The 57,671-nt window shown below is 35.4% G+C and carries 45 protein-coding genes, 8 tRNA genes and 1 other RNA gene (2 of these 54 running past the window's edge); 40 read left to right on the top strand and 14 right to left on the bottom strand.

Translation table 11 applies throughout. The annotated features are described in order from the left end of the window. The 3 genes in view from rlmD to JHL15_RS20400 are tightly spaced (at most 29 nt apart) and all read left to right on the top strand, a layout consistent with a single transcriptional unit that may run on beyond the window. Window positions 1–309: the end of a 23S rRNA (uracil(1939)-C(5))-methyltransferase RlmD gene (gene rlmD, locus JHL15_RS20410; RefSeq protein ID WP_200248858.1), read on the top strand. The gene continues 1,098 nt to the left of window position 1, outside the view; only the last 309 of its 1,407 coding nucleotides appear in the window; its start codon lies off the left edge, out of view; it ends in the stop codon at window positions 307–309. Between the two features lie 29 nt (window positions 310–338). Next, window positions 339–815 (top strand): DUF6452 family protein, encoded by a 477-nt coding sequence (locus JHL15_RS20405; protein WP_200248856.1) that lies wholly within the window; start codon window positions 339–341, stop codon window positions 813–815. Next, on the top strand, window positions 781–1,449 hold the full coding sequence (locus JHL15_RS20400) for a DUF6048 family protein (RefSeq protein WP_200248853.1): 669 nt from the start codon (window positions 781–783) through the stop codon (window positions 1,447–1,449). Before JHL15_RS20405 ends, JHL15_RS20400 begins: the two co-directional genes overlap by 35 nt. Before the next feature lie 31 nt (window positions 1,450–1,480). Here the strand turns inward: JHL15_RS20400 and JHL15_RS20395 are convergent, their stop codons facing one another. Next, complete coding sequence (locus JHL15_RS20395) at window positions 1,481–1,930, bottom strand: hypothetical protein (protein WP_200248851.1); 450 nt, start codon at window positions 1,928–1,930, stop codon at window positions 1,481–1,483. 87 nt (window positions 1,931–2,017) lie between these two features. On the opposite strand from JHL15_RS20395, the gene JHL15_RS20390 reads away from it, so the two are divergent. The 4 genes from JHL15_RS20390 to JHL15_RS20375 all read left to right on the top strand — a co-directional run bounded on the left by JHL15_RS20390 (window position 2,018) and on the right by JHL15_RS20375 (window position 17,190). Beyond that, entirely contained in the window at window positions 2,018–4,030 is a 2,013-nt protein-coding gene (locus tag JHL15_RS20390) for a M43 family zinc metalloprotease (protein ID WP_200248848.1), read from the top strand. A gap of 271 nt (window positions 4,031–4,301) precedes the next feature. Next, window positions 4,302–7,217 (top strand): reprolysin-like metallopeptidase, encoded by a 2,916-nt coding sequence (locus JHL15_RS20385; RefSeq protein WP_200248845.1) that lies wholly within the window; start codon window positions 4,302–4,304, stop codon window positions 7,215–7,217. A 382-nt stretch (window positions 7,218–7,599) separates the two neighbouring features. Then, complete coding sequence (locus JHL15_RS20380) at window positions 7,600–10,560, top strand: reprolysin-like metallopeptidase (RefSeq protein WP_200248842.1); 2,961 nt, start codon at window positions 7,600–7,602, stop codon at window positions 10,558–10,560. Window positions 10,561–10,731: 171 nt separating this feature from the next. Continuing rightward, the gene (locus JHL15_RS20375; protein ID WP_200248839.1) at window positions 10,732–17,190 is read left to right on the top strand and encodes a GEVED domain-containing protein; all 6,459 of its coding nucleotides are present in this window, start codon (window positions 10,732–10,734) and stop codon (window positions 17,188–17,190) included. A gap of 97 nt (window positions 17,191–17,287) precedes the next feature. Here the strand turns inward: JHL15_RS20375 and coaE are convergent, their stop codons facing one another. From coaE to ruvB, 4 genes are all read right to left on the bottom strand, one after another. Beyond that, window positions 17,288–17,917 carry a dephospho-CoA kinase gene (gene coaE, locus JHL15_RS20370; RefSeq protein ID WP_200248836.1) on the bottom strand — a complete coding sequence of 210 codons (630 nt, stop codon included), beginning with the start codon at window positions 17,915–17,917 and terminating at the stop codon, window positions 17,288–17,290. An 8-nt stretch (window positions 17,918–17,925) separates the two neighbouring features. Next, window positions 17,926–18,792 (bottom strand): MBL fold metallo-hydrolase, encoded by an 867-nt coding sequence (locus JHL15_RS20365; protein ID WP_200248833.1) that lies wholly within the window; start codon window positions 18,790–18,792, stop codon window positions 17,926–17,928. Window positions 18,793–18,816: 24 nt separating this feature from the next. Beyond that, window positions 18,817–19,428, bottom strand: coding sequence for an FMN-binding negative transcriptional regulator (locus JHL15_RS20360; protein ID WP_200248830.1), 612 nt, complete (start codon window positions 19,426–19,428; stop codon window positions 18,817–18,819). Window positions 19,429–19,509: 81 nt separating this feature from the next. Further along, entirely contained in the window at window positions 19,510–20,532 is a 1,023-nt protein-coding gene (gene ruvB, locus JHL15_RS20355; protein ID WP_172280723.1) for a Holliday junction branch migration DNA helicase RuvB, read from the bottom strand. A gap of 148 nt (window positions 20,533–20,680) precedes the next feature. On the opposite strand from ruvB, the gene hutI reads away from it, so the two are divergent. From hutI to JHL15_RS20335, 4 genes are all read left to right on the top strand, one after another. After that, window positions 20,681–21,910, top strand: a complete 1,230-nt coding sequence (gene hutI, locus JHL15_RS20350; protein WP_200248827.1) for an imidazolonepropionase — start codon at window positions 20,681–20,683, stop codon at window positions 21,908–21,910. A 200-nt stretch (window positions 21,911–22,110) separates the two neighbouring features. Beyond that, window positions 22,111–24,126, top strand: a complete 2,016-nt coding sequence (locus JHL15_RS20345; RefSeq protein ID WP_200248825.1) for a BCCT family transporter — start codon at window positions 22,111–22,113, stop codon at window positions 24,124–24,126. A 119-nt stretch (window positions 24,127–24,245) separates the two neighbouring features. Beyond that, the gene (gene hutG / locus JHL15_RS20340) at window positions 24,246–25,169 is read left to right on the top strand and encodes a formimidoylglutamase (protein WP_200248823.1); all 924 of its coding nucleotides are present in this window, start codon (window positions 24,246–24,248) and stop codon (window positions 25,167–25,169) included. A gap of 136 nt (window positions 25,170–25,305) precedes the next feature. Beyond that, a complete protein-coding gene (locus JHL15_RS20335; RefSeq protein ID WP_200248821.1) occupies window positions 25,306–26,598 on the top strand; it encodes an aldehyde dehydrogenase family protein in 1,293 nt (430 codons plus the stop codon). Window positions 26,599–26,739: 141 nt separating this feature from the next. On the opposite strand, the gene pyk is transcribed toward JHL15_RS20335, so the two are convergent. The 6 genes from pyk to JHL15_RS20305 all read right to left on the bottom strand — a co-directional run bounded on the left by pyk (window position 26,740) and on the right by JHL15_RS20305 (window position 32,059). After that, window positions 26,740–28,185: a pyruvate kinase gene (gene pyk, locus JHL15_RS20330; protein ID WP_200248820.1), complete on the bottom strand. Its 1,446-nt coding sequence runs from the start codon at window positions 28,183–28,185 to the stop codon at window positions 26,740–26,742. Continuing rightward, the gene (locus tag JHL15_RS20325) at window positions 28,178–28,651 is read right to left on the bottom strand and encodes an IPExxxVDY family protein (protein ID WP_200248818.1); all 474 of its coding nucleotides are present in this window, start codon (window positions 28,649–28,651) and stop codon (window positions 28,178–28,180) included. Before JHL15_RS20325 ends, pyk begins: the two co-directional genes overlap by 8 nt. Beyond that, on the bottom strand, window positions 28,629–29,390 hold the full coding sequence (rnc, locus tag JHL15_RS20320) for a ribonuclease III (protein WP_200248815.1): 762 nt from the start codon (window positions 29,388–29,390) through the stop codon (window positions 28,629–28,631). The genes JHL15_RS20325 and rnc overlap by 23 nt, the downstream gene beginning before the upstream one ends. Before the next feature lie 9 nt (window positions 29,391–29,399). Then, entirely contained in the window at window positions 29,400–30,644 is a 1,245-nt protein-coding gene (gene fabF, locus JHL15_RS20315; protein WP_200248811.1) for a beta-ketoacyl-ACP synthase II, read from the bottom strand. 33 nt (window positions 30,645–30,677) lie between these two features. Beyond that, window positions 30,678–30,917 (bottom strand): acyl carrier protein, encoded by a 240-nt coding sequence (locus tag JHL15_RS20310; RefSeq protein ID WP_002976354.1) that lies wholly within the window; start codon window positions 30,915–30,917, stop codon window positions 30,678–30,680. Between the two features lie 293 nt (window positions 30,918–31,210). After that, window positions 31,211–32,059 (bottom strand): AraC family transcriptional regulator, encoded by an 849-nt coding sequence (locus JHL15_RS20305; RefSeq protein ID WP_200248807.1) that lies wholly within the window; start codon window positions 32,057–32,059, stop codon window positions 31,211–31,213. Between the two features lie 110 nt (window positions 32,060–32,169). On the opposite strand from JHL15_RS20305, the gene JHL15_RS20300 reads away from it, so the two are divergent. Then, window positions 32,170–33,303, top strand: coding sequence for an acyltransferase family protein (locus tag JHL15_RS20300; protein WP_200248805.1), 1,134 nt, complete (start codon window positions 32,170–32,172; stop codon window positions 33,301–33,303). An 84-nt stretch (window positions 33,304–33,387) separates the two neighbouring features. Here JHL15_RS20300 and ssrA read toward each other — a convergent pair. After that, window positions 33,388–33,789, bottom strand: a transfer-messenger RNA (tmRNA) gene (ssrA, locus tag JHL15_RS20295). Window positions 33,790–33,945: 156 nt separating this feature from the next. Continuing rightward, window positions 33,946–34,701, bottom strand: coding sequence for a hypothetical protein (locus JHL15_RS20290; RefSeq protein ID WP_200248803.1), 756 nt, complete (start codon window positions 34,699–34,701; stop codon window positions 33,946–33,948). Between the two features lie 161 nt (window positions 34,702–34,862). Here JHL15_RS20290 and rpsU point away from each other — a divergent pair, with 161 nt between their 5' ends. The 25 genes from rpsU (at window position 34,863) to JHL15_RS20165 (ending at window position 54,204) form a co-directional block, all read left to right on the top strand. Beyond that, on the top strand, window positions 34,863–35,060 hold the full coding sequence (gene rpsU / locus JHL15_RS20285) for a 30S ribosomal protein S21 (protein ID WP_034693154.1): 198 nt from the start codon (window positions 34,863–34,865) through the stop codon (window positions 35,058–35,060). Between the two features lie 86 nt (window positions 35,061–35,146). Then, on the top strand, window positions 35,147–36,034 hold the full coding sequence (locus JHL15_RS20280) for a tyrosine-type recombinase/integrase (RefSeq protein WP_200248801.1): 888 nt from the start codon (window positions 35,147–35,149) through the stop codon (window positions 36,032–36,034). Continuing rightward, window positions 36,031–36,321, top strand: a complete 291-nt coding sequence (locus tag JHL15_RS20275) for an HPF/RaiA family ribosome-associated protein (protein ID WP_200248799.1) — start codon at window positions 36,031–36,033, stop codon at window positions 36,319–36,321. Before JHL15_RS20280 ends, JHL15_RS20275 begins: the two co-directional genes overlap by 4 nt. A 108-nt stretch (window positions 36,322–36,429) precedes the next feature. Further along, window positions 36,430–36,503, top strand: a tRNA-Thr gene (locus JHL15_RS20270). Window positions 36,504–36,519: 16 nt separating this feature from the next. Next, a tRNA-Tyr gene (locus JHL15_RS20265) sits at window positions 36,520–36,600 on the top strand. 87 nt (window positions 36,601–36,687) lie between these two features. Then, window positions 36,688–36,760: transfer RNA gene (locus tag JHL15_RS20260), tRNA-Gly, on the top strand. A gap of 91 nt (window positions 36,761–36,851) precedes the next feature. Then, window positions 36,852–36,925: transfer RNA gene (locus tag JHL15_RS20255), tRNA-Thr, on the top strand. A gap of 19 nt (window positions 36,926–36,944) precedes the next feature. Continuing rightward, window positions 36,945–37,025: transfer RNA gene (locus JHL15_RS20250), tRNA-Tyr, on the top strand. Between the two features lie 87 nt (window positions 37,026–37,112). Continuing rightward, a tRNA-Gly gene (locus JHL15_RS20245) sits at window positions 37,113–37,185 on the top strand. Window positions 37,186–37,226: 41 nt separating this feature from the next. Then, window positions 37,227–37,298, top strand: a tRNA-Thr gene (locus tag JHL15_RS20240). Between the two features lie 155 nt (window positions 37,299–37,453). Next, window positions 37,454–38,134: a response regulator transcription factor gene (locus tag JHL15_RS20235; RefSeq protein ID WP_200248797.1), complete on the top strand. Its 681-nt coding sequence runs from the start codon at window positions 37,454–37,456 to the stop codon at window positions 38,132–38,134. Further along, window positions 38,135–39,502: an ATP-binding protein gene (locus JHL15_RS20230; protein WP_200248795.1), complete on the top strand. Its 1,368-nt coding sequence runs from the start codon at window positions 38,135–38,137 to the stop codon at window positions 39,500–39,502. It begins immediately after the preceding gene. 71 nt (window positions 39,503–39,573) lie between these two features. After that, the gene (locus JHL15_RS20225; RefSeq protein WP_200248794.1) at window positions 39,574–40,815 is read left to right on the top strand and encodes a TolC family protein; all 1,242 of its coding nucleotides are present in this window, start codon (window positions 39,574–39,576) and stop codon (window positions 40,813–40,815) included. A gap of 4 nt (window positions 40,816–40,819) precedes the next feature. After that, window positions 40,820–41,902, top strand: a complete 1,083-nt coding sequence (locus JHL15_RS20220) for an efflux RND transporter periplasmic adaptor subunit (protein WP_200248793.1) — start codon at window positions 40,820–40,822, stop codon at window positions 41,900–41,902. Between the two features lie 47 nt (window positions 41,903–41,949). Then, window positions 41,950–45,048, top strand: coding sequence for an efflux RND transporter permease subunit (locus JHL15_RS20215; RefSeq protein WP_200248791.1), 3,099 nt, complete (start codon window positions 41,950–41,952; stop codon window positions 45,046–45,048). Window positions 45,049–45,242: 194 nt separating this feature from the next. Then, the gene (locus JHL15_RS20210; RefSeq protein WP_200248789.1) at window positions 45,243–45,803 is read left to right on the top strand and encodes a hypothetical protein; all 561 of its coding nucleotides are present in this window, start codon (window positions 45,243–45,245) and stop codon (window positions 45,801–45,803) included. Between the two features lie 9 nt (window positions 45,804–45,812). After that, window positions 45,813–46,901, top strand: a complete 1,089-nt coding sequence (locus tag JHL15_RS20205; RefSeq protein WP_200248787.1) for an HTTM domain-containing protein — start codon at window positions 45,813–45,815, stop codon at window positions 46,899–46,901. Window positions 46,902–47,300: 399 nt separating this feature from the next. After that, entirely contained in the window at window positions 47,301–48,512 is a 1,212-nt protein-coding gene (gene tuf / locus JHL15_RS20200) for an elongation factor Tu (RefSeq protein WP_200248784.1), read from the top strand. Between the two features lie 53 nt (window positions 48,513–48,565). Beyond that, window positions 48,566–48,636: transfer RNA gene (locus JHL15_RS20195), tRNA-Trp, on the top strand. Between the two features lie 12 nt (window positions 48,637–48,648). Further along, window positions 48,649–48,855, top strand: coding sequence for a preprotein translocase subunit SecE (gene secE / locus JHL15_RS20190; protein ID WP_200248780.1), 207 nt, complete (start codon window positions 48,649–48,651; stop codon window positions 48,853–48,855). 17 nt (window positions 48,856–48,872) lie between these two features. After that, the gene (nusG, locus tag JHL15_RS20185; RefSeq protein WP_200248777.1) at window positions 48,873–49,415 is read left to right on the top strand and encodes a transcription termination/antitermination protein NusG; all 543 of its coding nucleotides are present in this window, start codon (window positions 48,873–48,875) and stop codon (window positions 49,413–49,415) included. A gap of 344 nt (window positions 49,416–49,759) precedes the next feature. Then, complete coding sequence (locus JHL15_RS20180) at window positions 49,760–50,392, top strand: hypothetical protein (protein WP_200248773.1); 633 nt, start codon at window positions 49,760–49,762, stop codon at window positions 50,390–50,392. A gap of 14 nt (window positions 50,393–50,406) precedes the next feature. Beyond that, window positions 50,407–51,054, top strand: a complete 648-nt coding sequence (locus tag JHL15_RS20175) for a hypothetical protein (RefSeq protein WP_200248770.1) — start codon at window positions 50,407–50,409, stop codon at window positions 51,052–51,054. 7 nt (window positions 51,055–51,061) lie between these two features. Continuing rightward, window positions 51,062–51,730 (top strand): hypothetical protein, encoded by a 669-nt coding sequence (locus JHL15_RS20170; protein ID WP_200248768.1) that lies wholly within the window; start codon window positions 51,062–51,064, stop codon window positions 51,728–51,730. Window positions 51,731–51,876: 146 nt separating this feature from the next. After that, window positions 51,877–54,204 carry an FG-GAP-like repeat-containing protein gene (locus JHL15_RS20165; RefSeq protein WP_200248766.1) on the top strand — a complete coding sequence of 776 codons (2,328 nt, stop codon included), beginning with the start codon at window positions 51,877–51,879 and terminating at the stop codon, window positions 54,202–54,204. Between the two features lie 68 nt (window positions 54,205–54,272). Here JHL15_RS20165 and JHL15_RS20160 read toward each other — a convergent pair whose 3' ends face one another. Then, on the bottom strand, window positions 54,273–56,132 hold the full coding sequence (locus tag JHL15_RS20160) for a BspA family leucine-rich repeat surface protein (protein WP_200248764.1): 1,860 nt from the start codon (window positions 56,130–56,132) through the stop codon (window positions 54,273–54,275). 200 nt (window positions 56,133–56,332) lie between these two features. On the opposite strand from JHL15_RS20160, the gene rplK reads away from it, so the two are divergent. The 3 genes in view from rplK to rplJ are tightly spaced (at most 17 nt apart) and all read left to right on the top strand, a layout consistent with a single transcriptional unit that may run on beyond the window. After that, window positions 56,333–56,776, top strand: a complete 444-nt coding sequence (rplK, locus tag JHL15_RS20155) for a 50S ribosomal protein L11 (protein WP_089027865.1) — start codon at window positions 56,333–56,335, stop codon at window positions 56,774–56,776. Window positions 56,777–56,787: 11 nt separating this feature from the next. After that, window positions 56,788–57,480: a 50S ribosomal protein L1 gene (gene rplA, locus JHL15_RS20150; RefSeq protein WP_200248762.1), complete on the top strand. Its 693-nt coding sequence runs from the start codon at window positions 56,788–56,790 to the stop codon at window positions 57,478–57,480. A gap of 17 nt (window positions 57,481–57,497) precedes the next feature. Beyond that, a protein-coding gene (gene rplJ / locus JHL15_RS20145; RefSeq protein ID WP_200248760.1) for a 50S ribosomal protein L10 crosses the window boundary here: on the top strand, window positions 57,498–57,671 show its 5' end (the start). 426 nt of this gene lie beyond the right edge of the window; the window shows 174 of its 600 coding nt (coding positions 1–174); the start codon lies at window positions 57,498–57,500; the stop codon falls past the right edge of the window.

The raw sequence follows: 57,671 nt of genomic DNA, 5'->3' as shown, positions 1-57,671 counted from the left end.
GGGCTTACCAACTGTACTTTCTATTGTGGTGATATGAAAAATGTTTTTAATGATGAGTTCTTAGAAAATCATCCTAAAGCTGATGTGTTAATTACCGATCCTCCAAGAGATGGGATGCACCAGAAAGTAGTAGAACAGATCTTAAAACTTTCTCCTGAAAAAGTAGTATATGTAAGCTGTAACTCTGCAACCCAGGCGAGAGATCTTGCATTAATGAAAGATCAATACGATGTGGTAAAAATATTGCCAGTGGATATGTTTCCTCAGACGCATCATGTTGAGAATATTGCATTGCTGATAAAAAAATAATTTACCTAAATTTGGCTTCAAATCTTATTATGAAATATTTTAAATTTCTTTTATTGACATTCATATTAGGAATGCTTTGTTCGTGTGGAGGAGATGATGATATCTGTGAAAGTGGAGAAGGAACACCTAGAATTAAACTAGCATTTAAAAACGCAGCAACTGATAAAGAAGTTACATTGGATTCCTTGTATGTTGCTGTTGATTATGGGTCTGGAAAAGTACAATTAGGAAAACTCCAGAAGATAACTTCACGATTAGTACCATTAAGAGTCGATGATTCGCCTTACACGGATGTATATGTCAGATTATCAGACAAAGGGCAGGAGTCTAAGGTTAGAATAAGTTATACCACTAAATCGATCTATGTATCCCCAGGGTGTGGGGTGAAAAAAAATTATGGGAACTTGAGTTCTGAATTACTAACGCCTAATCCTGTTATGAAAGTGGAAGTGGGACAAAATAATATAGAGAATGAAGACAAAACTAATCTTTACCTTCTTTTTTAGTGTACTGAGCCTCTTGAGTTTTGCTCAGGTAAAAAAAGCAAAAGCTGAAACAAAAAAGGAAAAATGGAAATATGAACCCAATTTTATGGTTGGTTTTGATGTCCTTAATTTTGGTAGTGCCTTTTTCTCAGACAGAAAATTATATCAGGGTTTTATATCTTCAAAAATCAATGGGAGCTTACATGGTATTGCAGAAGCCGGTTTTGAAAAGAATGTTTATCAGAAAAACGGATATGACGCTAAGGCAAACGGACCTTTTGTTAAAGTAGGGGTGTTTTATATGCTTGCTAAAGATCCCGAAAATGAATTCAATGGATTTTATGCAGGAGGAAAAGCAGGTGGTTCATTTTATACTCAGGAATACATGGCAGTACCGGTAAGAGGATTTGGAGGTAGCAATTCTTCTGTAGCCTTTCCATCATCTACCCAATCATCTTATTGGCTCGAGGGTGTGATAGGAGGTAGGGTACAGTTATTCGAATCCAATTTTTATATAGATGTTAATCTTCAGCCTAAATATATGGTGTTTACCACAAAACAGGATGATATACAGCCAATGATTGTTCCAGGTTTTGGAAGAAGCTCTTCAAAATTTAATATGGGCTTTTCCTGGAATATAGCTTATAAATTTTAACTTTTACGTAAACCTGAAGAAATCTTCAGGTTTATTTTTTTAAAGTCTGGTACAAGGCTTCCAATTCTTTTGGTGGAGCCCCAGCGTCAAATTCAGCGGACTGGTATGTCTTTCCTTTTGAGATAATACTTATAGTTGATGAGAGGGCTCTGTCAGAAAAACGGCCCGATGTAGGAGCTTGATATGAAGCTATTTCACTTAAATTAACTGAATTTGCCTGTTTTACTATATTTTTCCATCCATCAAATGACATTTCAAGACTACTTGATTTTCCATTTAATGAAGTAATTATATACAAAGGGGTGTAGGTGATTTTTCGGTCTGTTCCTCTGGTTTGTTCAGTTAATTCAATTTTTTCAACAATATTTTTTTGATTATTTGCAACTGATTTATTTTGATCAATTTGTATCTTCTTTTGAGAGCTACAACTTCCGTTAAATACTGTTGAAATTACGAGTAGTGATGATATAATGTTTTTCATTTTGTGATTTTTATTTAATTTATTTCAAATTTAGTTAAATATATTGCTTTAAACTGATATATTTGCGAATCTTATAAAATTAAATTAATGAGAAAATCTACTACTTTAAAATTTCTTTTTTTATTACCCTTTTTTGCAACAGCAGTATTGAATGCTCAAAGCAAACCCGGAAATAATAAAAAGCAAGCAAACTTCACTAATAAGCCTGCGCAAGAACTTGCTCAATCGCATGGTTTTGAAAGATGCTCAACTGTGGAATATGAAAGCTATTTACAGGCAAAATTTCCTGGAAGAATGAATGCAGACCAATTTGAAGCTTGGTTAGCACCATTGGTTCAAAATGCAAAAGCAAATAAATCACAAAATGGGAATATCATTACAATTCCTGTTGTCGTACACGTTATTCACAATGGTCAGAATCTTGGAGTTGCTCCCAATATAGTTGATGAGCAGGTAATGTCTCAAATTACTGTGATGAATAATGATTACCGTAGATTAGCCGGAACTCCTGGTTTTAATAACAATGTAGTAGGAGCTGATGTACAAATACAATTCGCATTAGCAAAAGTTGATCCTAAAGGAAATCCTACTAATGGTATTGATAGAGTGAATTTATGTCAAACTTCCTGGTCAAGAGCAGATATTGAGACTTTTGTAAAACCTGAGACTATTTGGGACCCTACTAAATATATGAACATGTGGAGCTTGAAATTTACAGATACAACTTTGTTAGGATATGCTCAATTTCCATCTACTTCCGGTCTGCCTGGTCTGAATGCGCAAGGGGGAGAAGCTTATTCAGATGGTGTAGTTGCTAACTATGCTACTTTTGGAAGCAGTGATTATAATGTGAATAATAGTTTCTTACTTGGTGCTCCGTATGATAAAGGAAGAACAATGACACATGAGGTAGGACATTTCTTAGGATTAAGACATATCTGGGGTGATTCAAATTGTGGAGATGATTTCTGTGCAGATACTCCTACAGCTCATACTTCAAACTATACTTGTAACCCTGCAATACCAAGCTGTACTAATCCATCTATATTTGAAATGGTTCAAAATTACATGGATTATACTAATGATACATGTATGAACATCTTTACGATTAATCAAAAAGACAGAATCACAACGGTAATGAATAACTCTCCTAGAAGAATGGAGCTTAAAACTTCAGTTGCTGATCAACCAATTCCTTTATTCCCCAATGATGCAGAGGTGAAGCTGGAGCGTGAATGTGCTACTGCTACTTGTGCTCTTCCAACAGCGCAGAATCCAAAAATATCTTTGTATAACAGAGGAACAAGCCCATTAACATCTGCAGTTATTACTTATTCGGTAAATGGTAATTCAAAAACGTATAACTGGTCAGGAAATCTTGCTCAGGATAAATATCAGATAATAACACTTCCTATGGACGCGAATGTTCTGGGAGGACAGATGAATATTAATGTAACTTCAGTAAATGGTGTTGCTGATCAAAGATCGTCTAACAGTAATATTACTGTAAATTATTTAGGTGCTATAGTAAGAGCAGATGCTAATGTAGTATTTAATCTTCAGTTAGATCAATATGGGTCTGAAACAAGTTGGACACTTAAAAATAGTTCAGGAGCTACAGTGCAAAGTGGTGGTCCTTACACTGACTCACCAAATGGAGCTCTTCCTGCTTTAAAAACATTTAACTGGACATTAAGTGCAGATGAGTGCTATACTCTTACTGTTAATGATGAATATGGTGATGGTTTCTATCCTTATGGAGGATATTATAATGTTAAGTCTCAATCCGGAACAACATTGCTTTCAGGATCTCACTTTGCTTCTACTCAAAGCAGATCATTAAAAGTACAAGTATTAGGAACTAATGAAGTTGTTAAAAATAATTTTGGAATCTATCCTAATCCTGTGAATGATGTTTTAAACATTACTAAAGTTTCGGATAAAGCTCATTTTGAAATTCATAATGCTGTAGGACAACTTGTGAAAAGTGGAACGATCTCAAATAATCAAATTAGAGTAGCTGATTTAGTAAAAGGAACCTATATCATTTCAATAAAAGATAATGCAATTTCAGAGAGCATTAAATTTATTAAAAAGTAGAAATATTTTATAATAGAAAAAAGGTCACAATTTTGTGGCCTTTTTTTGTTTTTTTTATTTAACCTTTTAGTGAATTATTTTTCTGGATTATTGTATTCTAGTGATTTTGATATGTGTCGCATTGTTTTTGAAAAAAAAGCAAAACAAAGATTATATGTTGTTGGATTATTCAACGAGAATAGTGAGTTATTAAGTTTATGTTATTTTTTATTAAAAATATGTTAAGCTTTTTATATTTTTGCCTAATCCAAATTAAAAAAGATATTATTTTATGAAAAAATTACTTACTACTTTATTTTGTAGTTTAATTGGCGCTTCTGCTTTTGGACAGTGGACACCAACTACATTTGAAAGAGGTGACAAGCTTGAATCAGCCCAAGTGAGAAATTACTATAAGCTGGATCTTGAAAAAATTAAATCGCAGCTTAGAGGTGCTCAGGAAATGGGTACCAATTCTAAACCTGTTGAAATTCTACTTCCTACTCTAAGAGGAAAAATGGAAAGATTTGTTGTGTATAGCTTTCCTGTAATGACAAAAGACTTTGCTGAGCAATACCAACTAGGCTCTTATGCTGGGGTAGGTGTAGATGATCCAAGCAAATATTTGAGATTTTCTGTTGCTCCCAATGATTTTCAGGCAATGATTATCCAAGATGGGCAATATGAATTTATTGATGCTGTCAATGCTGATAAAACAGTTTATGGAGTACATCCAAAAACAAAAAAAGAAGGAGCTTTTGTATGTTCAACAAAAGAAAGTGCAGCATCCCAGGCACAAATTAAAGAATTGTTGAAAGGAGGTAAGTCTTTTGCGCATCAACCCACTTCTTTTTCTAAGTCATCCGATAAGAAGTATAGAACCATGAGACTGGCTATGTCGGTTACTGGAGAGTATACTCAATATTTTGGAGGTGCAGCTGGTGCGCTGGCGCAGATTAATGCAACCATGACAAGAGTAAATGGAGTTTTTGAAAAGGATTTTGCGTTACACCTGAATGTTTTGAGCTATCCTGCTTTGATTTATCCAGATCCTGCTACAGATCCTTATTCGCCAGCCGCACAAATGGGGAATTGGAATTTACAATTACAGAATACATTGACTACGGTAGTTGGAAATGCCAATTATGATATCGGGCATTTATTTGGTGCGTCAGGAGGAGGAGGTAATGCTGGGTGTATAGGATGCGTTTGTATAGATCCTTCAACAGCCGAACCAGAAGGAAAAGGTTCTGGAATTACATCACCAGCAAGTGGTGGACCTCTGGGTGATAATTTTGATATTGATTACGTTGCCCATGAAATGGGGCATCAGTTAGGAGGTAATCATACCTTCTCTCATGGTCTTGAAGGAACTGGTGTTAATATGGAGCCAGGTTCAGGTTCCACAATTATGGGATATGCCGGGATTACTGGACCAAACACAGATGTTCAGCTTCATTCGGATGCTTATTTCCATCTTGCATCAATCAAACAGGTTCAGGCTAATTTAATAGATAAAACTTGTGATGTAGAAACTCCGGTGGCAAATAATCCACCTGTAATTGCAGCTTTACCAACATATAATATTCCTAAAGGAACTGCATTTGTACTGACTGCTTCTGCAACAGATGCTGAAAATAATCCAATGACCTACACATGGGAAGAAATGGATGATGCAAGTGTTGTAATTAATAAAAACAATTTAGGGACGACTAGTACCGGAGCTTCATTTAGATCCATTGCCCCTTCTACGAATCCAACAAGATATTTCCCTAAATTATCTTCAGTATTGGCTGGAGTTCTTAATAATTCCAATAATCAGTGGGAATCCGTTTCTATGGTACCAAGAACGACTAAGTTTTCTGTAACAGTAAGAGATAATAACCCTGCTCCTAACCAACAGCAGACTCAATATGCTGATCAGACAATTGTTGTGGGTAATGACGGACCATTTAAAGTTAATACATTGTATATGAATAGTGGGGCAGCTTCACCTTTAACATGGGATGTTGTGAATACTACGGCTGCGCCTTACAATGTTGCTAATGTAAAAGTTGATTATACAACAGATAATGGAACTACTTGGGTAGTGGTATCTGCTTCAACGGCTAATGATGGTACAGAAAATATTACTTTACCATCTACTTTGAACGGGCAAACTATTAAGTTAAGAATTTCTGCAATAGGTAATGTGTTCTATGCTGTTAAATCGGTAATGGTGACTACTTTAGCTCCTTGTAGCAGTGCAGCACCTATTAATATTGTTGTTTCTAATATTACGGCCAATTCAGCAGATGTAACTTGGCAACCTCTGATAGGAGCAACTTATAAGGTTCGCTATAAAAAAGTGAGTGAGACTGTGTGGACTCAGTTAGATGTGAATAATCCTAATGTAACATTAAATGGTCTAGTGGATGCTACGGCATATGAAATACAGGTTGCTGCAGTTTGTAGTGGAACAGTTGGAACGTATTCCGCATCTACTAATTTTACAACACAAAGTATGGCATATTGTACCTCATCAGCAAATGATTCTACTTATGAATATATTTCAAATGTAACAGTTGCTAATATTAATAATGCATCTCTTAGTAGCTCTTATACAAATTATACTACCAATCCTGCTCTTCAGATCAATTTGATTAAAGGAACTGCTTATCCTATTTCTGTAACTATTGGAGATCCTGATACTGATGCAGTAGCAGCATGGATTGATTATAATAGAAATGGAGCATTTGAAGATTCTGAAAAAGTTCTTAATTTCCCTGTAGGTACGATAACAGGTCCTATTACTGGTTCGTTTACAGTTCCACAGTCAGCTGTAACAGGTTTGGCGACAAGAATGAGAGTTATTCTGCGTTATGCTACCGGTACAGGTTCATTAGGTGCTGCTAATACTTGTGGAACTTTTGGTTATGGAGAAGTAGAAGACTATAATGTGATGATAACATCCAATTTAGGAACTTCAGAATCTAATATCAAAAATGAGAATATTCAATTATTCCCTAACCCTGCAAGTGATATCTTGAATATTACTAAAGTTTCAAACAAAGCTCACTTCGAGATTCATAATGCTGTAGGACAGCTAGTTAAAAGTGGTACTATTACCAATAATCAGGTAACAGTAGCTGAGTTAGTGAAAGGTGCTTATGTTATTTCAATAAAGGATAATGCAATTTCAGAAAGCATTAAATTTATTAAGAAATAGATTTTGAATCGGAGTCTTTTATTTTAACTATTCTAAAGTGTTATTTGAATAATATTAATAATAAGGCAGTATTACATTAATTTAATTTTCAATTTAAATAATTAACCCTTACACTTTAAAGTGTAAGGGTTTTTGTTTAATTGTGTAGTATTTATTTTTATATGGGTTATTTTGTTTTTAATTGTGTGATTTCTTGTTAGGTGTGGGTATTTTGTTTTTTTAATGTTGTTTTTTTATTTTTTACATATGTAATAATTTGATTGTTGTTGTGAACTATTTAAAATATATTGAATGTTTTATTGTATTTATTATATTTTATATTAAATATCTGTTTAAGTTTTTATATTTTTGTTAAATGTGAATTTAAAAAATGTATTAATTTATGAAAAAACTACTTACTACTTTATTTTGTAGTTTGATAGGAGCTTCTGCTATGGCACAATGGACTCCTACAACATACGAAAGAGGGGGGAAACTAGGATCAAATTATGTCCGAAGTTATTATAAGCTTGATCTTGACAAAATCAAATCACAGCTTAGAACTGCTCAGGAAATGGGACCAAACTCTAAACCTGTAGAAATTTTACTTCCTACTATGGGTGGGAAAATCGAAAGATTTGCTGTCTATAGCTTTCCTGTAATGACAAAAGATTTTGCTGATCAATATCAGCTAGGATCTTATGCTGGGGTTAGTTTAGATGACCCAAGCAAATATTTGAGATTTTCTGTTGCTCCAAATGATTTTCAATCGATGATTATTCAGAATGGAAAATATGAATTTATCGATGCTGTCAATGCTGATAAAACAGTTTATGGGGTGCATCCAAAAACAAAGAAAAATGAGAATGGGTTTTTGTGTTCAACAACTGAAGATCCGGTTTCACAAAGCCAGATTAATGAATTGTTGAAAGAAGGAAAATCTTTTACCAACCAACCAACTACTTTTTCTAAAACTTCTGATAAAAAGTACAGAACAATGAGACTGGCTATGTCAGTTACTGGAGAATATACTCAATATTTTGGAGGAGTAGCTAATGCTTTGGCACAGATCAATGCAACAGTGACAAGAGTAAATGCTGTCTTTGAGAAGGATTTTGCATTACATTTAAATGTATTAAGTTATCCGACTCTAATCTTTGATAATCCAGCATCAGACCCTTATGCAACGGTTACTAATCCCTTAGCACCTCCAGGTTCATGGAATTTGTCATTGCAACAACAGCTTACAACTGTTGTAGGAAGTGCTAATTACGATATTGGTCACTTATTCGGAGCTTCCGGAGGAGGAGGGAATGCGGGATGTATTGGTTGCGTATGTATAGCACCTGCAAATACAAATTCCCTTGGTAAAGGATCCGGGATTACATCTCCAGCAACCGGAACGGTAGATGCTTCTGCTTTGCACCCACCTTCAGGAGATACTTTTGATATCGACTATGTAGCTCATGAGATGGGACACCAATTAGGTGCTAATCACACTTTTGCACACAGCTTAGAAGGAGCTGGTGTAAATATGGAGCCTGGTTCAGGGACTACAATTATGGGATACGCTGGTATTACAGGTCCTGATACAGATGTACAGCCTCATTCTGATCCATATTTTCATATTGCAAGTATTAAACAGGTTCAGGCTAACTTAATTGCAAAAACATGTGATGTAGAAACGGATATCGCAAATAATCCACCGGTTATTGCTGCATTACCAACATATAATATTCCTTTGGGGACTGCATTTGTTTTAACGGCTTCTGCTACAGATGCTGAGAATGACCCCTTAACTTATACTTGGGAAGAAGTAGATAATGCAAATGTTACAATTAATAAAGCTAATCTAGGTACGACTTCTACCGGAGCTTCATTTAGATCTGTTGCGCCTACTACAAGTCCGACTAGATACTTTCCTAAGTTTTCTTCAGTAATGTCAGGGGTTTTAAATAACTCTAATAATCAGTGGGAATCAGTTTCTATGGTGCCGAGAACTACAAAGTTTTCTGTAACGGTAAGAGACAATAATCCCGCGGCAAATCAGCAGCAAACTCAGTTTGCGGAACAAACTGTCGTTGTGGGAAATAATGGTCCATTTAAAATCAATAATTTTTATGTAAATAATAATGTGCCATCTGCAATAGAATGGGATGTTGCTAATACTACAGCAGCTCCATATAGTGTGGCGAATGTAAAGATTGATTACACAACAGATAACGGAACGACATGGACTTTATTATCAGCCTCAACTCCAAATGATGGTACTGAAAACTATACGTTCCCATCTTCTCTGAATGGACAGACTATTAAAGTGAGAATTTCTGCAATAGGAAATATATTCTACACGGTTAAATCAATAATGGTTACAACTCTTGCGCCATGTAGTGGAGCTGCGCCAACAAACCTTATTGTATCCAATATTACAGCACACTCAGCTGATGTTACATGGCAGCCGGTTGTAGGTGCTACGTATAAATTGCGTTACAAAAAAGTAAGTGAGGCAAGCTGGACTGAATTGAGTTTGAACACAGCTTATACAACATTGAATAATTTAGTAGAAGGTGCTGCTTATGAAGTACAGGTAGCTACTGTATGTAGTGGCACAACTGGTACTTACTCTCCGTCTACAAACTTTACAATACAAACTTTAACCTATTGTGTTACTGAGGCAGATGATACTGATTATGAATATATTTCAAATGTAACTGTTGCTAACATTAACAATACGTCTTTAGAAAGTGCCTATACAAATTATACAACTAATCCTGCTCTTCAGATTAATGTAATTAAAGGCAGTACTTATCCGATTTCGGTTACCATTGCTAATCCTGATGTTGATACAGTTGCTGCATGGATTGATTACAATAAGAATGGTGTATTTGAAGCAAATGAAAGAGTTCTTAACTTCCCGGTTGCTCAGATAACAGGTCCGGTTACAGGTTCATTTACCGTTCCTCAGTCAGCTGTTACAGGTCAGCCTATGAGAATGAGAGTGGTATTATTATATGGAGGTCCTGACAATGCAGGAGGGTCTTTAACAGGTCCTTGTGGAACACTTAGTTACGGAGAAGCTGAAGATTATAATGTGGTAGCAACTTCTACTTTAGGAACTTCAGAAACTGTTATTAAAAACGACGGTATCCAGTTGTATCCTAACCCTGCAAGTGATGTATTAAACATTACTAAAGTTTCTGATAAAGCAACTTATAAAATTTATAGCGTTACTGGTCAGTTAGTAGGTAGTGGAAATATCAACGGTGGAAAAATTAATGTTTCTACTTTGGTAAAAGGTGGATATGTAATTACAGTTGATGAAAAAGGAAAAGATGTATTTAAATCTAAATTCATTAAAAAATAAGACAATATTCTTATAAATATGGAATCCTCAGGCATTAGCCTGGGGATTTTTTTTTATTGAAATGTTAAATTATATTATTGTGAAATTTGTATAAAAAAAATGATTGTACCTACAAATTAATAACAAAAAATGATTAGATTTGTATAATTAATATAATATATTGAGAAGCTTATGAAGAAAATTTTTACTTCTTTCTTCTTTCTCTGTCTGTTTGTCGTCACCAGTGCACAATGGAGTCCGACATCGTTCAGGGGAGAGAAAATCAGAGGAAGTTCTGAAATTAAGAACTATTACTCTTTAGACATTCCCTTATTAAAATCCCAATTGGCAAACGCACAAGAAACAGGCAAGAATGCAAAGCCTGTGACTATTTCGTTGCCTACGATGGATGGGAAAATTGAAAGATTTGCCGTTTACAGCTTTCCGGTTGTTGTAAAGGAATTGGCAGACGAGTATCAACTTGGATCTTATGTAGGAGTCGGGATCGATGATCCGGGCAAGTACCTGAGATTTAGTTTAGCACCCAATGATTTTCAGTCAATGATTTTCAAAAATGGGAAGGCTGAATTTATAGAACCGGTGAATAAAGACAAGACGGTTTACGGTGTGCATCCGAAAACTGATAAAAGCAGTGAAGGGTTTTTATGTTCTATGGATGAGAACCTTTTATCTAAGCAAGAAATTAATCGACTTTATGAAAAAGGCTCTGCCTTTACAAACCAAACCACCAATTTTGCAAAGTCCTCGGATAAGAAGTACAGAACAATGAGGTTGGTAATGTCTGTAACAGGTGAGTATACTCAGTTTCATGGTGGAACAGTTGCTGGAGCACTTACTGCTATCAATGCAACTTTAACCAGAGTAAATGGCGTTTTCGAAAAAGATTTTGCATTACATTTAAATTTACAGAATTTTCCTGGTGTAATTTATACGAATGCTGCAACCGATCCTTATTCTCCGGCAGCTGCTGGAGCTGGTGGTGCCTGGAATTTAGAACTGCAAAACACATTAACAGCTAATGTGGGAAATGCCAATTATGATATTGGGCATTTATTTGGTGCTTCAGGAGGTGGTGGTAATGCAGGATGTATAGGATGCGTCTGCGTGGATCCAACTACCGGAGTTCCAAAAGGAAAAGGTTCTGGATACACATCTCCAGCGGATGGAATTCCACAAGGAGATAATTTTGATATTGATTATGTTGCCCATGAAATGGGACATCAGTTAGGAGGTAATCATACCTTCTCTCATGGTCTTGAAGGAACTGGTGTTAATATGGAGCCAGGTTCAGGATCTACTATTATGGGATATGCGGGAATTACAGGAGCTAATACCGATGTTCAGCCGCATTCTGATGATTATTTTCATATTGCGAGTATCAAGCAGGTACAAGCTAATTTAATTAGTAAAACCTGTGATGTAGAGACTCCGGTAGCAAATAATCCACCCGTAATCTCTGCTTTACCTACCTATAATATTCCAAAGGGAACTGCTTTTGTATTAACAGCATCTGCAACCGACCCTGAAAATGACCCAATGACTTATACTTGGGAAGAAGTAGATAATGCGACAGTAACCATTAATAAAAATAACTTAGGATTAACAACTACAGGAGCTTCATTCAGATCTATTGCTCCTACAACAAGTCCTATAAGATATTTTCCTAAATTATCTTCAGTATTAGCTGGAGTTCTTAATAACTCTAACAATGGCTGGGAATCAGTTTCTACTGTGGCAAGAAACAGTAAGTTTTCTGTGACAGTGAGAGATAACAGTCCTATAGCTAATCAGCAGCAAACACAGTTTGCAGAACAGGTGATTACTGTAGGTAATGATGGTCCTTTTAAAGTAACAACAGCAACAGCTTATAATAATGGACCAAGTACTGTTACCTGGGATGTAGTTAATACTACAGCAGCTCCTTATAATGTTGCCAATGTGAAAATTGACTATACAACAGATAATGGTGTTACATGGAATGTTTTGACACCTTCCACTGCAAATGACGGAACTGAATCTTTAACTTTCGGAGCTTTAACATTAGGCTCTACGGTTAAGATTAGAGTAAGTTCTATAGGTAACGTGTTCTATGCTATTGGTAATGCAACCGTAGCTAGTTTAGCAGCATGTACCGGAGCAGCTCCGACAGGTGTTGTTGTTTCAGCGATTACTCAGACACAGGCAACTGTTTCCTGGGCAGCTTCTGCAGGAGCAACATATGTTGTTCAATATCGTCCTGTAGGAAGTACGACCTGGATTCCTGTAAATGCTGCGACAAATACTGTTACGTTAACAGGTTTAACGGATGGTATTCAGTATGAAGTTCAGGTTGCTAATGTATGTTCAGGAACACAGGGAGCTTTCTCTCCTTCTGTAAACTTTACAACTCCTGGATTGAATTATTGTCAGATGCAATCAAGTAACTTCGCGAGTGAGTATATTTCTAACGTTACAGTAACTCCAGTTGGAGCCGCAGTGATGAGTAATAACTCAGCTGGAAGTACGTATACAGATTACAGTACCAATCCGGCTACTTTGGTAAATCTTGTGATCGGTTCTACAGGTAATACAGTTTCAGTTTCAAAATTTTATCCGGGAGGATTTACTTATTCTGAAGCAGTAGGTGTTTGGATTGATTTTGACAGAAATGGTATTTTCGATGCTTCGGAGCAAGTTATGAACTCTCCTTCCAGTACCACTACTCCTGTAACAGCTACATTTAATGTTCCTGCAACAGCATACAACGGTCCTTCAACTACAAGGATGAGAGTGGCGATGCGATATAACACTTCTCCGGTAATGTGCCAAAATTTTGGTGATGGTGAAGTGGAAGATTATGCAGTGAAGTTAATTCAGCCAATACCATGTACAAGTAATGCTCCATTAAATCTTACCGTAACTAATATTACTGCAACTTCAGCATATGTTATGTGGGATCCTGCAATAGGAGCTACTTATATATTAGAATACAGAGCAGTAGGAGCAACTGCCTGGACACCTGTTCCTTTGACAACAAATGCATATACGATTACTGGTTTAACTGAATCATCTCAGTATGAAGTTCGTGTAGCTTATATTTGTTCTGGAACGACAGGAACTTTTACAGCTCCGGTTCAGTTTAGTACTCCAGCTGTAAATTATTGTAACGTTACGGGGAATAGCACGAATGGCTATATTTCAAATGTTAAAATAACTGCAACGAACTCTTACGTCATGAATAATGACTCTGGAGCAAACTCATATACAAATTATTCTGCAGATCCTGCGAAATTAGTAACATTCGTACGTGGCTCTGTAAATAATGGTATTTCAGTTGATAAATCTTGGCTTACACCAAGTTCTTTCCCTCCTTCTTTAGCAGTTGGTGCTTGGATCGACTTTAACAGAAACGGAATATTTGAAGCAAGTGAAAGAGTAATAAATACAACTCCTAATAACACAACTCCTATCACTGCAACATTTACTGTTCCGAATACATCTTATAATGGACCACTTACCCTTAGAATGAGAGTTATTATCTCTTCATCTACTATTAGTGATCCATGTGTAAACATTACGAATGGTGAAATCGAAGATTATGCTGTAAGGATTGTAGACCTGCAGCCATGTTCTACGGCAGCACCAGCACCAATTATGGTAAGTAGTGTTACAGCATCTACAGCTACTGTTTCCTGGCTAAATGCTACTGGTGCTACTTATGCACTAAGATATAAAGCAACAGCATCAGCTACATGGGTAACAGTAAATCCGGTACCTGCACCTGGATATATCTATACGATTCCTAATTTAAATGGAGCTACTCCATATGAAGTACAGGTAGCAACTATTTGTGGTGGTACTCAGGGTGCGTGGTCGGCATCAGTGAATTTTACAACATTAGCAATTAATTATTGTAATGCTGGTACTGCGACTGTAGGAGATGGTTATATCAATAACGTAACTGTTAATCCTACCAACTCTATTGCAATGAGCAATAACTCAGGACCAACTACTTACTCAGATTATTCCAATGATGTTACTAAGCTTATTACATTTATGCGTGGTTCTACAGGGAATAATATTTCTATTGGCAGAACCATCTTATCCAGTACTTATGCTACATCAGTTTGGATAGATTATAATGGAGATGGTATTTTTGATAATGCTACAGAGAGAGTAATGAATCTTGGTTATTCTAGTACAACTCCTGTAACGGCAACTTTCTCTGTTCCGGCTAACGCATATATTGGAACAAACAAAGTGAAAATGCGTGTCGTTGTTTATTATCTTACCATTGACAGTGCATGTCAAAACTTCACAAGTAATGGTGAAGTCGAAGATTATGCTGTTAAGTTTATAGATATGCAGCCATGTACTACTGCACCTCCAAGTAATATTACGGTATCCAATATCACAGCAACTACTGCTAATGTTTCTTGGTTTGCTTCTACCGGAGCTACATATGTATTAAGATGGAGATTAGGAGCTACAGGGGCTTGGAATACTATTGATCCTGTACCTGCACCTGGAAACAGTTATACAATTACTGGTCTTACAGAACTTACCGGATATCAGGTTCAGGTAGCTACAAGATGTGGTGGGGTTTTAGGAGCATTCTCAGCTTCGGTTCCATTTACAACTACTGCTATTAGCTATTGTAATATGACAGGAACCGGAACTAATGATTACATTTCTAATGTAACTATTACTCCTGTAAACCCTGGTATTGCACCAATGAGTAATACTTCAGTACAGACTAACTATATCAGCTACACGACACCAGCTACGCTTGTTAACCTGGAAATAGGTTCTACTGGTAATAAAATTGCTGTTACTAAAGGATGGGCTGGTGCTACTAACAGTGATGCTGTAAGTGCATGGATAGACTTTAATAGAAACGGAGTATTTGAGACGAGTGAGCAGATTATGGCTATTTCTCCAAATACAACAAGTACTGTTAATGCTACATTCAATGTTCCTTCAACAGCATATAACGGACCTTTGACAACGACTATGAGAGTCGTATTGAAACGTAGCAGTGCTCCTGTAATGTGTCAGGTGGCAACAAATGGTGAAGTAGAAGATTATGCGGTAAGATTGAGACCATGTGCCACTGGTGTTCCAACCAATCTGGCAATTAATACAATTACTCATACATCAGCAATTGTAAACTGGACAGGAGTAACGAATGGCTTTACTTATATTTTGCAGTACAGACCTTTAGGATCTACTACATGGACCACTGTGAACGCATCTACTCTTAATGGTAACCCTCCGGTTCAGTTGACAGGTTTAACTCCTGCAACGACATATGAGGTACAGGTTGCTACAAGTTGTGGAACTACACCGGGAACATTTACGCCAATTAAGACATTCTCTACGAGATGTGATCCTACACCTCCTACTGTGACGATTAGTAATGTAACAACAAACTCTGCATTGGTAACTTGGGCGCCTATCGCTCCTAGTTCAACATATGTGTTAAGATACAGGGTTGTAGGGACAACTACTTGGATTCCAATTACAGTACCAACAACTCCAGGGAATTCATATCAGTTAACAGGATTATCTCCTTATACTACTTATGAAGTTCAGGTAGCTAATATATGTGTAGGTGAAACTACGATCAATCCGTATTCAAACCCTAAAGTGTTTACTACGGAGAGAACATGTGAATTACCACCTCCGGGATTAACGATAACTAATCTGACCCCTACAACAGCAGTTGTTGTTTGGGATCCATTCCCGGGAGCTACTTATATCATAAGATATAGAAAAGTAGGTATTCCAAGTTGGACAACAGTTTCTGTAGCGACGAATACAATTACCCTTACAGGATTAACAGAATTAACGAAGTATGAAATGCAGGTTGCTAACATTTGTAGTGGTACTCCAGGTACTTATACACCTCCATACTTCTTTACTACTCCGACAGTAATTTATTGTCAGATGTCATCTGGTAGTTCAGTAAGTGAATACATTTCCAATGTTACAGTAAAACCTAGTGGTAAACCGCAAATGTCTAATGATTCAAATGCTCAGAATTATTCAGACTTTACTGGTGATCCTACCAAGTTTATTGAATTGATCCAAGGTTCTACAGGTAATGAAATTTCCATTGCTAAATCTTGGACAGGAACAACAAACGATGAAGGTATTGCAGTATGGATCGATTTCAATAGAAGTGGAACTTTTGATCCTAGTGAAAGAATTCTTGTTTCATCGCCTAACACTACAACTCCTATCAAAGGTACATTCAGTGTGCCAGCTGATGCATTTGTCAGTATGACAGATTATAAGTATGTTGTGATGAGGGTGGCAATGCAGAAAGATGCGATTCCAGTGAATTGTGTAAGCTTTGCCAATGGTGAAGTTGAAGATTACACGGTAAGAATCTCTAAACAAACAGTACCAAATCCTGTTAATCAAACAGACATTCTTATCTATCCTAACCCGGTTAGTTCAGTGTTATATGTGAAGAATATTAGCAAGAGAGCTAATTACAAACTTTACAATGCTGCCGGACAGCTGGTATCGGGAGGAATTATCTTGAACAACAAGATTGATGTGAGCCAATTGATAAATGGAGTATATGTGATCGATATCGATGATGTAAAGGGCACAGCTCAAAAGAAATTTATCAAAGAATAATAAAATAATCACTATTAAATAAAATGAGCTCTCAGAAATGGGAGCTTATTTTTTTTGCATAAAAAAAACTCGCTGGAAATTTCCAGCGAGTTTTTGTTTACTCTATTTCGAAGATAATTCGCTCTGTTTGCTCCTTTAAATCTTCTAAATTGGTTTCATTGTAGATAATGTAATCCGCAACTTTTATTTTATCTTTTTCGGGCATTTGCCTTTCCATGATTGTCTGTACCTCGCGATAGGTTTTATTATCCCTATCCATCACTCTTTTTATTCTGATGTTGTCCTGTGCTGTTACCAGAAGTGATTTATAGCATTGTAAATTAAGTTTTAATTCAAATAGCAAAGCTGTCTCTTTGAAAACTAAATATTTGGATTGTCTTTTTACCCATTCTTCAAAATCAATTCGAACAGCTGGGTGTATAATACCATTTAACTTTTGCAGTAGATCATTGTTATTAAATACTTTTTCTGCTACAAATTTTCGATCATAAGAGCCGTTCTCATCATAAGATTCATTTCCTAAAAGTTCTTTAATTTTTTCTTTCAGGTTTTCATTGTCATTGACAATTGTTTTTGCTCTGTCATCAGAATAATAAACCGGAAATCCACATTCTTCTATAAAGTGAGCTACCGTAGTTTTACCTGAGCCTATTCCTCCGGTCAGGCCAATGATCTTGGGTGCTGGTTCCGGTTCGGCTTTTTTCGTTTCTGAATATAATTCTTCCATACTTTAAATTAATATCCAAAAACATCATTAAAACTATGAATCTCGTCCAATCTTACTCCTTTATCCGTCATTTTAAGACTCGCTAATTCATTATGTGCATCATGCTCAAAGAATAACAGATATTCATTGTCAACACATTGTTTAAGAAACCTGCTTTTTTCCTCTACTGTTAATAAAGGTCTTGTATCGTATCCCATTACATACACCGGGTTAATATGTCCAGCTGTAGGGATGAGGTCTGCCGCAAAAACGATTGTTTTTTCCTGATACTGGATTACCGGAAGCATTTGCTTTTCAGTATGCCCGTCAACGAATATAACATCCATTTTCAAATCCGGAGCAAATCCGTAATTTCCTGTTGTGGGAAGCGGTAAAAAATTCAATTGTCCGCTTTCCTGTATAGGAAGAATATTTTCTTTTAAAAAACTAGCCTTCTCTCTGGGGTTGGGTTCAGTTGCCCACTTCCAATGATTTTCGTTAGTCCAGAAATGAGCATTTTTAAAAGCTGGTCGATAACCTGTTTTATCATCATTCCATTCAATAGCACCACCACAATGGTCAAAATGCAAATGCGTCAAAAAGACATCAGTAATGTCTTCCTTTACAAAACCATATTTTTTTAAGTTTTTATCTAAATTATCATCTCCCCAAAGAGAGTAATGTCCGAAAAATTTCTCATCCTGTTTATTTCCAAGACCGCAATCCACTAAAATTAGTTTCTTACCATCTTCTATAAGTAGAGATCTTGTTCCCAGTTCTATCAGATTTCTTTCGTCTGCAGGATTCGTTTTTTCCCACAGACTCTTTGGGACGACTCCGAACATAGCGCCGCCGTCCAGCTTAAATTTTCCACATTGTATTGGATATAGCTTCATATAATATTATGTTTTATAATGTATTTACTTTTTAATTGATTTCATTTTTTCAGCAATCTTTTTCCCGTCATCATCAGAGTTTTCAAGATGAGAGATGATATTCTGATAGTCTCCTTCTTTTCTATTTTGGGAAAGTTTTTGCTTGATAAATATTTCTGTAGGAATTATTTTTATACCAAAAGCTCCTTTCATTTCTTTTTCTACAAACTCCTGACCCATGTCCTTTACTAACATTGGGCATTGCTGAAACTTTTCATATTTAGTGGTTAATTTATCCAAATGCTTATAAAGCTCATCCTGATCCATCAGCTCAACTTTTCCATGGATCTGCACTGCTTCATAATTCCATGTTGAAACATTAATATGATCATACCAACTACTGGAAATATAAGTGTGAGCTCCTAAAAAGTCACAAACCACATCATCACCGTTTTTAAGCGTTTTAGCTTGCGGATTGGCTCTTGAAATATGTGTTTCTATATACATATGATCAGGATCGTCTTCATTAAGCATCATCATAGAATGGGTCGCTCTTATCTTATCTACAGAAGAAATAAGTAAAGCGAAAGCATTCTCTTTGATGATTTCGCGCATTACATTATAATCTTCACTTTTATATAATTTAGGTATAAACATAAAATTGACTACTCTTTATTTTAATCATAAAGCCACTTACTATAGTAAAAAAACTTAAACAACAAACTCAAAACCTTATACTTAAAAGAGTTCTCCCGGATTTTTTGGGATTGGAATTTGTAAATGTTTGTACGCCTTCTCTGTTACTTCCCTCCCTCTGGGAGTACGAATAATAAATCCTTCCTGGATCAGAAAAGGTTCATAAACCTCTTCTAATGTTTCCGGGTTTTCCGCAATCGAAGTAGCTAATGCAGAAATTCCTACAGGTTTTCCCTTGAAATTTTCAATCATGACACGCATGATCTTATTATCCATTTCATCCAGACCAAATTCATCCACATTGAGGGAATTTAAAGCATATTTTGTAATGTTAATTTCAATTTCACCATTCCCTTTTATTTCTGCAAAGTCACGAACCCTACGCAATAACGCATTGGCAATTCGTGGTGTTCCTCGGCTTCTTCTTGCAATTTCAATGGCTGCATCTTCATAAATCTTCACTCCCAGAACTCTTGAACTTCTGATAATGATCATTGATAAAAGTTCTATGGTGTAATATTCTAATCTGCTCTGAATACCAAATCTTGCAAGCATTGGTTTAGTAAGCATCCCGCTTCTGGTGGTCGCACCTACCAGTGTAAATGGATTCAGCCCAATCTGAACACTTCTCGCATTAGGACCTGTTTCAAGCATAATATCTATTTTGTAATCCTCCATTGCAGAATACAGATATTCTTCTACCACTGGCGATAAACGGTGGATCTCATCAATGAAAAGAACATCATTCTCCTCCAGATTGGTTAAAAGGCCAGCTAAGCTTCCAGGTTTATCCAAAACAGGACCTGATGTTATTTTGCAGTTTACACCCAGTTCATTGGCTATAATATTGGCCAAAGTTGTTTTTCCCAGACCTGGCGGGCCGTGAAGAAGAACGTGGTCAAGGGCACCACCTCTTTTTTTAGCAGCGGTAACAAAAACTTCGAGATTTTCTAATGTCTTTCTCTGTCCCGCAAAATCTTTAAAACTCTGGGGACGAATTTGTTCTTCCTGCATGAGCTCTTCATGAGAAAAATTTTCCTTATCTGGATGTAAAAAATCAGGCATTAATTCATTTCATTTACCTCAAAGATAGGAATTTTAGGCTTAGGTTGGGGAAAAGGTTATGCTAAAAAATGAAGGTTAAAAGATATTTTTTAAGTACTTTTGGGATGAAAATTTAATTCTAAACACAACTTTTTCTGATCATATACTCATGAAATTAATAGGACCATTTAAGCAAATCATTACACTTGCCAATCTTTCATTAAGAGGAAAATTATCTGACGATCAACTTGAAATAATCCTTGATGGAGGAATTCTTGTCGATCACGATAAAATCCAAAAAGTGGGAAACTTCAATGAGTTAAGATCAGAAAACCCGGATATCATGATCGAAGAAGTTGAAGGTGAGCAAATCGTACTTCCTGCTTTTGTAGATTCCCATACCCACATTTGCTTTGGTGGAAACAGAGCTAATGATTTTGCTATGAGAAATGCAGGGAAAACGTATCTGGAGATTGCTGAAAGTGGAGGAGGGATATGGAGTTCTGTGCAACATACAAGAAATGCATCTGAGGAAGAATTGCTCAAAACTTTGGTAGAACGTATCAACTTCCTGATATCTTTAGGCATAGTAACCATTGAAGTGAAAAGCGGATATGGCTTGGATGTAGCAAATGAACTAAAGATGCTGAGAATAATTAAGAAAGCTCAGGAGCTAACAAAGGCTACTTTGGTTCCGACCTGTCTTTCTGCGCATCTAAAACCAAGAGATTTTGAAGGAGGAAATGAAGAATATTTAAATTATATCCTTACAGAGATTTTACCAAAAGTAAAAGGAGAAAATCTCGCAAAAAGAGTAGATATCTTTATTGAAAAATCAGCATTTCAACCTGAAGAGAGCAAAGAATTTTTATTAAAAACTAAAGAATTAGGTTTTGAAATAACCGTTCATGCAGATCAGTTTACTCCGGGAAGTTCAAGAATTGCTGTGGAGGTTGGTGCCCAGTCTGCTGATCATTTGGAAGCGACTATTGATGAGGATATTGAATTCCTTGCAAATTCCAATACAGTAGCAACTGCATTACCGGGAGCGAGTTTAGGATTAGGGGAAAAGTTCACTCCGGCACGGAAATTGTTGGATGCAGGAGCTATTCTTGCAATAGCCAGTGACTGGAACCCAGGTTCCGCACCGATGGGTAACTTAATTACCCAGGCTTCTATTTTAGCAACATACCAAAAGTTAACGACTGCAGAAGTTTTAGCAGGGATGACTTTCCGCTCAGCATATGCTCTTGGGTTAGAAGATAGAGGAAGATTACAAAATGGGTTAAAAGCAGATTTTGTAACTTTTAAAACTGATAATTTCCAAAATGTACTATATAATCAGGGAAGCTTAGCCGCCGAAAATGTTTATATCAATGGGGAAAAGTGGGCTGTATAATGTAATACACCTGCCTTTCGTTTAGAATCTTATTTATAAGTTTCCCTTAGTATGCCAATATTATTTTCCGTAGGAAAATGATTCTGTAGTTCGTAAGTGTAATTGATAAAGAAAGACCATCTTATTTTTCTTATTTTTTTGAATGCTTTTGTTGCGGCTGTGCCTGAATAATCTATCAATAATTAATACGAAAAATAAATATGATGAAATTTCGAAGTACACAATCAACGTTCAGTAAAGGGGTAACAATTCCGAGTTTAATTTTTATTATCGGGACTTGTTTTCTTTCTGCTGTATACCCAGAATCAACTGAAAATATTTTAAATGGTATTAAAGAATTTATTTTTGTTAATCTTAACTGGGTCTATGTCTGGTCGGTGACCCTATTTGTTATCTTTCTTGTCTATCTGATGTTTAGCAAATATGCTCATATTAAGCTAGGCTCTAATGATAGCAAACCTGAATATTCACTTTTTTCCTGGATTTCGATGCTATTTGCTGCAGGGATGGGGATTGGTCTTATCTATTTCAGCGTGGCAGAACCTATGCAGCATTATTCGTCAGAGGTTTTTGCAGACAATCATTATATCAACAGGGCGAAGCAGGCGCAGCTCTATACTTTTTTCCACTGGGGAATCCATGCCTGGGCAATTTATGGAGTCGTAGGTCTTTCACTATCCTATTTTGCTTACAGATACAGATTGCCTCTTTCTTTGAGAAGCTGTTTCTATCCTTTGCTTAAAGATAGGATCAATGGAAAATGGGGAAATGTCATTGATGTATTTGCTCTTTGCTGTACCTTTTTTGGAATTACCACTACATTAGGATTTGGAGTGGTTCAGATTAATTCCGGGTTACAGACTCTGGGGGTTATTCCTGAAAATAATTTTACCTCTCAGATCATCATAGTCGTTTGTCTTGTATCTCTTTCTGTTTTTTCTGCAATTAGCGGGGTAAATAAAGGAGTGAAAATTTTGAGTAATATCAATATAATTAGTGTGATTGCACTTTTACTGTTTGTATTGGTATTAGGTCCAACTGTTTTCTTGATAGGAAGCTTTACCGAAGGATTGGGAAATTATGTCAACAATTTTTTTGATCTGACATTTAACACGCATGTCTACGAGAAAAAAACTCTGCCCTGGTTTTATGATTGGACAATCTTATATTGGGCATGGTGGATTTCGTGGTCACCATATGTAGGTCTATTTATCGCCAGAATTTCAAAAGGAAGAACCATCAGAGAATTTATTCTTGCGGTATTGATATTACCTACACTATTTAATTTTATCTGGATGTCAGTCTTTGGAAACAGTGCAATTTGGTTTGATCTTAATATAGCAGATGGAAAACTAAGTCAGTTAGCTTCCAATCCTGATGCATTAATGTTTCGGTTTTTAGAGTATATGCCCTTGTCTACTTTTACCAGCTTTTTTGTAATAGCCATTATCATTATATTTTTTGTCACTTCAGCAGATTCAGGAATATTTGTGATGAACAGTATTGCAACTAAAAATGCTAAAACATCACCCAAATGGCAATTGATATTCTGGGGATTATTATTAGCTGTGCTTTCTCTTTTATTGTTAAATGTGGGGGGATTAAAAGCTCTTCAGAGTATGACATTAATCACTGCGCTGCCATTTTCAATTATCGTACTTTTATTCATTGTAAGCTTGATGAAAGCATTGATCATCGATCAGAAATATTATGAAAGAAATTTTTCTGCTTCTGCTATTCCCTGGTCGGGAGAATTTTGGAAAGAACGTCTGAAAAGGATAGTTTCATTTAAAGATAATTCTTCGGTAGATGGGTTTATCCAGAATACGGTAAAAGAAGGCTTTACAGAGTTACAAAAAGAATTTGCAGAAAATGGAATTGAAGTGAAGATTAATCAAAGCGAGAATCCAACCAAAATTGAAATGGAAATTCATCATGGAGTTGTAAACAACTTTATTTATGGAATAAAGAATCAGGAAAAAACGGTTTCGGAATACATTATTCATGAAGAGAATCTTCCCGATTTAGAAAATAATACAACCCATTATCCAAAATCATATTTTGGAGATGCAAGAGAAGGATATGATGTACAATATTTTACAAAGAATGAATTGATCTCTGATGTACTTAAACATTATGAACGATTCTTAGAAATTATATCGGAAGAGAAGAATGAAATGTTTATCAGCAGTAATGCTAATCAGGGAAAGGTATAAAAAAGTAACAACAGATAAAATTATGTAAATTTGCATGTTGTTTTACCTGACTAAAAATTGTCATGCTACTTAAACAATATTATTGAGTTTATAAACTGTAATTGAACTGAGAAAGAATTATGTCACAAACTATTTGGCAGGGAAGATGGGATGGAGATGAGCTCCTTTATCACAGAATTTTTCAAAGAGTAAAAATCGAAAATGATTACGATGTTATTTCTACTAATGATTTCGTTTTACATGGTTTCGCAGTAGAAGAAGGAGTAAAAAGGAATAAAGGAAGATTAGGGGCTAAAGATGCTCCGGATGTGATCAGGAAAAATATGTCTAATTTTCCGGTTATTCTCCCTGACTTTTCATTATTGGATTTTGGAAATATAACCTGTGATGATACCCATCTTGAAAAGACCCAACAGGCTCTTGCTAAAAATGTATCCAAAGTTTTACTGAAAGGTGGAAAATCTCTTGTCATTGGTGGGGGACATGAATTGACTTATGCTCATTACTTAGGGGTAAAGACAGCATTTCCTGAACAGAAAATAGGGATTATTAATATTGATGCTCATTTCGACAATCGACAGCCGGAAGATGGAGTAGGAGCAAGCTCCGGAACTGGATTCTGGCAGATCGCTCAGGAAGGTGATATCCATTCGTTACATATCGGGATACAAAGGAATTCGAATACCTTAAAGCTATTTGATACAGCCCATCAATATGGAATGAAATATATTCTGGCAGACGAACTGTTTTTTGAAAATCTTCCATCCATATACCAACGAATCACTGATCTTTTAGATGAGGTCGATGTTGTCTATCTTACCATTTGTATGGATGTATTTAATGCATCTATAGCTCCGGGAGTTTCTGCTTCAGCATACAATGGTATTTTTGCAGATGCTGCTTTTATGCATTTGTATAGGCATATTTTAAAAAGTGAAAAACTTGTTGCACTAGATGTGGCAGAAGTTAATCCTCTTTACGATATCCAGGACAGAACAGCGAGATTGGCTGCAAGTCTGATCAATGAGTGGTTTATGGTATAACAAAAAAATATATTCTTTTAATAGAGAAAATCATTATTTTATTTAACCTAAAGGAACAAAGTTTGTTGCTTTCATCCATGCTTTATCAATAAAAGCATTCTAATTCAAATTTTGAATTTGAAACAAAAATTACATTATGGAACAATCAATTGAAAATAAACTTATTATTGCGGATAAGGCTTTTTCAGAATGGAAAAAAGTGCCCTTTGAAGAAAGGCAAAAATTAATTGCAAAAGCTGCTGAAATTTTAAAGGCTAATTCAGAGAAATTTGGAAGAATCATCACTACTGAGATGAACAAACCGATCTCGGAATCAATAGCTGAGGTGGAGAAGTGTGCTTTAATGATGAATTATTATGCAGATGCTGAGAATATTTTAAAACCTGAAAAAGTTGAATCTGAATTTGCTTATTCTGAAGTTCATTTTGTTCCGAAAGGGGTAATTTTAGGCGTTATGCCTTGGAACTTTCCTTTTTGGCAAGTATTGAGATTTGCTGTTCCTGCCATTTTAGCGGGAAATACGATCGTGTTGAAACATGCCTCGATTTGTTTTGGAAGTGGAAATGCAATAGAAAATGTTCTTTTGGAAGCAGGTTTCCCGGAAGGTGTTTTCCAGAATTTAGAAGTAGGACATAAGGTGGTAAAAGAAATTCTTGAGCATGATGTTGTAAAAGGAGTGAGCCTGACAGGCAGTGGAAAAGCAGGAGGAGAAGTGGCTTCGATAGCTGGTTTAAATATCAAAAAATCCTTACTTGAATTGGGAGGAAGTGATGCTTTTATCATTTTTGATGATGCGGACCAGGAGGAAGCTGCAAAAGCAGGAGTGAAGTCCAGACTTCAAAACTGTGGACAAACTTGTACTGCAGCAAAGAGATTTATCATTGACGAAAAAATTGAAGGCGATTTTTTACCTAAATTCATAGAAGAATATAAAAAATATGAAATTGGAGATCCTTTAGATAAAGAGACTAAATTAGCCGGAATGGCAAGAGCCGACTTAGCTGATGAGTTGGAAGCTCAATTCAATAGAGCATTGGAAAATGGAGCAGAAATTATCATTCCGTTGGAGAGAATTTCAGACAATGAATTCAAACCTGGATTAATTAGAGTACAGAAAGGGAATCCGGTTTTAAAAGAAGAGCTTTTCGGACCTCTGGGTATGATTATGATTGCTAAAAATGATGAAGAAGCATTAGAGATCGCCAATGATATTCCCTTTGGACTTTCAAATTCTGTCTGGACCAAAGATAAAGCCCGACAATTATTCTTTATTGAAAACCTGGAATCGGGAACAGTGAACATCAATAGAATGACGAGCTCTGATCCACGTTTTCCTTTTGGAGGGAGCAAAGCATCAGGATATGGAACCGAACTTTCTCTGATTGCCCTGAAAGAGTTTGTAACCTCTAAGACTATTGTAGGGAATTGATTTTTTGTACAATGTAAAAAGTAAAATGTATTAATGATTTTAATACTGAAAATAAAAAAACTCCTGAAATCTTCAGGAGTTTTTTTGTATTTCAATTTGAAAAGCTGTTTCGCCGTTTTGCGATTTCGCTTTTACACTTTATTAAACTGTCGTCAATCTCAGCGTATTCGTTTTTCCTCCTTCATAAGATGGAGTTGCATTGATATTAATTACAAAATCTCCACTTTCAATGTATCCATAGTTATGCGTTAGCATATTAACCTGAATAATTGTTTCGTCAGTTGATTTGTTCATGTCATAATAATAAGCGTGAACACCCCATAGAAGGTTAAGCATAGTAATTACTCTCTTATTACCACTATAAACGATGATGTGAGAGTTTGGTCTGTGTGCTGCAAGCTGGAAAGCTGTATAACCAGAATGCGTTAAAGTAACAATAGCAGTAACGTTTGTTGTTTTAGCAATTCTCACTGCTGCCAAACATACTCTGTTGGTAATAAACCTCTCATCAATACAGTTGTAGTCTTTTTCAATAGGCTCGTTCTTGTGCTGGTAGAAATTAGTCTTTTCTATGTTCTGAACGATTTTTGCCATATTTTCAACTACCTGAATCGGATATCTTCCCACAGAAGTTTCTCCGGAAAGCATTACCGCATCGGCACCGTCCAATACAGAGTTTGCTACGTCATTTACTTCAGCTCTCGTTGGAGTTAAGCTATTGATCATAGTTTCCATCATTTGAGTAGCAATGATGACAGGTTTTGAATAGAATCTTGCTTTCTCAACCAGGTTCTTTTGGATTGCCGGAACTTCTTCCATAGGAACTTCCACTCCAAGGTCTCCACGCGCAACCATCAATCCGTCGCACTCTAGTAAGATCTCGTCAATATTTTTTACGCCTTCAGGCTTTTCTATTTTAGCAATAATTGGTGTTTTGAACTTACCGTTCGGGTGCTTTTTAATAAGCTCCTTTAGATCGATAATATCCTGAGCATGGCGAACGAATGAAAGAGCGATCCAGTCTACCTCCATATCCATCATGAAGTTAGCATCCTGAATGTCTTTTTCCGTCAAAGCAGGAAGAGAAACATTAGTATTCGGTAGGTTTACTCCTTTTTTAGAACTTAGTGGTCCCCCTTGGATTGTTTTGGCTTTTACTGTATCTTTTTCATTGGTTTCAATAACCTCCAGAACAAGCTTGCCATCGTCAATAAGGATTCTTTCACCAGCTTTTACATCCTGAGGAAATTGCTGGTAAGTCATGTATACTTTTGTAGAATCACCTTCAATCTTTTCATTCGTGAATGTCAAGATATCTCCAGGATTAAGATATGATCCCTCTTTTACGACTCCTACTCTTAATTTAGGACCTTGTAAGTCTCCTAAGATACTTACAGAATATCCATGTTCCTTATTGAGTTCTCTGATGATCTCAATATTGGTTCGAACTAAGTCATAATCTGCATGTGAAAAATTTATTCTAAAAACGTCTACACCTGCTTTCATAAGTCCTAACATGACTTCTTTAGATGATGATGCAGGGCCAAGCGTTGCGATAATTTTTGTCTTCTTTAAATACTTATTCATAATACTGGATAATTTGATAAAGTTCCTCTTCAGAACTTAGTGTATAATCTTGAATTGGAAACACAAGATTTTCAGGGAGCAAAATTACGGAAAAATCAGGAAATTGTTCCGAACTATGCAGAATATATTCTACATCTACCTGATTATTTAATAAAAATTTAATATTCTCTTCTTCTGAGAAGAGCTCGGTTTGTATTTTTTTCTGTTTACTTTCACAGGATTTATTAGAAATGAAAGTGAAGTAAGTCTTTGTAAACTTGTGATAGGCCTCAAATCTTGAGAAATAATAATCATAATAAGACCCATGAAAGATGAGATCATCTATTCTAGAAAACTTAAGATCGTTAATTTGATTTATTTTGAAAAAAAACTCATGATCGAATACATTCTTTGCTAATCTTACCAATCCGATGGCAATATCTTCAAATTCTATATCGTCTAAATCATAAAGTTTTTGAATTTCCAAGTATGTTTTCTTTTTTGTTTAAAATATAGAATGCCCGTTGTGCAGCTTTTTCTTCTGCTTTCTTTTTTGAAGTTTCAGTGGCGTTAGCAATTCTGTCATCTCCCAGCCAGACATGGCATCGAAATACAATCGACTTGTTCACCTGAATTTCTTCACAGGTTTCATATTTTATATTTACTTTTTTCTTCTGACTCCATTCCAGGAGAAGACCTTTGTAACTTACAATTTTATTTTCGAGCTTGTTGATTTCGGAGGGCGTTAAAAGTCGTTCCAAAATGATCTTTTTACAAGTATCATATTGAAAGTCTAAGTAAACAGCACCAATTAATGCCTCAAATAAATTGCCAGAGATATTCTCACCTAAAGCTACAGAATTTTGTTTTATTAAAAGATCCGTAAGCTTTAAATCTTCCCCTAATTTATTAAGATTTTTCCTATTAACAATCTTAGATTTCATTTGTGTTAAATATCCTTCGTTAGCTTGAGGATATGTCTGGAACAAATGACAAGAAATAATTGTACCCAAAACAGAATCTCCCAAAAATTCAAGCCTTTCATAATTGCTGTCTTGATTTTTAGAAGAAGTTTTCAAAGAAAAAGCTTCACGGTAAAGAGCAACATTTTGTATCTCAGAACCCAGCATCTTGTTTAGCTCGGTACTGAGAAAATAATCTCTCTCCGTTAATTTTCTTTTTCTTTGTTTGAGAAGGAATTTAGAAAAGTATTTCTGTAACTCCATTCAGTAAATTTAGATTTTCATAAATAGAACGCAAGCATTGTGCCCGCCAAATCCAAAAGTATTGCTCATGGCTACTTTTACATCTTTTTTCACAGCTTCATTAAATGTAAAATTAAGTCTGCTGTCAATATTTTCATCATCAGTAAAATGATTAATAGTAGGAGGAACAGTACCATGAATAATAGTTCCTAAAGCAGCAATAGCCTCAATAACTCCAGCTGCACCCAGAAGGTGTCCGGTCATTGATTTTGTAGAATTGATCTGAATGTCGTAAGCGTGCTCGCCTAATAATTTTGAAATTGCATTAGATTCTGCAATGTCTCCTAATGGAGTAGATGTACCATGCATATTGATGTGATCTACTTCATCAGCAGTTAACCCTGCATCTTCTAAACAACTTTTCATTACCAGATAAGCTCCTAAACCTTCAGGATGAGGTGCTGTCATGTGATGTGCATCTGCACTTAGACCACCACCTTTTAATTCTGCATAAATTGTTGCGCCCCTTTTTACTGCATGCTCATATTCTTCAAGAACGATACAACCCGCTCCTTCACCTAATACAAAGCCATCTCTGTCTTTATCAAAAGGTCTGGAAGCTGTTTTTGGATCATCATTTCTTGTAGAAAGTGCCATCATAGCATTAAATCCGCCAACACCACTTGCTGTAACAGCAGCTTCAGAACCACCACATACAATAACGTCTGCTTTTCCAAGTTGGATAAGCATTTTAGAATCTATTATTGCATTTGCGGAAGAAGCACAAGCAGATACTGTTGTGTAATTAGGTCCGTGGAAACCATACTCGATAGAGATATGTCCAGGAGTAATATCCGCGATCATTTTTGGAATAAAGAATGGGTTGAATCTTGGAATATCCGTATTTGCCCATCCTAAAACTTCTGTTTCAAAAGTCTCTAAACCTCCGATCCCGGAACCCCAGATTACCCCAACTCTGTTTTTATCAACAGAATCTTCAATAATTCTGGAATGCTCTACAGCTTCTCTTGCAGCTACAAGCCCCAGTTGAGTATTTCGGTCCATTTTCTTTGCTTCTTTCTTGTCGAAATGTTGCAATGGATCGAAATTCTTGACTTCGCAAGCGAATTTTGTCTTGAAATTTGTGGCATCAAAAAGAGTAATCGGAGCTGCACCGCTCTCACCTTTAACAAGATTTTCCCAGTATTCCTTCGCATTATTTCCAATCGGTGTTATTGCTCCAAAACCGGTTACAACTACTCTTTTTAATTCCATAAATTTTTTAAATTTTCCTTTTGTTGAAGAATATTATTTATTTACTACTTCTTCGATATAAGCGATAGCGTGACCTACAGTAGTAATTTTTTCAGCTTGATCATCAGGGATTTGAATATTAAATTCTTTTTCAAACTCCATGATAAGTTCAACTGTATCCAGTGAATCAGCTCCTAAATCGTTAGTGAAGCTAGCTTCAGGAGTTACTTCTGTTTCTTCAACGTCAAGCTTATCAGCGATGATAGCTTTTACTCTTGATGCAATGTCTGACATAGTAAATTATTTTTTTAATTGTTAGATGCTGCAAATATATAAAATTCTTTACGATAAAACATTTTTTTAGTCTTTTTTGTGGGTAGACTATCCGTATTTTATCAGGATGGGATTTAGTGTTTTCGTTTTCAGGTATTTATAATTTGTATGTGTAGCAGAAGATGAAATTAATCATAAGATGAGCAGGATGGTTTAGAACTGTATTTAAATGTTCACAGCTGGATTTGATGCTTAGAACCATATTTTTAACTCTTTTTTGTGATGCTTGTGAGTTGATATACTATTTTTTTGAGCTATTGGTGTTTATTTCTATAATTACCCGGGCTTGTCCCTTTGATCTTTTTAAATACCCGATTGTAGTATGGAATGTCATTAAAACCTGAAGCAATACAGATTTCTTTTACAGATAATCTGGTCTTTACTAGCATTTGACAAGACGATTCGATGCGAAACTCAGTTAAATAGGTGAAAAAAGATTTACCGGTCATTCTTTTAAAGAAGACACAGAATGATGATTTTTGCATTCCCATTGATTTTGAGACTTCTTCAAGGGTAATGTTACTTTGGAAATTACTTAGAATATAAAGATGTATTTTCTGTAGTTTCTTTTCCTTTTTACTTTCAATGACAGGTCTTCCTACGATTCGCATTTCTTTGCCGTAAGAAATCAGCTCCAATATTTTAATGAAGGAAGAAATTCGTTCAATACCATTCTGATTGATCATTGAAGTCAGTAAAATCTGTAGTTTTTGTAAAGGTTCTCCGGTAAAAGAAACTGCATTTTCACTGTTTTGAAGTTCAGAAATAGCTACAGAAAGTTCTGGGAAAATTTGGATGCAGTTTTTCAGAAACTCATTTTCAAAAACGATAGTTATATTTTCAATTTTTCCGTGACTATCATGAACAGATTTATCAAATGACCAGCAATGAGAGATATTAGGAGGAATCAATATGATCTCACCTTCTGAAAAATTTTCCACAACATCTCCAATAACCCTGATGCCGCTTCCGGTTATAATATATGACAGCTCCCATGTTTGTTGTTGATGAAGCGGAACCTGTTGATTCCATTGGATATGGACATGATCAAAATGAAAGCTTTTTGTTTTGATGTTTGGATAATATTTTAAATTTTGTTTCATTTTAATAGAAGGAATGTCAGTTTGGCAAATATAAGACAATGATAAAAAAATATAGAACAAGTATTTTAAACTATGAACCTATATTTTTGTTTAAAATTTTTAATCTACATATGAATTCATCCTTGCCTATTTCTTCTTCTAAACCTCATTACGAAATTCTTGATGGATTGCGTGGGGTGGCTGCCATTATGGTGGTATTCTTTCATGTTTTTGAGGTCTTCTCCAATGGAGATCATACGAAACAGATTATTAATCATGGTTATTTAGCAGTCGATTTTTTCTTTATGCTATCAGGATATGTAATCAGTTATGCCTATGATAACTGTTGGGGGCAAATGACATTGAAAGATTTTTTTGTCAGACGTTTAATAAGATTGCAACCCATGATTATTATTGGTTCACTGGTGGGAACTACTTTGTTTTATTTTCAACAGACAGAAGGTTTAGGGTGGAGTGGAATTTCAACGACGCCTGTTTGGAAGTTATTATTGGTCATGGTTATAGGGATGACGGTAATTCCGGTTGGAAAAGGACTTGATATCAGAGGTTGGAATGAAATGCACCCGCTAAATGGCCCGGCATGGTCATTATTTTATGAATACATTGCTAATATTTTCTATGCTTTGATTTTGCGAAAAATTTCAAAAGTGGTCTTGGGAGTTCTGGTTTTAATTTCGGCAGGATTTACATTGTATTATGCATTCACCAATTCGAATGGTGATATGATTGGAGGCTGGTCTATTGATGATGCTAACCAATTGAGAATTGGTTTTACGAGGTTGGCTTTCCCTTTTTTGATGGGGATACTTTTAGCAAGAACTATTCAATTAAAATTGACGAAAAATGCTTTCTTTACAACAAGTATTTTACTCATTACCATATTTGCTGTTCCACGATTGGGAGGCAGTGATGGGCATTGGCAAAATGCTTTATATGAATGTTTCGTATTGATGATTTTATTTCCAGTGATTATTTTACTCGGCGCCGGAGGAAAAATTGTAAATAAAAAAACAAATCAATTCTGTAAATGGTTGGGTGATATTTCATATCCTATTTATATTACCCATTTTCCGTTAGCGTATACTTACTATGCCTGGGTTGCGAATGGAAAACATACTTTGGCAGATTCTCAGTCCTGGATTTTCGGTCTTTTGACTGTAGCCATTTCTATTATCATGGCTTATGTGTATATGAGATGGTATGATGTTCCGGTACGTAAATGGCTTGCGAAAAAGTTTCAGTAATTGTGATTTAGTATTTAAGTAATGGACATATTTTTCTAAAAAATAAAACTCCTTGTAAATCAACGTTTACAAGGAGTTTATATTTAGTGGAGTTGGAGGGATTCGAACCCTCGTCCAAACAAGCAATACATAAGCTTTCTACATGCTTATTCTACCATTGGTTTTCGACTGAAAGCAGAGGATAGACACCCAACTTCCAGCTTATCTTCTAAGTTTTCGTGTTGTAGCCGAAGTTTCTACAACCTTATTTCCGCATTCCTATATCCCAGGATCAAACGCCGCAGAACAGAGCATTTGTGGAATATCTTGCTTCCTTACTAAAATCTTCGGGAAAGCGCTTGAATCTACTAAACTTCGATATTAAGCTGCAAGAGCGAACTCTTCGTTGCCAGTTAAAATTTTGTAGCAAGGGATTAAAGAGATCGCGCTACGGTTCTCTGCATGCTTACTTACCCATTGACCTTGCTGTCGAAACCAGTCAACCCCATAAATAAAGTGAATGCAAAATTACAACTTTTTGTTTACATACAGTTAACTTAACAAGTCTTTTATCATTAATTTGATGGATATGTTTGTTAATATAAAAGAAAAACCAAAGTGATTACTCTGGTTTTTTATAAATAAATATATAAAATTTAGAATTTAATATTGCTCAAATGCAAGGACGTACATTTCATTATCTACTCCAGCGCCATTCGCATAATTATTAAAACCATAGAAGTTTCCCGCTAACATATCATTGCTTCCAGGAATAACGCCATCTTTGGTGGAAATCTGGTATTGATAGCCCCATGAATTATTCCATGTACCGTTTGAAAGTGCTTGAGACCAGGTATTCCAGTTTGCAGAAGTGAAGGTGACAGATTGTTTTCCTCCTCCTGTACTATTTCCAAACCATAATTCGTTCGCGTAATACGTTACATCACCAGTAGGTGCAGAGAGTAATCGTACTTCGAGGCGCGTGGATCCGGATGTAGTGGCAAATCTGAATTCCAGATTCATGGAAGGTATTTTAAGAGTTGGCTTATTGTAACCGTTTGTATCGAGATTCCTTCCTCTGTATTTTATTTTAGTCAATATGGTGCCCTCAGTTTCTGAAACAACGTTAAGTTGTCCCCATTCTGTTCCATCATTGAGATATAATCCAGGGCTTACATCATTGATCTTACTTGTATTGTAAACAATCATGCCTTCTACATGAGCAGACATTGGAGAAGGAGAGGAGGTAGAAGTTAGAGCTATTCTTGGTGGAAGAAATCCTTTGCTGGTAGACGTAACATCTAACACTGAATTTGAATTTGGAGAAGTAGTATTAATGCCAACCTGCGCACGTGCGCTGATAGAAAAAGAAAATGTAAGAACTGAAGCTAAAGCGCTTAGAAAAAGATAATTTTTCATGTGTTTTGGTATTTAAATTAATGTATATGAAATAATATATCCCAAATGTATGAAAAATGTATGTTATTCAAAACAAGTGTTATTTTTAAATTAAAAAGAAATATCTTTTGCGTATTAAGAAAAAAATATTTATTTTTGCAATCCAAAATGAGATGTAATATATGTTAATAATTCCTGTAAAAGATGGTGAATCCATCGATAGAGCGCTAAAAAAATATAAAAGAAAATTTGATAAAACTGGAACAGTTCGTCAATTAAGATCGAGACAACAGTTTATTAAGCCTTCTGTAACTTTGAGACAAGCTAGATTAAAAGCGGCTTACAAACAAAGAGCGTTAAGCAAAGAAGAACAAGCTTAAGAAATTTTTCTTAAACAAATATTAAATTCACTTCTTAAATATACTTATATTTGAGGAGTGAATTTTTTATATTTACACCAGATGTGATGCTGAATAAATTTTTGGAATATTTAGAGTTCGAAAAGAGGTATTCACCTCATACTATAACAAGTTATAAAAAAGATCTTGAAGATTTTTCTTATTTCTTTCTCAAAACAGAATCTTCCGAAGATATTTCTAAAGCTGATAAAAAGGTTATCCGGAATTTTATCGTCGAATTAAGCGAAAACAATATTTCCAAAAGGAGTATCAATAGAAAACTTTCCTCACTTCGTAGCTTTTATCTTTTTCTTTTAAAGATCGGTGAAATAAAAGTTTCACCCACAGAAAGTATTTCTTCTCTTAAATTTTATGCCGAAAAACAGACTCCAATTTCCCAAGAGGAAATGCAAGTGCTTGATAATGCTTTTTTTGAGCAAGGGCATGATGTTTTAGACCACTGTATTATTGAGGTTTTATATCAGACAGGTATTCGTAAGGCTGAGCTTTGTGGCTTGATATTTGAGAATGTAAATCTAGGTGGAAATGAGTTGAAAATTATAGGTAAGGGGAATAAAGAAAGATATGTTCCCATATCTGATGACTTATCCATTTTACTTAGGAGTTATTTGGAATTAAGAAAACCTGTTGAAGAACATCAATCCTATTTTTTCGTTAATAAGAAAGGTAAAAAACTAACGGAAAAGTTTGTTTATGTACTCGTAAATAAGTACCTTAGTCTTATAACTTCTAAGCAAAAAAGAAGTCCTCACATTCTGAGACATAGCTTTGCTACACACGTTTTGGATAATGGGGCAGAGATCTCTAAAGTGAAAAAGATATTAGGCCATTCCAGTCTTGCTAGTACTCAAGTATATACGAATGCTAATATTGAACAATTGAAAAAAGTGTTTAATCAGGCTCATCCTCGAGCATCTAAAAAAGAAGAATTATGAAGATCACAGTACAATCAATTGGTTTAACTCCGCACGAACCATTGGAATCACACATCGAAAAAAAAGTAAGCAAACTTGAAACGTTTTATGACAAAATTCACGAGTGTAAAATCTTCCTGAAGGTTGAAAATAATTCGGACAAATTGAACAAAACTACCGAGATAATACTAGCGGTTCCAGGTGACGATATTGTTGTAAAAAAGACAGCTGTAAGTTTTGAAGAGAGTTTGGATCTATGTGTTGATACTGCTAAGAAGCTATTAATCAAGAAAAAAGAAACAGCATAGAAAAAACTTTGAAAAAAGTTAAGTAAAAATTTGAGAATTCAAAAAATCCGTCCTATATTTGCACTCGCAAAAAGGGAACAGTGATCTTTTGAATTCTTTTTAATTAATGCCTCCATAGCTCAGTTGGCCAGAGCACGTGATTTGTAATCTCGGGGTCGTGGGTTCGAATCCCTCTGGAGGCTCATTTAATATAAACTAGGGAAGATTCCAGAGTGGCTAAATGGGACTGACTGTAACTCAGTTGCTTCGGCTTCGCAGGTTCGAATCCTGCTCTTCCCACTGTTTATATTGAAAATAAAACTTGCAAGTTTAAAAGTGTTTTTGTAGATTTGCAGGGCGTTTACCAATAATTTTGGAAACAAAATTGCGGAAGTAGCTCAGTTGGTAGAGCGTCAGCCTTCCAAGCTGAATGTCGCGGGTTCGACCCCCGTCTTCCGCTCAGTAAAATCACACCATTAGGGGTGATTTTTTTTAAACCTGATACAGCTTAAGATAGATTGCCTTCCGATAGCTTCAGATCATTTTAAATTGCCTCCATAGCTCAGTTGGCCAGAGCACGTGATTTGTAATCTCGGGGTCGTGGGTTCGAATCCCTCTGGAGGCTCAATTTAATATAAACATGAGGGAAGATTCCAGAGTGGCTAAATGGGACTGACTGTAACTCAGTTGCTTCGGCTTCGCAGGTTCGAATCCTGCTCTTCCCACATTTTATATTAGAAAAAAAAGTTGCAGATTTAAAAGCTTTTTTATAGATTTGCACAGCGTTTACCAATAGTTTTGGAAACAAAATTGCGGAAGTAGCTCAGTTGGTAGAGCGTCAGCCTTCCAAGCTGAATGTCGCGGGTTCGACCCCCGTCTTCCGCTCAAAGAAAATCACGCTTTAAAGTGTGATTTTTTTGCTTAATGCCGACTTAGCTCAGCGGTAGAGTGCTTCCTTGGTAAGGAAGAGGTCACGGGTTCAAGTCCCGTAGTTGGCTCTGGCTTTGATCCCGAATTGATTTCGGGATTTTTTATTTATAATCATGATGTCGGAAATAAGTTTTCCTTTTTCTTTCTTTGCATTTCCATATACATTGAATTATTTTAATTAAAAATCATAAAAATTTCGTTAAATTCGTATAAATAATTTTTGATGAATATACTTTTATTAGAAGACGATCTTATCCTCTCTGCCGAGCTTTGCAAGTTTTTGGAATCAAACCATTTTACTTGCGATAAAATTTATGATGGTGAGACGTTTCTTCGTCAGATAAAAAATAATTCTTATGATTTATATTTACTGGATATTAATGTTCCCAAGATAAATGGATTAGATGTCTGCCAGACCATTCGTTCTTTTGATAAAAATACACCTATCATCATTATTTCAGCTTACGGAGATCTCTCTGATAAAAAAGATGCTTTTACAAGATTAGCAGATGATTATCTGGTTAAACCTTTTCAATTCGAAGAATTGCTATTGCGTGTAAACTCTCTGTTAAGAAGAAAAATGCCTGCAGATACTTCTGATCAGGAAATTATTAGAATTGATGATTTGATCATCAATAAAACGGAACAGAAAGTGTTCCGGGCAGGAAATGAAATTACCCTTACATTGAAAGAATTCCAGTTATTGGCCTATCTCGCTGAGGCTCAGGGAAGGACTGTATCTAAACAACAAATTACAGAACATGTATGGGAACATAATTTTAATACGAATACGAATACAGTAGAAGTATATATCAATTTTTTAAGGAAGAAAATTGATAAAGATTTTAAAGTTAAACTTATTCATACCCGATCGGGATTTGGATATTATTTAAGCCCACTATAAATGTCATTAAAAAGGAAGATTGCTTTAAACTTAAGTATTGCCTTCTCATTACTTTTCGGTATTGTGATGATGATTATTTATATGTCTTTTAATGATTTCAGGAGAGACGAGTTTAAAGAAAGATTCAGACAAAGGCTTGAGTTTACCTCTCATTTTATTTCAGAGTCCAAAGACTTTGAAGAAGAAGCTCCGGTTTTCTTTAATGAAAATTCAGATAATATTCTTCTTAATGAAAAGATCTTGATTTTTAATGCTGAAAAAGAATTAATCTACAGTACTATAAAAGACCGTAATGTTACCTGGGACGCCGCTTTATTGAAAGAACTGGATCAAAGGAAAACGATCTATACTGAAAAGACAATTCCTGAAATATATGCAGCACTTAAAAACATAAAAGGAGAGAACTACTATATTCTTACAAGTGCCTACGATAGCAACGGAAAATCCAAACTATCTTATCTTAAATATCTGCTTGTTACCGCATATGTGATGAGTACCCTTCTTATCGGGCTTTTCAGTTATTATTTTATGGGACAGTTTCTTCGTCCGCTGGAAGACCTGAATAAGGAAATTTCTGAAGTTACTGCACATAAATTAACAACGCAGATCCCTGTACAGCCGTCACAGGATGAAATAAGCATTTTGGCGCAATCATTTAACACAATGATTGTGAGATTAAATGATGTTTTTCAATCTCAAAAAGACTTCACAGCGAGCGCTTCGCATGAAATACGAACGCCTATCACCAGGATGGCGTTCCAGTTGGAGAATCTGATCAAATTTGAGCAGCATTCTCCTGAGACCCTATCTTCATTAAAGCAGATTCAGAAAGATGTTTATCAGTTATCTGATCTGACCAATTCTTTATTGCTTCTGACTAAGTTTGACAAAGAGAACATTCAGACTTTGTATGAAGAAGTAAGAATCGATGAAGTTATATTCAGTTCCTTTGAAACAGTAGAAAAAAGTTATCCGGATCTGAAAATGGATTTTTTAATCTCTGAAGAAACTTCGGAGCAAGCACTATTAACCATAAAAGGAATACAATCATTGCTAGATATCGTGTTTATAAACCTGTTCAAAAATGCAGCGGTATATTCGGATAATACTGAAGTAGATGTTCTTATTACGGAGACTACTTCAGAACTGATGGTGGATGTTATTTCTAAAGGAAATACAATTTCGGAGGATGAACAGTCAAAACTATTTGACGCCTTTATGAGAGGAAATAACTCTCAGCATATTTCGGGCTCCGGATTGGGGCTTCGTATTGTAAAAAGAATTTTAGAATATCATGGCGCTGATATCATTTATTCTTCACCATTAGAAAATGTGAATAAATTCAGTGTTGTTTTTAGTAAAATTTAATATTTTTTTAAGGCTCATTTAAGTTCGTTTTAATCGTGTCTTAGCACTTTTGTTTTCATAAAATTGAAAGAATGAACAAAATTGCAGGACTGTTCGTTGTCATTTCCTCATTCATGACAGCACAACAGCAAATGTCACTTCTGGATTGCGAAAATGCTTTCCAGACGAACAACCTTCAGTTGCTCGCCCAGCAGTACAATATCAACATGGCAGATGCTGATATTTTACAGGCTAAGATCTGGGATCTTCCACAACTTAGTGGGCAGATCAATGCATATAATCCTGAAGGGAAAAAAGTGTTTGATATGGGGCATGCAAAAGGAGCACAAGTGACTCAACTCATTTACATGGGTGGAAAAAAGAAAAATGAGATTGCTTTTGCAAAATCCAATAAAGAACTGGCTCAACTTCAATTTTCTCAACTTTTAGTTGATCTTAAAACACAATTACACACCACATACTACAATCTTTATTTCCAAAAATTAAAACTGGAAAATACCAATAAGCAGCTGGGATACATGAAAGAACTTCTCAGTGCTTACAAGGTACAGTCTGCAAAAGGAAATGTCTCTCTTAAAGATGAAGTGAGATTACAGAGTATCGTTATCCAGCTAAACAACGATAAGGTAGAAATCAATAAGAATATTCTAGCGGTTGAACAGACTTTAAAGGTTTTAACAGGAGTTACAGACGATATAGAACCCCGGTTATCTGAATCTGAAGCTAAAGATGTCCTGGATACTCAACCTCTTGGGGATGAAGGAGAGCTGAAGAGAAAAGCATTGGAAAATAATGCGGACTATCTCTATAATGTAAAGCTGATTGATAATAGTAAGTTATTTGCTCAATGGCAGAAATCTTTAAATGTTCCGGATCTTAATGTAGGAGCCGGATGGGACCAGAATGGAGGGACATTTAAAAATGAAGTTAATTTAATGGTAGGTATTCCTTTGCCTTTGTGGAAAAGTAATCAGGGGAATGTTGAAAAAGCTAATTATGCGATACAGCAAAATCAGAAAAATGCAGACTATCAAAAACTCGATCTGGAAACCAAAGTTCAGTCTTCATACAGAACCTGGAAAAGCCAATATGAGCAGTTAGCAGAAATAAAATCCACAGATCTTAATAATCTGGATCTGGTGTACAATGGAATGCTGAAAAACTTCAGAAGTGGTAACGTAAGTCTTATTGAATTTACAGACTTCATGGAAAGCTACAGACAGACGGCCCTTCAAATCTATGATATGAAAAACGATATCATCCAATCGGCTGAACAACTTAATCAATTAGTACAAACTAAAATCTTCTATTAAAAAAATGAAAAAGTATATTATTGTTGCATTGGGAGTCATTTCGCTATCAGCTTGCTCTAAAAAAGAGGAAAAGAAAGTATCTCAACCTAAAGGATTTGAACTGAGCAATACAATGTTCAAGTCGATTTCTTTAGCAAAAGTTGAAAAGAAATATATCGTAGATGATTACAATTTTTATGGGAAGATATCTGCAGATAAAAATAGTTATATAGATGTGTATCCCTTAGTAGGAGGAAATGTTTTGAGTGTAAATGTTGAATTGGGAGATCATGTTACAAAGGGGCAGGTTTTGGCAACCATTAGGAGTACCGAGCTTGCTGAAGTGCAAAAAGATGTAAGTGATGCTAAAACAGACCTGGTAGTGGCTCAAAATAATGTACGTGTTGCAAAAGAAATGTATGAAGGAAAACTAAATACAGAAAGGGATGTTCTGGAAGCTAAAAGTCAATTACAGAAAGCACAAGACCAAATGCAGAGAGCAAATGCGGTGAGTACAGTATATAATGTGAAAAAAGGGAATATATATAGTGTTGTGGCGCCTATCAGCGGATATATTGTTCAAAAGAATATTAATAAAGACATGCAGTTGAGAGCTGATAGAAGTGATAATATTTTTGATGTGGCCAATACAACTAATGTCTGGGCAATTATGAACGTTAACGAATCTGATATTGATAAAATAAACCTTGGAATGAAGGCAGAGGTCTCTACACTTTCTTATCCGGATAAGATCTTTTATGGAAAAATTGATAAGATCTTTAAAATTATTGATCCACAAACCAATGCCATGCAGGCAAGGGTAGTTTTGGATAATGCAAACGGATTATTAATTCCTGATAGCAAAGCAACAATAAAAATTTCAAGTTCGGAAAATGATACAGCACTTACTGTTCCATCCAAAGCTGTAATTTTTGACGACAACAGAAGTTTTGTTGTGATTTATAAATCCAGGGCAGATCTAAAAGTTAAAGAAGTAAAAGTTCTTAAACAGGTAGGAGACGTTACGTATGTTTCTGAAGGCTTATCTGAGGGTGAACAAGTAATTACGAATAATCAGTTATTGATTTATCGTTCTTTAAATAACTAACCCGAGGTCCTTTAAACGACTTTTTTAAGTCATCAACTTAAACTATTATGAATAAATTCATTAAAAATATAATTGCTTTTTCACTTAAAAATAAAGCGTTCACTTTTATTTGGGTGGCAATTCTGGCAATTTCAGGTTTTATCAGTTTCAAAAATATGCCTATTGAAGCTTTCCCTGATGTTACCAACACCCAGATTGTAATCATTACACAATGGAATGGGCGAAGCGCAGAAGAAGTAGAGCGCTTCGTTACTACACCTATAGAATTAGCAATGAGTCCGGTTCAGAAAAAAACAAGTGTAAGAAGTACCACGATGTTTGGTCTTTCGATTGTGAAAATTCTGTTCGATGATGGGGTGGATGATACTTTTGCCAGAAATCAGGTCAATAACCAATTAAGAACTGTAAGCCTTCCTGATGATGTAGACCCAGAAGTACAACCACCTTACGGACCTACCGGAGAAATTTTCAGATATACGTTAGAGAGCAAAACAAAGGATTCCAGGGAGCTACTAACCTTACAGAACTGGGTTGTAGATAGAGCACTTCGGGGAGTGCCTGGTGTAGCAGATATCAATGTTTTTGGAGGACAGGATAAAGTTTTTGAATTGAGCATTGATCCAAGAGCTCTGGATAAATATAATCTGACTCCCCTTCAGGTATATGATGCCGTTACAAAAAGTAATTTAAATGTAGGTGGAGATGTAATCGAGAAAAATGGGCAAGCTTATGTAGTGCGGGGAATAGGTCTGGTAAAATCGATTGGGGATATTGGAAATATTACCATTGAAAATGACAGTGGAAATCCAGTACTCGTTAAGAATGTTGCTAATGTTCACGAAAGTTCAATGCCAAGAGTTGGACAGGCCGGATTAAATAATCATGAGGATACGGTAGAAGGAATAGTCGTAATGAGGAAAGGTGAGAATCCGCGGGAGGTCCTTGTAGGCGTAAAAGCTAAAATTAAGGAACTTAACGAAAAGATTCTTCCTAAGGATGTAAAGATGGTAACCTTCTATGATCGTGATAACCTGATGGATTTCACCACGGAGACGGTTATGCATAATTTACTCGAAGGAATAGTTCTCGTTACTGTAATGGTATTGATTTTCATGGCAGACTGGAGAACGACGTTAATTGTCTCCATCATTATTCCATTGTCATTATTATTTGCATTTCTATGTCTTAAACTATCGGGAATGAGTGCCAATTTACTTTCGCTTGGTGCTGTCGATTTCGGTATTATCATTGATGGAGCCGTCGTCATGGTGGAAGGCATTTTTGTAATGCTTGACCATAAGGCGAAAAAATATGGAATGGAAAAATTCAATAAGCTTGCGAAAGGTGGATGGATAAAACAAACCGGGACCGGCTTAGGAAAGGCTATATTCTTTTCAAAATTGATTATTATTACCTCTTTAATTCCTATTTTCTCATTTCAGAAAGTGGAAGGTAAAATGTTTTCACCTTTGGCCTTTACTCTCGGGTTTGCTTTAATGGGAGCGTTGATATTTACCTTGACACTGGTTCCTGTTCTTTCTCACATTCTTTTAAATAAAAATGTAAGAGAAAAGAACAATCCATTTGTTAATTTTTGGGATAGGGTTGTATTGAAAGGATTCAACTACACTTTTAGACACAAGAAAATAAGTTTAATTGTCGCAATTTCTTTTCTGGCAGTTACATTATTTTCCGGAAAGTTCTTAGGAACCGAATTTTTACCACAGCTCAACGAAGGATCCTTATGGATCACTGCTGAAATGCCTATGAGTTCCTCTTTGAAGGAATCCTTAAAAACAGCAGATCTTTTAAAGAAAGATATTATGAGTTTTTCTGAAGTTACTGATGTCCTTGCGCAAACAGGAAGAAGTAATGATGGAACAGACCCTAACGGCTTCGGATTTGTTCAGTTTGCCGTTAATCTAAAACCACGGGATGACTGGAAACGAAAGATTTCTTATGATGAATTGATCAAAGAGATTGATGATAAACTGAGAAATTACCAGGGAATTACATTTAATTATTCACAACCAATTTCCGATAACGTTGCAGAAGCTGTAGCGGGTTTCAAGGCCGAAAATGGGATTAAAATTTACGGAGATAATCTTCAGACTTTGGATCGTTTAGCTGAAGAAGTTTTAAAAGAAATCAAAAATGTAGATGGAGTTAAAGATCCCGGAATTATCAAAAATATTGGTCAGCCAGAAGTAAGTGTAGTCCTTGATCGGGATAAAATGGCTGCTTATGGGGTAATGCCAGCAGATGCACAGGCAGTTCTGGAGATGGCTTTTGGAGGTAAGACAGCATCTGAAATGTTTGATGGAGAACGCAAATTTCCAATAAGGTTACGGTATTCTCAGGAGTACAGAAAAGATGAAAATGATATTGCCTCCCTGATGGTTCCTACTCAAGATGGTACGAAAATACCATTAAAGGAAATAAGTAATATTGTAAAAGATAATGGTGCTGCCTTTATCTATAGGGATGACATTAAAAGATACATTGGTGTGAAGTTTTCTATCAGGGATCGTGATTTGGGAAGTACAATCGCTGATGCGCAGAAAAAAGTTGCTAAAATCGAACTTCCTGATGGATATTCTATTGGATGGACAGGTCAGTTTGAGAACCAGCAAAGAGCATCACATCGATTGGCACAAGTTGTTCCAGTAAGTATTTTGATGATTTTCTTTTTATTATTTATCCTTTTTGGAAATATGAAAGATTCACTTTTAGTATTGGCTAATGTACCATTTGCATTGATCGGTGGAATTATTGCCCTCCATGTAACAAGAATGAATTTCGGGATATCGGCGGGGGTTGGAATGATTGCACTTTTGGGAATCTGTATCCAGAATGGGGTAATTCTGATCACAGAGTTCCATCAGAATATTAAAAATGGATTGAAACTGGACGATGCCATACTAACCGGTGTGAAATCACGAACAAGACCCGTAATCATGACAGCATTAATGGCTTCCATAGGACTTTTACCAGCTGCCTTATCCACGGGTATCGGCTCTGAATCACAAAAGCCATTGGCAATCGTAATTATTGGAGGATTAATAACGGCAACAGTCCTTACATTGCTTATTTTCCCTATTATTTTCTGGATTTTTAATAGAACTAGAAAATCAGAACCTATGTAATGTGTGCCCTTTCATTAATAAGAATCAAAGCCTGGAAATCAATCAATTTCCAGGCTTTGATCAATAAATAGTATTATTTCTATGGGCGCTTCAAATGTTGAACTCTCTTTTAATGATCATGAATTTGAAAAATAAATTATATTTGCAAACAAAGTAATCCTTTCCCAGGCTTAAAACACAATGAAAATCCCAATATGAAACGCTATAAGAACAGTGTACTTCTCCTATTTGCATGTCTTTGTATAATACTACCCTTGCAATTGTTTTTTAAAATTAGTTTAGAAGAAACCTATCCATCATTCAATTTTCCCGGATTTGCTTCGCTGCCCATTAAAGAAGAAAGATATATTGCTTTTACCAAGACTACCGCTCAGGTTTATTTTAAAGATGGAAGCGATACAATTCTCGCTAAGAATGATTATTTAGGAGAGAAAATCCCAAGAACCATACAAATTACGCTGATTAAAAATCTTCTTTTTCCCAAAGAGTATCCCATCCTTAACCAACGTGTCAATTCTTTACCTTCCTATAAAAAGAAATTGTATTTACTTAAAAAATCCATTCTAAATAGGAATATTAAGAAAGTAAACTTAGAAGAAAGTAAAACCTTTGTTATCAAAAAACTAAAAGAAAACTTTCCCAATAAGGAGGTTTCTCAAATTTTGGTTACGAATGAGAATACAGATTTTGATATAACAACAAAGCGATTGACTGACCGGGTAACAAAAGACACATTGATAGATTTCAAGTTCTAAGAAAACACTATGATTGAAAAAATAAAAAAACTGATCTTTACAAGCTATCATCCAAGTTATGAGTTTTTAGCTTTCTATAGAATATTTTTTTCTTTATACCTACTATGGATGGGCCTATCTAATGCAAATTGGGTATCTCGTATTCCTAATAGCGCCATGCACCCACCTATAAGTATTTTATCTTTTACAGATGCAGTACCTCCCGAGTGGTTTTTTAGTGGTTGTTATTACGGGATGTATCTATGTCTTTTGCTGATTTTAATAGGATTGAAACCCCGTGTATTTTCTATTTTATATATGATAATGTATATTATGACCAGTAATTATGCCTTTTCTTTTGGAAAAATAGATCACAGTTTTGTTTATGTACTTCCTATAATATTTATGGCTTTTTCGCCATGGAATACGACTTATAGCTTTTTTCCTGAACTAAAGAGAGAAACAGATGTGCTATCCAAATCATGGCCTATGTTTTTATTGAGTATGCTTCTGGGGTTTGGAATTTTTACGGCAGGTCTTGCTAAAATTTTAGGAGGGTGGCTTAATACGGATATGCAAAGTACCCAGGTATTCTTTTATCAATACAGATATGGAGTAGGGTGGCATGATTTGATGTCTGATTTCTACGATAAGATTAATTCTCAGTTTTTCTGGGAGATGCTGGATTATTGTACCGTGTTTTTTGAATCCATTTTTTTAGTAGCATTTTTAAAACCTAAATTTTTCAGATTTATGATATGGATTACTCTGTTCTTCCATTTAAATGTGCTATTGATGTTTAATATATCATTTACTTTTTCTATTGGATTCTATGCTTTATTTATTCCGACAGACTTGATACCATCAAACTTCAAAGCGAAATTTAAACATACATTACAAACGATATTTCAACCCAAATATAAAATCGTGGGTATTGTTTTTGTTATTTTATATCTCCTGCTTCTTATTATTTTTGATATCAACACCATAAACTATCTGATAAGTAAATTCTTTGAATTGTTTGAATCTCTATATGCTTTTCCTTTATTTGTTTTAGGAGGAGCTTTTCTTTTTGGAACTTATCTTTTTATAAGATCATTTAGAAAATACACTTCATAACCGGATATTATTTCATTGAAATAAATTAATCAAAACCTGAAAAATAATTGTTTTCAGGTTTTGTATTGTAAAAATAAATTTAAATACTTTTTTTGGAGTGTCTCAAAAGAGATATTTACCATAGATTTTTTACAATTTTATTGGGGAATTAATTATTTTCAATTTGCTATAATATTCAGAATTAATGAGATAGTTTGGATTTTTGAGAAAACGGCTGTAAGGATTTTCTCAATCAAGAAATTTGTGTAAATTTGCACTTCAATACATCGAAGTATATAAGGTTTGTAATTCTTTGGATTTGAATATTAAAATTTTTGAGAAAAAAGATTTTAGTATTTAAAAATTCATTATATTTGCACACCGAAAATTTGAATAAACAATAAATAAATAATTTAAATCATGGCAAAGGAAACGTTTAATCGTAACAAACCACACTTGAACATTGGTACTATTGGTCACGTTGACCATGGTAAAACTACACTTACAGCTGCTATTTCTGCTGTATTAGCTAGCAAAGGTCTTGCTGAGAAAAAAGACTTCTCTGCGATTGACTCTGCTCCAGAAGAAAAAGAAAGAGGGATCACTATTAATACTGCTCACATTGAGTACGAAACTGAAAATAGACACTATGCTCACGTTGACTGTCCAGGTCACGCCGACTATGTTAAGAACATGGTAACTGGTGCTGCTCAGATGGATGGAGCGATCGTAGTATGTGCTGCAACTGATGGGCCAATGCCTCAAACTAGAGAACATATCCTACTTTGCCGTCAGGTAAACGTACCTAGAATTGTTGTTTTCATGAACAAAGTTGACATGGTAGATGATGCTGAGTTATTAGAGCTTGTTGAAATGGAGCTTAGAGACTTATTATCTTCTTACGATTTCGACGGAGATAACTCTCCAGTAATTCAAGGTTCTGCATTAGGTGCACTTACTGCTGCTACTTCAACTCCTGTTAACACAGAAGATAAGTGGTTCAAAAGCGTAGAAGAATTGATGAATGCTGTTGATACTTGGATCGAGCAACCAACAAGAGATATGGATAAGCCATTCTTGATGCCTATCGAAGACGTATTCTCTATTACAGGTAGAGGTACTGTAGCAACTGGTAGAATCGAAGCTGGTGTTATCAACACTGGTGATCCAGTTGATATCGTAGGTATGGGTGACGAAAAATTAACTTCTACAATTACAGGAGTTGAGATGTTCAGAAAAATCCTTGACAGAGGTGAAGCTGGAGATAACGTAGGTCTATTGTTGAGAGGTATTGAAAAAACTGACATCAAGAGAGGTATGGTTATCGCTAAGAAAGACTCTGTGAAGCCACACAAAAAATTCAAAGCATCTGTTTATATCCTTTCTAAAGAAGAAGGTGGACGTCACACTCCATTCCACAACAAATACCGTCCTCAGTTCTACGTAAGAACTACTGACGTTACAGGTGAGATCTTCTTACCAGAAGGTGTAGAAATGGTAATGCCTGGTGATAACTTAGAGATCACTGTAGAATTACTACAACCAATCGCTCTTAACGTAGGTCTTAGATTTGCGATCAGAGAAGGAGGTAGAACAGTAGGTTCTGGTCAGGTTACTGAAATCTTAGACTAATCATCTTAAAATAAATAAAGCTTCCGAAAGGAACCTCTCGGAAGCTTTTATCTACGGGCATCGTCCAATGGTAGGATACCGGTCTCCAAAACCGTTGATCAGGGTTCGAATCCTTGTGCCCGTGCAAATAATAATTATGAGTTCATTTATCGATTTTTTAAAAGGTTCTTATAACGAATTCAGACATAAAGTTGAATGGCCAAAATGGGCTGATCTGCAATCATCTACAATAGTAGTAACAGTTGCAACAGTTATTCTGGCATTATTTACCTTTGGAGTTGACGAATTGTTTTCAAAAGCAATAAGCAACATAATAGGAATGCTAATTAACGTGTTCAACTAAAAAAGTATTTTCCCATAATGAGCGAATTGAAATGGTATGTGCTGAAAGCTATCAGCGGACAGGAAAATAAAGTGAAAAACTATATTGAGACAGAAATCAAACGTCTAGGCTTTGAGCAGTATGTTACTCAAGTGGTTATTCCTATGGAAAAGGTTATTCAACTAAGGAATGGTAAGAAAGTTCCTAAAGAAAGACCTTACTATCCTGGTTACTTAATGGTTGAAGCAGATTTAATGGGAGAGATACCTCACGTTATTAAGAACATTCCAGGTGTAATATCTTTCTTAAGTTTAACCAAAGGAGGAGATCCTGTACCGATGAGAAAATCTGAGGTGAACAGAATGCTTGGAAGAATGGATGAACTATCAGAATTTGCAACTGACCTTGAAATTCCATTTGTAGTGGGTGAAAACGTTAAAGTGATCGATGGTCCTTTCAACGGATTCAACGGAACAGTTGAAAAAATTCTTGAAGATAAGAAGAAGATTGAAGTTTCAGTTTTAATCTTTGGTAGAAAAACTCCAATGGAGTTAAGCTATATGCAAGTAGAAAAAGTATAAAAATACTTTCAGATAATATAAAAAACACTCTATATTTTATAGAGTGTTTTTTTTGCTTCAAACCGAAATTTATTTGTGTACGAATAATAAAATATTTTGTTTTAGAATGTTTTTTGTTATTTAATTTTTGCCGTGTGAAGGCTTGTTTCCGCTAGTAATTTAATTAGAACGAAATTTTTAGATAAAAAAATATTTTATGTCTGGCATGTTTCTTGTAAACTATATGCTCAGAAAACATAAATGAGTTCTAATATTCTGATTTTTAATCTTATACCAAGATTAAAATACATGCTTTGGGATTCTTATGATGCTATTTTAAAACACAGAATTTAAACACTATTTCAATGACAAAAATTATTTCGGTAGTACTTTGTACAAGTACTATTGCACTGATGAATGCTCAGGTTACTGGTAAAGTTGGTATTAATACTAAAACGCCTGAAAAAGAACTATCCGTAAACGGGACAATGAAAACGTCTGGTATGTTTTTTAAAGATCCAATCGAAAAGCTAGGTTCTAATGAAAACTACACCTTTATCATTAAATCACCTGCTCCTGAAAACAAAATTACCGCTTATAACGATTCTTTTGTACCCAATTCTCCTGCACCCATTAACCTTATTCAATATAAGATAACTTGTGATCCAAGCGATAAAGACTGGGTAAATCAATACGACACAAAAATTAACTCTGATAAGTTTCTTGTTGTTATTTCTTCATTTGGATTTACGCAGCCTGTAAGAACAAATAGTCCGGATTGGATAACACCAGTACCTCAAATTTATGCTTATTATAATTCAGGAACCTGGAAATTGAAAGCAGACTATCAGGGTTTTGCTCCGGCTGCTAATTTACCTGCGGGAGTATGGACGCTCAATTTATTAGTATTCGATAGAGCTTACGCAAAAGAAATCAATAAAACACAAGCGATGGCCGCTTCCACTACTGGTGCTGCAGCCTCTCCTTTAATTCAATAAAAAACATTCACATAATGAAAAAAATTACCATATTATTTTTTATGGCTTATGCGCTCATTGGCATTAAGGCTCAAGTAGGAATTAATACAACTACACCACAAGGAACTTTAGATGTTGTGGGAGGGACATTGGTAGAATCCTACATAATAGATACTACCAACTCACCGGCAACAGGAAATTACTTTCTTCTTACCCGATCAAAGGATACAACACCTGTTGGTAAAGTTAAAATGTTGGATATTTCTTTAAGAGATGTTGCTCCTGTTAATACTTATAATGTTGTTTTGACCAATGTAAAACAAGATGAAGTAGTTAACCTGAATACAGGATTGGATGTCAATAAATATGTAGTTGCCATAACAGGTGCTGTTTTTACTGATGCTGTTTCAGCTGCTAATACGTCAACGACTCCCAAATCATACGGTGCTTATTCCACTGAAATCACAAAAGTAACGAATGGTGGTAATACCTATCATGGTATTAACCTTGCTTTTAAGGGTGCTGGTACAGTGTCTTCGAAAAATGGAACATGGTCACTTACTTTAAATGTCTATGAGAGATCTCTGATCAAGGATTGGGGTACTTTTACCGGATCTGTTTCCGCTTCAGCTTCTCCTGGGTATTCAGGAATATCAACAAACACGCCTGCTGGGCTTCAATAGAAAAATTATGAAAGAAAAAATTTATATCATTATTATGGCTTGTATGGGAATGATTATGCAAGCTCAGTCAGGAAATGTTGGGATCAAAACTACAACTCCTAAAGAAACCTTAGACGTAAACGGTGATTCCTTTACCAATTCATTGTATATGAGAAATCCGGGAGAACCGACTTCAACAGGAGGACATTTTTTAGCAACTTCTCAAAATTCATTACAGATATACGATCCAAATTTGGAAAGCAGTGGATTGTTTAATTATATTAAGCTCAATCTAACAGGAGTTTCTGCTTCAGGAATTACCGATTACGATACTAAAATAAATGCTAATGACTTTTTAGTAACAGTACATAATTATTCTTTTAAACTAAATGATGGCTCAACCAGCGTTGCATTAGATTATGGCGATAATGGGATTAATGATAATGCACAAGGATCCCCGAACGTGGTTGCTTTTAAAAGCAATGGAACATGGCATCTAAGAGCAGGATTTACAAATAGTAAATTAATAGCCTTTACTTCATCTAATCCAACCAGAACATATAATAACTTTACAGTAGAGTTTTATTTAATGGTTTACAAAAGATTAATCACAAAACAAAACATTGGTGATATTAATTCTGACCTCGGTGGGACAGATGGATCTGGAAAGACGATTAATAAACCATCTGGTTTTTAGACAGAAAGAATAATAGTAATAAGAAAGTCATGTCATAGGGTATGACTTTCTTCTGTTTATATTCTATTTGGTACATATTAATTAAAATTATTTATTATTGATTTTTAAATGTTATTATATTTAGATAAACAAAAAAAATTAATAATATGAAAAATAAATATGCTTTATTGATAAGGCCTTTTCTGTTAATTTTATCAATTGTAGGAAGTTTTATATATACTTCAGCACAGTCTCAAAATAATTTTCTGATAGGGGTGTGGTCTCCACCAGATATGGACGCCAACTTTGTTGCTATTCCCGCGGATTATGATAATGATGGAATGGTTGATATAAGTGTGAAAACTTCTGGCGGATACTGGTTAATTGATTATGCTAAAGTTGGAGGTTTTAATGGATGGGATAAGATTTTGCCTCAATACGGCGGGTTGGAAGCTATTCCGGTACCAGGTGATTACGATGGTGATGGGCACATGGATCTTGCAGTGAAGACCAATTCTGGAGCATGGCTAATAGATTATTATGCTGTTAATGGTCTTGGAGGTTGGGATGTAACATTGTCTTTTAACTATGGTGATGAGCATTACCATCCTGTGCCAGCAGATTATGATGGGGATGGATACACTGACATAGCGGCAAAGACAGATGATGGGCGTTGGCTTATTGATTATTATGCTAAAAATAATGGCTTCACTGGCTGGGATGTGATTCTTACCCAGTATGGAGGAACAGAAGCCCATCCTGTACCCGCAGATTATAATGGGGATGGAGCTACCGATATAGCCGTGAAGACTGATAATGGGCAATGGCTAATTGATTACTATCAAGAGAATGGTGGTTTTAATGGTTGGGATTATATATCAACATCTATGTATGGAGATGCGGCTTCTATTCCGGTTCCCGCAGATTACAATGGAGATGGTAGAGTAGATCTAGCTGTACGGGAGAATAAAGTGTGGAAGATAAATTATGCAGATGCTCTCGGTCATTTTGATACAGCTTGGGATAAGACAACTTTACCTGAATATGGAGATAATACTACTCAGCCACTTCCTGCAGATTATAACGGTGATGGGCGCGCTGATCTAAGTCTAAAAGTAAATGAAACCGGGACTTGGTTGATCGATTATTCAGAGATTGTAGGGAGTCAAACCAACTATTCGGGCTGGAATGAACATGCTAAGATTGGGCAATGGAACTGGGGTAACGCAGATTATAATTACTTAGTCGGTCCATCAGCTCCTTATTACAATAATGATCTTATAAAGTTTCAAAAAATAAAAAATGCCAATATAGACTTCATCGTGAATCCGGAAGTAATGTTCTTTCCAGATAACTACGCCAGGATATATACATATCTGGATCTCGCTAAAAAAAGCTCACTTAAAGTATTATTATCAGGCCACAATATAGCATCAAAACTAGATCCAGATTCCTTACCAGGCTATAAACAAGAATTCTTGGATGCTTTTAAAAATAATTTGCCGACCGGATTAGATCAGGCTATAATGGGAATATTTCTTGGTGATGAACCTCAAATAGGGGACCTGAATAATGTTAAAAAATGGACTAGTTTTTTTAATACCAACTATACACAGCAGCCTACTTTTTATAATTTATTTCCGAGATACGGTTCTTTTGCTGATGATGTCAGTTATGAAAGTTATCTGGATAAGTATATCAATGAAAATAGGACAGATTTTGTATCCTATGATTATTACCCATTTGAAAATAATATACCTTTTCGGGCAGATTACTTTTATAATATGAGAGTTTTCAAAGAGAAATTAGGTAATGATAGGCCATTTTGGTTTGTAATTCAATCTAATAAAGATTATGCACCGGAGCCTTATGAACCTAAATTAAAATTTCTTACTTCATCGGCGATAGCTTATGGTGCGAAAGGATTACTTTACTGGTCTTATATGAATGGATTTGAAAGTAATACAGCTCATTACGCATCTATTCAAAAGGTTAACAAATATATTAAAGAGGTAGTGGGTCCAGTGGTATTAACTACAGACTATATTACCACATTACATAAGAGTAATACTTATATGAATCAAGGACGTCCTTTTAGTTCTGATGAATTAATAACTTCAAATTTCACTGGGGTAATTACGGACGTCAGTAATAATAATATAGTTGTAGGTCTGTTTCAACAGAATAATACCACAACTACTGATTCTTATATTTGGATTGTTAACAAAGATCTTTCTGCAAGTGCTTTGTCTACTAAATTAACTTTGGAAGGAGCTTATCAAAGCTCTTCAATTTCTCCAAGAGTAGATAGTTATGTATCTCCTAACAATAGTTTTGTTACTATAAATAGGACATTTAATCATGTTACAAATAAAACAACAATTACAATTCCTGAGCTTGGGCCAGGGGAAGGAGTAATGTTAAAAGTAGTGCAATTAAATTCTACACTTCTTCGTTGTGGTGTCAATACTGAAAACCTAATTACTTTAAATTAGAGGTTAAGATGACTGTATGCTAATTTATGTTGTTTCCATAAAGAACTAAGTACATAGAATAAACGACTTTAATCTTTAATAATTTTTTCAGATAATATATTTCCTAGATGATCCGAAGCTTTTAAAATGTATACTCCTTTGGGTAATTCAGACATATCAATGTTTTTTCCTTTTGGACTTCTTTTTAAAAGCTTCCCATCTATGGAATAAATTTCAACCTTTACTAATTCTTCAGAAAAGAATAGAGTATTCTTCACAGGATTTGGATAGATGGTCAAATTTGTTTTATTGATCTCAGCGGTAGCTAATATATTACATGCTGCATTATAAGAATCGTCAACGATTGACCAGGCTTTATTATTAATCAAAGTATTTCTTGCAGATACTGCTGATGGAGAAGAGTAGACTAATCCTGCAGAACCTAAAGTCAAATTTGAAGATATGGTGGGATTATTTGCCCAACCCGCTAAAGTCGAATCATAATTAATACAAGACATTCCTGAAAAGTCCAGCATAAAATTAGCCTGAGGAGAGGAAGATAATTTCCAATTTCCTAAGTTCTGATTGAAAGCGGTCGCATTATTAAACATATAGCGCATGTCGGTCACTGCAGAGGTGTTCCAATTACCAATAGGTTGATTAAAAGTAGAATTATGATTAAACATATAAAACATATTGGTAACATTTGAAGTGTTCCAATTTCCAATAGGCTGATTAAAAGCTTGGTTTTCATAGAACATAGCTGACATATTGGTTACGAGTGAGGTATTCCAGTCTCCAATAGGTTGATTAAATTTACTTGCCTTACTAAACATTTGAGCCATGTTTATTACCTTTGAAGTATCCCAATTCCCGATAGGCTGGTTAAATGCCTGGCTTTCCTGAAACATACCTAACATATTGGTCACCTTTGAAGTATTCCAGTTTCCAATGGGTTGGTTAAATTTACCCGTCTGGTTAAACATAATTTGCATATCTGTTACTTTAGAGGTATCCCAGTTACTGATAGGCTGATTGAACATGAGTGTACCGGAAAACATATTACCCATATTTTCTACTTTTGAGGTATTCCAATTTCCAATTGGTTGATTAAACGCTAGTGCGTCTAAAAACATCCCATTCATGTTCGTAACTTTTGAAGTATCCCAATTGGCAAGAGGTTGATTAAAGAGGTCGGTAGCCTGAAAAGTATTTGACATATTAGTTACCTTAGTAGTATCCCAAACTCCTATTGGCTGATTAAATAGGAGAGCATGTACAAACATGCTTGAAAGATCAGTGACGTTAGAGGTATTCCAACTGCTGATAGGCTGATTGAATTTTTTAGCAAAATAAAAACTTTGTGATAAATCAGTTACTCCTGATATATCCCAATTGCTAAAAGTGGAGTTACCGATCAGTTCATAGCATCCGGCAAACATTCCCAACATACTTGTAACATTATTCAAAATCGGGATATCCGTAGCTGTGACATCCATATCTGTACAATAATTAAATGCTCTTTCCATGCTCGACCATTGTGTGTTTCCCCATTGGATTACATTCATAATTTTATGACTGTCTCCACGAGTTCCTACAGGTCCATAAAAACAGATACGATTGAAATTCCCATTTCCCTGACTTACTTTTAAAGTGTAGGTTGCATTACTTGCAACAGGATTAGATGGCGTTCCGAAATCAATTAATAGTGGAATACTAAAAACTGTTGTTACATTAGTAAGCGTTGCATTATGATTTGGATAGCCTACTTCTTCCCAATATATTGTATAATTGGTTCCTGTTCCGGGAAAATAAATTTGAGTAGATGTGCTTTGTGTAGGAAGGAAGCCTGTGTTGCTAGGTTTCCATATTGTGATGAACTCGTTTTGTGCGCGAATAGCAGAGCAAAATATAAAAAAAATACAAAAAAATGTAAATTTAGTTTTCATGGATTTTTACTTTCTCTAAATGTATATAAAAAAAATATTATGTAAAAACTTTCTAAAAATCAGTCAATTCCATTTGCTATTTCAAAAATATTTTATAATTTTGCAGTCCGAAAAGTAGGTTTGCTATATGTGAGTGCGGTAACCTGCTGAATAATAAATGCTTCCAAACTCATTAATTATTCAAATTAAAAAAACAAGAAATGGCTAAAAAAGTCTTTAAAATGGTAAAGCTTCAGGTGAAGGGAGGGGCTGCAAACCCGTCTCCACCAGTAGGTCCTGCATTAGGTTCTGCCGGTGTAAACATCATGGAGTTTTGTAAACAATTTAACGGAAGAACTCAGGATAAGCCTGGTCAAGTTTTACCAGTAGTAATTACTGTATACGAAGACAAATCTTTTGAATTCGTAATTAAAACTCCTCCAGCTGCAATTCAGTTAATGGATGCTGCAAAAATTAAAGGAGGTTCCGGAGAACCAAACAGAAACAAAGTAGGTTCTGTATCTTGGGATCAAGTGAAGAAAATCGCAGAAGATAAAATGGTAGACCTTAACTGTTTTACATTAGACTCTGCTCTTTCTATGGTTGCAGGTACTGCTAGATCTATGGGATTGAGAGTAACAGGAGCAAAACCAACTAACGCTTAAAACTTAGAGAAATGGCAAAATTAACAAAAAAGCAAAAGGAAGCTTTAAGCAAAGTAGAAAAAGGAAGAGCTTATAACCTTGATGAAGGTTCAGCTCTTGTAAAAGAAGTAAACACTGCAAAGTTTGATGCTTCTGTAGATATCGCTGTTAGATTGGGTGTAGATCCAAGAAAAGCAAACCAAATGGTAAGAGGTGTAGTATCTCTTCCTCACGGAACTGGTAAAGATGTTAAAGTATTAGCTCTTGTAACTCCAGATAAAGAAGCTGAAGCTAAAGAAGCTGGTGCTGATTATGTAGGTCTTGATGAATATTTACAAAAAATCAAAGATGGTTGGACTGATGTTGACGTTATCGTTACTATGCCAGCTGTTATGGGTAAATTAGGACCATTAGGTAGAGTATTAGGACCAAGAGGTTTAATGCCTAACCCTAAATCAGGAACTGTAACAATGGAAATTGGTAAAGCAGTAACTGAAGTGAAGTCAGGTAAAATTGATTTCAAAGTAGATAAATATGGTATTATCCATGCAGGTATTGGTAAAGTATCTTTCGATGCTGCTAAAATCAAAGAAAATGCTCAGGAATTAATCCAGACATTGATCAAAATGAAGCCAACTGCTGCTAAAGGTACATATGTAAAGAGTATTTATTTATCTTCTACTATGAGCCCGGGTATTGCAATTGATACTAAATCTGTAAACTAATATAAATCCTTAAGACAATGACAAAAGACCAAAAAGTTGTAGCAATACAAGAGATCAAAGATTTGCTTCAGGATGCAAAAGTAGTATACGTAGCAGATTTACAAGGATTGAACGCTGCTAAGTCTTCAGATTTCAGAAGACAGGCTTTCAAACAAAACATCAAAGTAAAAGTTGTAAAAAATACACTTTTA

The organism is Chryseobacterium paridis, assembly GCF_016595215.1.
GTDB lineage: Bacteria > Bacteroidota > Bacteroidia > Flavobacteriales > Weeksellaceae > Chryseobacterium > Chryseobacterium paridis.
Note: the sequence above shows the minus strand (reverse complement) of the source record. Positions and strands in the feature narration are given on the sequence as shown.

Coding starts and splice junctions, on each gene's coding strand:
- JHL15_RS20405 (WP_200248856.1), top strand. CDS start 339: ATGAAATATTTTAAATTTCTTTTATTGACATTCATATTAGGAATGCTT.
- JHL15_RS20400 (WP_200248853.1), top strand. CDS start 781: ATGAAGACAAAACTAATCTTTACCTTCTTTTTTAGTGTACTGAGCCTC.
- JHL15_RS20395 (WP_200248851.1), bottom strand. CDS start 1,930: ATGAAAAACATTATATCATCACTACTCGTAATTTCAACAGTATTTAAC.
- JHL15_RS20390 (WP_200248848.1), top strand. CDS start 2,018: ATGAGAAAATCTACTACTTTAAAATTTCTTTTTTTATTACCCTTTTTT.
- JHL15_RS20385 (WP_200248845.1), top strand. CDS start 4,302: ATGAAAAAATTACTTACTACTTTATTTTGTAGTTTAATTGGCGCTTCT.
- JHL15_RS20380 (WP_200248842.1), top strand. CDS start 7,600: ATGAAAAAACTACTTACTACTTTATTTTGTAGTTTGATAGGAGCTTCT.
- JHL15_RS20375 (WP_200248839.1), top strand. CDS start 10,732: ATGAAGAAAATTTTTACTTCTTTCTTCTTTCTCTGTCTGTTTGTCGTC.
- coaE (WP_200248836.1), bottom strand. CDS start 17,917: ATGGAAGAATTATATTCAGAAACGAAAAAAGCCGAACCGGAACCAGCA.
- JHL15_RS20365 (WP_200248833.1), bottom strand. CDS start 18,792: ATGAAGCTATATCCAATACAATGTGGAAAATTTAAGCTGGACGGCGGC.
- JHL15_RS20360 (WP_200248830.1), bottom strand. CDS start 19,428: ATGTTTATACCTAAATTATATAAAAGTGAAGATTATAATGTAATGCGC.
- ruvB (WP_172280723.1), bottom strand. CDS start 20,532: ATGCCTGATTTTTTACATCCAGATAAGGAAAATTTTTCTCATGAAGAG.
- hutI (WP_200248827.1), top strand. CDS start 20,681: ATGAAATTAATAGGACCATTTAAGCAAATCATTACACTTGCCAATCTT.
- JHL15_RS20345 (WP_200248825.1), top strand. CDS start 22,111: ATGATGAAATTTCGAAGTACACAATCAACGTTCAGTAAAGGGGTAACA.
- hutG (WP_200248823.1), top strand. CDS start 24,246: ATGTCACAAACTATTTGGCAGGGAAGATGGGATGGAGATGAGCTCCTT.
- JHL15_RS20335 (WP_200248821.1), top strand. CDS start 25,306: ATGGAACAATCAATTGAAAATAAACTTATTATTGCGGATAAGGCTTTT.
- pyk (WP_200248820.1), bottom strand. CDS start 28,185: ATGAATAAGTATTTAAAGAAGACAAAAATTATCGCAACGCTTGGCCCT.
- rnc (WP_200248815.1), bottom strand. CDS start 29,390: ATGGAGTTACAGAAATACTTTTCTAAATTCCTTCTCAAACAAAGAAAA.
- fabF (WP_200248811.1), bottom strand. CDS start 30,644: ATGGAATTAAAAAGAGTAGTTGTAACCGGTTTTGGAGCAATAACACCG.
- JHL15_RS20310 (WP_002976354.1), bottom strand. CDS start 30,917: ATGTCAGACATTGCATCAAGAGTAAAAGCTATCATCGCTGATAAGCTT.
- JHL15_RS20305 (WP_200248807.1), bottom strand. CDS start 32,059: ATGAAACAAAATTTAAAATATTATCCAAACATCAAAACAAAAAGCTTT.
- JHL15_RS20300 (WP_200248805.1), top strand. CDS start 32,170: ATGAATTCATCCTTGCCTATTTCTTCTTCTAAACCTCATTACGAAATT.
- JHL15_RS20290 (WP_200248803.1), bottom strand. CDS start 34,701: ATGAAAAATTATCTTTTTCTAAGCGCTTTAGCTTCAGTTCTTACATTT.
- rpsU (WP_034693154.1), top strand. CDS start 34,863: ATGTTAATAATTCCTGTAAAAGATGGTGAATCCATCGATAGAGCGCTA.
- JHL15_RS20280 (WP_200248801.1), top strand. CDS start 35,147: ATGCTGAATAAATTTTTGGAATATTTAGAGTTCGAAAAGAGGTATTCA.
- JHL15_RS20275 (WP_200248799.1), top strand. CDS start 36,031: ATGAAGATCACAGTACAATCAATTGGTTTAACTCCGCACGAACCATTG.
- JHL15_RS20235 (WP_200248797.1), top strand. CDS start 37,454: ATGAATATACTTTTATTAGAAGACGATCTTATCCTCTCTGCCGAGCTT.
- JHL15_RS20230 (WP_200248795.1), top strand. CDS start 38,135: ATGTCATTAAAAAGGAAGATTGCTTTAAACTTAAGTATTGCCTTCTCA.
- JHL15_RS20225 (WP_200248794.1), top strand. CDS start 39,574: ATGAACAAAATTGCAGGACTGTTCGTTGTCATTTCCTCATTCATGACA.
- JHL15_RS20220 (WP_200248793.1), top strand. CDS start 40,820: ATGAAAAAGTATATTATTGTTGCATTGGGAGTCATTTCGCTATCAGCT.
- JHL15_RS20215 (WP_200248791.1), top strand. CDS start 41,950: ATGAATAAATTCATTAAAAATATAATTGCTTTTTCACTTAAAAATAAA.
- JHL15_RS20210 (WP_200248789.1), top strand. CDS start 45,243: ATGAAACGCTATAAGAACAGTGTACTTCTCCTATTTGCATGTCTTTGT.
- JHL15_RS20205 (WP_200248787.1), top strand. CDS start 45,813: ATGATTGAAAAAATAAAAAAACTGATCTTTACAAGCTATCATCCAAGT.
- tuf (WP_200248784.1), top strand. CDS start 47,301: ATGGCAAAGGAAACGTTTAATCGTAACAAACCACACTTGAACATTGGT.
- secE (WP_200248780.1), top strand. CDS start 48,649: ATGAGTTCATTTATCGATTTTTTAAAAGGTTCTTATAACGAATTCAGA.
- nusG (WP_200248777.1), top strand. CDS start 48,873: ATGAGCGAATTGAAATGGTATGTGCTGAAAGCTATCAGCGGACAGGAA.
- JHL15_RS20180 (WP_200248773.1), top strand. CDS start 49,760: ATGACAAAAATTATTTCGGTAGTACTTTGTACAAGTACTATTGCACTG.
- JHL15_RS20175 (WP_200248770.1), top strand. CDS start 50,407: ATGAAAAAAATTACCATATTATTTTTTATGGCTTATGCGCTCATTGGC.
- JHL15_RS20170 (WP_200248768.1), top strand. CDS start 51,062: ATGAAAGAAAAAATTTATATCATTATTATGGCTTGTATGGGAATGATT.
- JHL15_RS20165 (WP_200248766.1), top strand. CDS start 51,877: ATGAAAAATAAATATGCTTTATTGATAAGGCCTTTTCTGTTAATTTTA.
- JHL15_RS20160 (WP_200248764.1), bottom strand. CDS start 56,132: ATGAAAACTAAATTTACATTTTTTTGTATTTTTTTTATATTTTGCTCT.
- rplK (WP_089027865.1), top strand. CDS start 56,333: ATGGCTAAAAAAGTCTTTAAAATGGTAAAGCTTCAGGTGAAGGGAGGG.
- rplA (WP_200248762.1), top strand. CDS start 56,788: ATGGCAAAATTAACAAAAAAGCAAAAGGAAGCTTTAAGCAAAGTAGAA.